This window comes from Sellimonas caecigallum, from assembly GCF_019754295.1.
Classification (GTDB): domain Bacteria; phylum Bacillota; class Clostridia; order Lachnospirales; family Lachnospiraceae; genus Sellimonas; species Sellimonas caecigallum.
Genome location: NZ_VIRV01000008.1, coordinates 1 through 57671 on the forward strand (window position 1 = coordinate 1; position 57671 = coordinate 57671).

General features: G+C 46.3%; 61 protein-coding genes, 1 tRNA gene and 2 pseudogenes (1 of these 64 running past the window's edge). 55 read left to right on the forward strand and 9 right to left on the reverse strand.

Features of this window, described 5'->3' with window-relative positions:
* Positions 1-25 precede the first annotated feature (25 nt).
* The 13 genes and pseudogenes from FLB61_RS06805 to FLB61_RS06865 all read left to right on the forward strand — a co-directional run bounded on the left by FLB61_RS06805 (position 26) and on the right by FLB61_RS06865 (position 13869).
* Complete coding sequence (locus FLB61_RS06805; RefSeq protein WP_221919741.1) at positions 26-1402, forward strand: ABC transporter substrate-binding protein; 1377 nt, start codon at positions 26-28, stop codon at positions 1400-1402.
* Between the two features lie 17 nt (positions 1403-1419).
* Positions 1420-2285, forward strand: a pseudogene (locus FLB61_RS06810) (carbohydrate ABC transporter permease).
* A complete protein-coding gene (locus FLB61_RS06815; protein WP_087201480.1) occupies positions 2285-3145 on the forward strand; it encodes a carbohydrate ABC transporter permease in 861 nt (286 codons plus the stop codon). Before FLB61_RS06810 ends, FLB61_RS06815 begins: the two are co-directional and overlap by 1 nt.
* 81 nt (positions 3146-3226) lie before the next feature.
* Entirely contained in the window at positions 3227-4555 is a 1329-nt protein-coding gene (locus tag FLB61_RS06820; RefSeq protein WP_221919742.1) for a glycoside hydrolase family 32 protein, read from the forward strand.
* A gap of 15 nt (positions 4556-4570) precedes the next feature.
* On the forward strand, positions 4571-6406 hold the full coding sequence (locus tag FLB61_RS06825) for an amylosucrase (protein WP_221919743.1): 1836 nt from the start codon (positions 4571-4573) through the stop codon (positions 6404-6406).
* A gap of 111 nt (positions 6407-6517) precedes the next feature.
* Positions 6518-7558, forward strand: a complete 1041-nt coding sequence (locus tag FLB61_RS06830) for an ABC transporter substrate-binding protein (RefSeq protein ID WP_087201484.1) — start codon at positions 6518-6520, stop codon at positions 7556-7558.
* Positions 7536-8309, forward strand: coding sequence for an ABC transporter permease (locus FLB61_RS06835; protein WP_221919744.1), 774 nt, complete (start codon positions 7536-7538; stop codon positions 8307-8309). Before FLB61_RS06830 ends, FLB61_RS06835 begins: the two co-directional genes overlap by 23 nt.
* A 1-nt stretch (position 8310) precedes the next feature.
* Entirely contained in the window at positions 8311-8916 is a 606-nt protein-coding gene (locus FLB61_RS06840) for an ATP-binding cassette domain-containing protein (protein ID WP_221919745.1), read from the forward strand.
* A 12-nt stretch (positions 8917-8928) separates the two neighbouring features.
* Entirely contained in the window at positions 8929-9798 is an 870-nt protein-coding gene (locus FLB61_RS06845) for an AAA family ATPase (RefSeq protein ID WP_221919746.1), read from the forward strand.
* 86 nt (positions 9799-9884) lie between these two features.
* A complete protein-coding gene (locus FLB61_RS06850) occupies positions 9885-10910 on the forward strand; it encodes a M42 family metallopeptidase (RefSeq protein ID WP_087201493.1) in 1026 nt (341 codons plus the stop codon).
* Between the two features lie 189 nt (positions 10911-11099).
* Positions 11100-11588, forward strand: coding sequence for an RNA polymerase sigma factor (locus FLB61_RS06855; protein WP_158095398.1), 489 nt, complete (start codon positions 11100-11102; stop codon positions 11586-11588).
* A gap of 13 nt (positions 11589-11601) precedes the next feature.
* Positions 11602-12780 (forward strand): anti sigma factor C-terminal domain-containing protein, encoded by a 1179-nt coding sequence (locus FLB61_RS06860; protein ID WP_221919747.1) that lies wholly within the window; start codon positions 11602-11604, stop codon positions 12778-12780.
* Between the two features lie 168 nt (positions 12781-12948).
* Positions 12949-13869: a hypothetical protein gene (locus FLB61_RS06865; protein ID WP_221919748.1), complete on the forward strand. Its 921-nt coding sequence runs from the start codon at positions 12949-12951 to the stop codon at positions 13867-13869.
* Positions 13870-13965: 96 nt separating this feature from the next.
* On the opposite strand, the gene FLB61_RS06870 is transcribed toward FLB61_RS06865, so the two are convergent.
* Positions 13966-14613, reverse strand: coding sequence for an ATP-binding protein (locus tag FLB61_RS06870; protein WP_221919749.1), 648 nt, complete (start codon positions 14611-14613; stop codon positions 13966-13968).
* A gap of 109 nt (positions 14614-14722) precedes the next feature.
* On the opposite strand from FLB61_RS06870, the gene FLB61_RS06875 reads away from it, so the two are divergent.
* From FLB61_RS06875 to FLB61_RS06920, 10 genes are all read left to right on the forward strand, one after another.
* Positions 14723-15397, forward strand: a complete 675-nt coding sequence (locus FLB61_RS06875) for a Crp/Fnr family transcriptional regulator (RefSeq protein ID WP_221919750.1) — start codon at positions 14723-14725, stop codon at positions 15395-15397.
* A gap of 85 nt (positions 15398-15482) precedes the next feature.
* Entirely contained in the window at positions 15483-17669 is a 2187-nt protein-coding gene (gene dcm / locus FLB61_RS06880) for a DNA cytosine methyltransferase (protein ID WP_221919751.1), read from the forward strand.
* Entirely contained in the window at positions 17662-18660 is a 999-nt protein-coding gene (locus FLB61_RS06885; protein WP_087201505.1) for a DNA adenine methylase, read from the forward strand. The genes dcm and FLB61_RS06885 overlap by 8 nt, the downstream gene beginning before the upstream one ends.
* 91 nt (positions 18661-18751) lie before the next feature.
* Positions 18752-20116: a dipeptidase PepV gene (pepV, locus tag FLB61_RS06890; RefSeq protein WP_087209847.1), complete on the forward strand. Its 1365-nt coding sequence runs from the start codon at positions 18752-18754 to the stop codon at positions 20114-20116.
* A 94-nt stretch (positions 20117-20210) separates the two neighbouring features.
* Positions 20211-21941: an ABC transporter ATP-binding protein gene (locus FLB61_RS06895; RefSeq protein WP_087201509.1), complete on the forward strand. Its 1731-nt coding sequence runs from the start codon at positions 20211-20213 to the stop codon at positions 21939-21941.
* Positions 21934-23730 carry an ABC transporter ATP-binding protein gene (locus FLB61_RS06900; RefSeq protein WP_221919752.1) on the forward strand — a complete coding sequence of 599 codons (1797 nt, stop codon included), beginning with the start codon at positions 21934-21936 and terminating at the stop codon, positions 23728-23730. Before FLB61_RS06895 ends, FLB61_RS06900 begins: the two co-directional genes overlap by 8 nt.
* A 24-nt stretch (positions 23731-23754) precedes the next feature.
* Complete coding sequence (locus FLB61_RS06905) at positions 23755-24402, forward strand: GntR family transcriptional regulator (protein ID WP_221919753.1); 648 nt, start codon at positions 23755-23757, stop codon at positions 24400-24402.
* 24 nt (positions 24403-24426) lie between these two features.
* A complete protein-coding gene (epsC, locus tag FLB61_RS06910; protein ID WP_221919754.1) occupies positions 24427-25344 on the forward strand; it encodes a serine O-acetyltransferase EpsC in 918 nt (305 codons plus the stop codon).
* 69 nt (positions 25345-25413) lie between these two features.
* Positions 25414-25572 (forward strand): hypothetical protein, encoded by a 159-nt coding sequence (locus FLB61_RS06915; RefSeq protein WP_204244050.1) that lies wholly within the window; start codon positions 25414-25416, stop codon positions 25570-25572.
* A 1-nt stretch (position 25573) separates the two neighbouring features.
* Positions 25574-26242, forward strand: coding sequence for an HAD family hydrolase (locus FLB61_RS06920; RefSeq protein ID WP_221919755.1), 669 nt, complete (start codon positions 25574-25576; stop codon positions 26240-26242).
* A gap of 91 nt (positions 26243-26333) precedes the next feature.
* Here the strand turns inward: FLB61_RS06920 and FLB61_RS06925 are convergent, their stop codons facing one another.
* The 5 genes from FLB61_RS06925 to FLB61_RS06945 all read right to left on the reverse strand — a co-directional run bounded on the left by FLB61_RS06925 (position 26334) and on the right by FLB61_RS06945 (position 30211).
* On the reverse strand, positions 26334-26687 hold the full coding sequence (locus tag FLB61_RS06925; RefSeq protein WP_087201517.1) for a hypothetical protein: 354 nt from the start codon (positions 26685-26687) through the stop codon (positions 26334-26336).
* A gap of 25 nt (positions 26688-26712) precedes the next feature.
* A complete protein-coding gene (nagA, locus tag FLB61_RS06930) occupies positions 26713-27828 on the reverse strand; it encodes an N-acetylglucosamine-6-phosphate deacetylase (RefSeq protein ID WP_087201519.1) in 1116 nt (371 codons plus the stop codon).
* Positions 27829-27963: 135 nt separating this feature from the next.
* The gene (gene nagB / locus FLB61_RS06935) at positions 27964-28695 is read right to left on the reverse strand and encodes a glucosamine-6-phosphate deaminase (RefSeq protein WP_087201521.1); all 732 of its coding nucleotides are present in this window, start codon (positions 28693-28695) and stop codon (positions 27964-27966) included.
* A gap of 61 nt (positions 28696-28756) precedes the next feature.
* Positions 28757-29350, reverse strand: a complete 594-nt coding sequence (locus FLB61_RS06940; RefSeq protein ID WP_221919756.1) for a carbohydrate-binding family 9-like protein — start codon at positions 29348-29350, stop codon at positions 28757-28759.
* On the reverse strand, positions 29351-30211 hold the full coding sequence (locus FLB61_RS06945; protein ID WP_087201524.1) for a class I SAM-dependent methyltransferase: 861 nt from the start codon (positions 30209-30211) through the stop codon (positions 29351-29353). It lies immediately after the preceding gene.
* Positions 30212-30405: 194 nt separating this feature from the next.
* Here FLB61_RS06945 and yedF point away from each other — a divergent pair, with 194 nt between their 5' ends.
* The 10 genes from yedF (at position 30406) to FLB61_RS06995 (ending at position 41482) form a co-directional block, all read left to right on the forward strand.
* Entirely contained in the window at positions 30406-31011 is a 606-nt protein-coding gene (gene yedF, locus FLB61_RS06950) for a sulfurtransferase-like selenium metabolism protein YedF (protein ID WP_221919757.1), read from the forward strand.
* A gap of 161 nt (positions 31012-31172) precedes the next feature.
* Entirely contained in the window at positions 31173-32219 is a 1047-nt protein-coding gene (selD, locus tag FLB61_RS06955) for a selenide, water dikinase SelD (RefSeq protein ID WP_246599152.1), read from the forward strand.
* Between the two features lie 37 nt (positions 32220-32256).
* Positions 32257-33678, forward strand: a complete 1422-nt coding sequence (gene selA / locus FLB61_RS06960) for an L-seryl-tRNA(Sec) selenium transferase (RefSeq protein WP_221919759.1) — start codon at positions 32257-32259, stop codon at positions 33676-33678.
* An 11-nt stretch (positions 33679-33689) separates the two neighbouring features.
* Positions 33690-35606, forward strand: coding sequence for a selenocysteine-specific translation elongation factor (gene selB / locus FLB61_RS06965; protein WP_221919760.1), 1917 nt, complete (start codon positions 33690-33692; stop codon positions 35604-35606).
* On the forward strand, positions 35603-36511 hold the full coding sequence (locus FLB61_RS06970; RefSeq protein ID WP_221919761.1) for a selenium metabolism-associated LysR family transcriptional regulator: 909 nt from the start codon (positions 35603-35605) through the stop codon (positions 36509-36511). The genes selB and FLB61_RS06970 overlap by 4 nt, the downstream gene beginning before the upstream one ends.
* A 133-nt stretch (positions 36512-36644) precedes the next feature.
* Positions 36645-37781 carry an aminotransferase class V-fold PLP-dependent enzyme gene (locus FLB61_RS06975; RefSeq protein ID WP_221919762.1) on the forward strand — a complete coding sequence of 379 codons (1137 nt, stop codon included), beginning with the start codon at positions 36645-36647 and terminating at the stop codon, positions 37779-37781.
* 11 nt (positions 37782-37792) lie between these two features.
* Positions 37793-38893 (forward strand): YedE family putative selenium transporter, encoded by a 1101-nt coding sequence (gene yedE / locus FLB61_RS06980; RefSeq protein WP_087209825.1) that lies wholly within the window; start codon positions 37793-37795, stop codon positions 38891-38893.
* 53 nt (positions 38894-38946) lie between these two features.
* Entirely contained in the window at positions 38947-39150 is a 204-nt protein-coding gene (locus FLB61_RS06985; RefSeq protein WP_087201538.1) for a sulfurtransferase TusA family protein, read from the forward strand.
* A 1-nt stretch (position 39151) separates the two neighbouring features.
* A complete protein-coding gene (locus tag FLB61_RS06990; protein WP_087201540.1) occupies positions 39152-39388 on the forward strand; it encodes a putative Se/S carrier protein in 237 nt (78 codons plus the stop codon).
* Between the two features lie 111 nt (positions 39389-39499).
* On the forward strand, positions 39500-41482 hold the full coding sequence (locus FLB61_RS06995; RefSeq protein WP_221919763.1) for a sodium-translocating pyrophosphatase: 1983 nt from the start codon (positions 39500-39502) through the stop codon (positions 41480-41482).
* Between the two features lie 101 nt (positions 41483-41583).
* On the opposite strand, the gene FLB61_RS07000 is transcribed toward FLB61_RS06995, so the two are convergent.
* Together FLB61_RS07000 and FLB61_RS07005 are read right to left on the reverse strand one after the other, a co-directional pair.
* Positions 41584-42171, reverse strand: a complete 588-nt coding sequence (locus FLB61_RS07000) for a TetR/AcrR family transcriptional regulator (RefSeq protein WP_087209819.1) — start codon at positions 42169-42171, stop codon at positions 41584-41586.
* Positions 42172-42205: 34 nt separating this feature from the next.
* Positions 42206-43240, reverse strand: a complete 1035-nt coding sequence (locus FLB61_RS07005) for a proline racemase family protein (protein ID WP_087201547.1) — start codon at positions 43238-43240, stop codon at positions 42206-42208.
* Positions 43241-43538: 298 nt separating this feature from the next.
* On the opposite strand from FLB61_RS07005, the gene FLB61_RS07010 reads away from it, so the two are divergent.
* From FLB61_RS07010 to FLB61_RS07045, 9 genes and pseudogenes are all read left to right on the forward strand, one after another.
* Positions 43539-43636 (forward strand) — tRNA-Sec (locus FLB61_RS07010).
* Between the two features lie 235 nt (positions 43637-43871).
* Positions 43872-45200, forward strand: a complete 1329-nt coding sequence (gene prdC / locus FLB61_RS07015; protein WP_221919764.1) for a proline reductase-associated electron transfer protein PrdC — start codon at positions 43872-43874, stop codon at positions 45198-45200.
* Positions 45201-45240: 40 nt separating this feature from the next.
* Positions 45241-45636, forward strand: a pseudogene (locus tag FLB61_RS07020) (D-proline reductase (dithiol) proprotein PrdA); the annotation flags it as partial.
* 72 nt (positions 45637-45708) lie between these two features.
* A complete protein-coding gene (gene prdA, locus FLB61_RS07025; protein WP_221919765.1) occupies positions 45709-47556 on the forward strand; it encodes a D-proline reductase (dithiol) proprotein PrdA in 1848 nt (615 codons plus the stop codon).
* A gap of 21 nt (positions 47557-47577) precedes the next feature.
* Positions 47578-47865, forward strand: coding sequence for a CBO2463/CBO2479 domain-containing protein (locus FLB61_RS07030; protein WP_087201649.1), 288 nt, complete (start codon positions 47578-47580; stop codon positions 47863-47865).
* Positions 47865-48317 carry a glycine/sarcosine/betaine reductase selenoprotein B family protein gene (locus tag FLB61_RS13460; protein WP_465231400.1) on the forward strand — a complete coding sequence of 151 codons (453 nt, stop codon included), beginning with the start codon at positions 47865-47867 and terminating at the stop codon, positions 48315-48317. The genes FLB61_RS07030 and FLB61_RS13460 overlap by 1 nt, the downstream gene beginning before the upstream one ends.
* Before the next feature lie 27 nt (positions 48318-48344).
* Complete coding sequence (locus FLB61_RS13465) at positions 48345-48590, forward strand: hypothetical protein (RefSeq protein WP_465231401.1); 246 nt, start codon at positions 48345-48347, stop codon at positions 48588-48590.
* Between the two features lie 106 nt (positions 48591-48696).
* Positions 48697-49467, forward strand: a complete 771-nt coding sequence (gene prdD / locus FLB61_RS07040) for a proline reductase cluster protein PrdD (RefSeq protein ID WP_221919766.1) — start codon at positions 48697-48699, stop codon at positions 49465-49467.
* 42 nt (positions 49468-49509) lie between these two features.
* Positions 49510-49974, forward strand: a complete 465-nt coding sequence (locus tag FLB61_RS07045) for a glycine/sarcosine/betaine reductase component B subunit (RefSeq protein WP_087201556.1) — start codon at positions 49510-49512, stop codon at positions 49972-49974.
* Positions 49975-49992: 18 nt separating this feature from the next.
* Here the strand turns inward: FLB61_RS07045 and FLB61_RS07050 are convergent, their stop codons facing one another.
* Positions 49993-51093 carry a sulfite exporter TauE/SafE family protein gene (locus FLB61_RS07050; protein WP_221919767.1) on the reverse strand — a complete coding sequence of 367 codons (1101 nt, stop codon included), beginning with the start codon at positions 51091-51093 and terminating at the stop codon, positions 49993-49995.
* A 668-nt stretch (positions 51094-51761) separates the two neighbouring features.
* On the opposite strand from FLB61_RS07050, the gene rpsJ reads away from it, so the two are divergent.
* The 13 genes from rpsJ to rplX all read left to right on the forward strand — a co-directional run.
* Positions 51762-52079 (forward strand): 30S ribosomal protein S10, encoded by a 318-nt coding sequence (rpsJ, locus tag FLB61_RS07055; RefSeq protein WP_087201560.1) that lies wholly within the window; start codon positions 51762-51764, stop codon positions 52077-52079.
* Positions 52080-52153: 74 nt separating this feature from the next.
* Positions 52154-52834, forward strand: coding sequence for a 50S ribosomal protein L3 (gene rplC / locus FLB61_RS07060; RefSeq protein ID WP_087201562.1), 681 nt, complete (start codon positions 52154-52156; stop codon positions 52832-52834).
* Between the two features lie 28 nt (positions 52835-52862).
* On the forward strand, positions 52863-53483 hold the full coding sequence (rplD, locus tag FLB61_RS07065; protein WP_087201564.1) for a 50S ribosomal protein L4: 621 nt from the start codon (positions 52863-52865) through the stop codon (positions 53481-53483).
* A complete protein-coding gene (rplW, locus tag FLB61_RS07070) occupies positions 53483-53782 on the forward strand; it encodes a 50S ribosomal protein L23 (RefSeq protein ID WP_087201566.1) in 300 nt (99 codons plus the stop codon). Before rplD ends, rplW begins: the two co-directional genes overlap by 1 nt.
* A 67-nt stretch (positions 53783-53849) precedes the next feature.
* Positions 53850-54692: a 50S ribosomal protein L2 gene (gene rplB / locus FLB61_RS07075; RefSeq protein WP_087201568.1), complete on the forward strand. Its 843-nt coding sequence runs from the start codon at positions 53850-53852 to the stop codon at positions 54690-54692.
* A gap of 25 nt (positions 54693-54717) precedes the next feature.
* The gene (gene rpsS / locus FLB61_RS07080; protein ID WP_087201570.1) at positions 54718-54999 is read left to right on the forward strand and encodes a 30S ribosomal protein S19; all 282 of its coding nucleotides are present in this window, start codon (positions 54718-54720) and stop codon (positions 54997-54999) included.
* 30 nt (positions 55000-55029) lie between these two features.
* The gene (gene rplV / locus FLB61_RS07085; RefSeq protein WP_087201572.1) at positions 55030-55416 is read left to right on the forward strand and encodes a 50S ribosomal protein L22; all 387 of its coding nucleotides are present in this window, start codon (positions 55030-55032) and stop codon (positions 55414-55416) included.
* Positions 55417-55427: 11 nt separating this feature from the next.
* The gene (gene rpsC / locus FLB61_RS07090; RefSeq protein WP_087201574.1) at positions 55428-56084 is read left to right on the forward strand and encodes a 30S ribosomal protein S3; all 657 of its coding nucleotides are present in this window, start codon (positions 55428-55430) and stop codon (positions 56082-56084) included.
* Positions 56084-56521 carry a 50S ribosomal protein L16 gene (gene rplP, locus FLB61_RS07095; protein WP_087201576.1) on the forward strand — a complete coding sequence of 146 codons (438 nt, stop codon included), beginning with the start codon at positions 56084-56086 and terminating at the stop codon, positions 56519-56521. Before rpsC ends, rplP begins: the two co-directional genes overlap by 1 nt.
* A complete protein-coding gene (gene rpmC / locus FLB61_RS07100) occupies positions 56511-56717 on the forward strand; it encodes a 50S ribosomal protein L29 (protein WP_087201578.1) in 207 nt (68 codons plus the stop codon). Before rplP ends, rpmC begins: the two co-directional genes overlap by 11 nt.
* A 14-nt stretch (positions 56718-56731) precedes the next feature.
* Entirely contained in the window at positions 56732-56986 is a 255-nt protein-coding gene (gene rpsQ, locus FLB61_RS07105; protein ID WP_442984398.1) for a 30S ribosomal protein S17, read from the forward strand.
* Between the two features lie 36 nt (positions 56987-57022).
* On the forward strand, positions 57023-57391 hold the full coding sequence (gene rplN, locus FLB61_RS07110; protein WP_087201582.1) for a 50S ribosomal protein L14: 369 nt from the start codon (positions 57023-57025) through the stop codon (positions 57389-57391).
* Between the two features lie 14 nt (positions 57392-57405).
* Positions 57406-57671: the 5' portion of a 50S ribosomal protein L24 gene (gene rplX, locus FLB61_RS07115; protein WP_087201583.1), read on the forward strand. The gene runs 46 nt beyond the window's last position; the window shows 266 of its 312 coding nt (coding positions 1-266); its start codon is at positions 57406-57408; the stop codon falls past the right edge of the window.

The window sequence follows — 57671 nt, forward strand, 5'->3', positions numbered from 1 at the left end:
TGTGAGAGAAACGGAGGGAAAGCCAATGAAGAAAAAACTTGTGGCAAGGGTGCTGGCCTCAGCGCTTACAGCTGTATTGGCAGTGACAACGCTGTCAGGCTGTACGTTTGGTTTCGCCAGTGACCCGGATGATCCAAATGAGGTGGAAGAGGAGATTCCGATTGATACTTCTATTGATACATTTGAGTATGATTCCAGTTTGGAAGGAACAAATATTTCTGTTTTGAATTCCAAAGCAGAGATCCAGACGGCCCTGGAGGAGATGGCCAAGATATTTGAGGAAAAGGCAGGGGTACATGTGGAAATCATGCCGGTGTCAGACGGGGATTCTCCTTATACGAAGGTAGTCAGCCTGTACAATTCCGGAACACCGCCGACATTATCGATTTTGGATACAACAGATGTCATCGCTCTGGCCGAAGAAAAAGCGGCAGATTTGTCGAACGAAGCGTGGACAGCGGAAGCGGAAGGTTACCTAACCGAGGTAAATGGACACGTGTACAGTTTCCCGCTCTGTATTGAAGGAAGAGGAATCATCTATAATAAGTCAGCTATCGAGAAGACACTGGGAGAAGAATTTGACCCTTCAGAAATCAAAACACAGGATGATTTTGTGGAGGTGCTTGAGAAGCTGAAGAAGGCCGGAATGGAGAGACCGATTTCTCTTGCAAAGGAAGACTGGTCACTTGGAGCGCACCAGTTACAGTATGTGTACGAAACGTATGACGGAACATCTGCCGGTGCTCAGGAAGTGATCGAGATGATCAAAGACGGCGATCTGGATCTTAAGAGCTACAGCAGAATGAGCGATTTCCTGAACATGTTTGATATTCTCAAAAAATACAATGTGGCACAAAAAGACCCTCTCGGGGCGGATTACGATGAGATGGCCATCGATCTGGCAGATGGAAAAACTGCGTTTTGGCTAAACGGAAACTGGGCATGGCCGAACCTTGAGGAAGCCGGAGCAGAGACAGACGATGAATATGGCTTCCTTCCGTATTTTATGAATAACGATCCAAGTGATTTTGCAAACCAGCAGATCCAGGGATCTCCGTCCAAGCAGGTTATGCTGGATGGCCAGGTGGCTTCCGAGAAAGAGCAGGCAGCGGCAAAAGAGTTTCTGAACTGGATCGTATACAGTGAAATCGGACAGCAGATGCTTGTGTATACATGTAATCTGATCCCGCCGTTCCAGAATAACCCATACGAACCGACGGACCCGCTCAGCAGAAATATTTATGAGAAGGTACAAAGCGGAGAGGCATTCAACGCATCAGCGATCGTTCCGAATGACCACTGGTCAGTGCTCGGCGCTGCAATGCAGAAATATCTGGCGGGCCGCAGTGACAGAGATGAACTGATCGAGTCTATCGAAGACTACTGGGCAGAACAGGAATAGGAAAGAAGGGGTAAAATATGAAATCAAGAAACAAAGGGAAAGATTTCTGTATGTTCGGACTGCCGGGAATGTTCTGTTTTTTCGCGGTCGTGATCGTACCGTTTATTTACGGAGTATACCTGACATTTACCGACTGGGATGGGGTTTCCAAAGTAAAAAATTTTATCTGGTTTGAGAACTTTAAAGGCGTGATAAAGAATTCTGGACATCACTGCTCCTTACTTTCAAATATGTGATCGTGGTAGTGATTCTTGTAAACGTGATCGCATTTGTGATCGCATATTTACTCACAAGAGGAATAAAAGGACAGAATTTCTTCCGGGCAGGATTTTTCACACCAAACCTGATCGGAGGTATCGTACTGGGGTATATCTGGCAGTTCGTGTTCTCCAGAGTATTTGTAAGCATCGGGGAGAGTACCGGGTGGGAAATGTTTGAGGCGTCCTGGCTTTCCGATCCGAACCTGGCGTTTGCAGCCCTGGTCCTTGTGAGCGTATGGCAGCTTTCCGGTTATATGATCCTGATTTATGTGGCAGGATTCATGGGGCTGAGTGAGGATGTAATGGAAGCGGCCAGCATCGACGGAGCGTCGGGATGGGTAAAGATGAAGAGCATTGTCCTTCCGCTTATGATGTCGTCCATCACAATCTGCCTGTTCCTCACATTGTCAAAAGCATTCATGGTTTACGATGTCAACCTTTCATTGACATCAGGAGGACCTTACGGGACAACAGAGATGGCCGCTATGCACGTGTATGAAAAGGCATTTACATCGAGACAGTTTGGCGTAGGACAGGCGGAAGCGTTGATTCTGTTTATTGTAGTAGCATGTATCAGCGGAATTCAGGTATACCTGACAAAGAAACAGGAGGTGGAAGCATAATGAAACAGACGACAATCGGAGGAACAAAGAGAAAAGCGGCAAATGCCCTGGCAATGATCGGCCTGATCATTATATTCATCGCATACATGTTTCCTTTCATCATGGTCGTGATAAACTCTCTCAAACAGAAGAGGGATATTATCAAAAGCCCGTTCTCCTGGCTGTTTACGATCAAAGGGTTGTCCTTTGACAATTTTGTAAAAGCATTTACACAGATGGATTTCCTGAATGCTTTCAAAAACTCTCTGATCGTAACGGTTACTGCGACCGTACTTGTGACGCTTCTGGCGTCAATGCTGGCATATTACATCGTGCGGAACAACAATATCGTTTCCAAGATCACATTTGCGCTGATGGTTGCATCCATGATCATTCCGTTCCAGGCAATCATGATTCCTCTGGTAAGCATCTACGGCGGTACTTTGAACATACTGAACCACAGACTGACGTTGATATTCATGCACACCGGATTTTCCATGGCCATGTCGGTATTCATGTTCCACGGATTCATCAAGGGGAATGTGCCGATTGCGTTGGAGGAAGCAGCTTACATTGATGGATGCACCCATTCACAGACATTTTTCAAGATCGTGCTTCCGCTTTTGAAGCCGATCATTTCAACGATGGTAATCCTCAATTCACTGGCGTTTTGGAATGATTACCTCCTTCCGTCACTTGTGCTGACAGATAAAAAGCTTCTGACTTTGCCGCTTTCTACATATAGTTTCTATGGTACATATTCTGCAGATTACGGAACGATCATGGCAGGACTGCTGTTATGTGTTCTCCCGATTCTCATTTTGTATATCGTCCTTCAGAAACAGATCATCGGCGGTGTTGTTGCAGGTGCAGTGAAATAGAGAAAGAAATGGTAAGAGGGTATAGCTGTGCGTACCCTCTTTTGCCTCATCACAGACAAATATAATGGAGAAATGACAGATATGAAAAAAGACAGAATACATTTAAAAGCACCGGGAAACTGGATCAATGATCCCAACGGTTTTATCTATTATAAAGGATTGTACCACCTTTTCTACCAGTATTTTCCGTATGCCCCGAAGTGGGGAACGATGCATTGGGGGCATGCAGTGAGCCCTGATCTGGTAAACTGGGAACACTGCGGGGTTGCACTGTTCCCTACTCGATACGAAGATCAAAATGGCTGTTTTTCAGGAAGTGCGGTTGAGCATGACGGCAAGATGTATCTTTATTACACCGGAGTACACTATGACGTTGTAAACCCAGAGAATATACACAAAAATCCGAATGACAGATATGAATCCACTCAGCTGATGATTTGTTCGGAAGACGGATTTTCCTTCGACAATTTCAACGGGAAGAGGGTTATTATTCCGCCTTTTTCAGACCGTGAACAGGCGGATCGCACGCACACGCGAGATCCCAAAGTGTGGAGAGGGAAGGATGCCTGGTATATGGTACTGGGAAGCAGGACGAAGGATGACAGAGGGCAGCTTCTCTTTTACAGAAGTATGGATCTGATAGAGTGGAAGCCGGTAAGCCGCGTGACAAAGGAGACGACACTTGGATGGATGTGGGAATGCCCGGATCTGTTCCGGACTGAAGGCGGAGATGTGTTAATGCTTTCTCCTATGGGAGTAGTGAATGATGGGAAAAGGGAGGCAAATCATGCGGTCTGTCTTCCGATAGAATTTGATGAGCACAGCTGTTCTGTACAGTTTTCAGAGAATTTTCAGTTTGTGGATTATGGACTTGATCTGTATGCACCGCAGAGTACTGTTGATAAAGACGGGCGCCGTGTGATGGTAGGATGGATGCGGATGCCGGAAGCTGTGGAGGGCAGATGGCGAGGAATGTTTTGTATCCCACGCGTTGTGGAGAGAAAAGGAGAACACATTTATTTTCGGGTTCATCCAAATGTGGAGAAGGCTTATCAAAAGCAGATCGCTTCTCCGACGGAAGCCGGAAAAGCAGGGTACAGGTTGAGCCTGGATCTTGAAGAAGGGGAAATGATCGATATTGGAGGATATAAGATCTGGAGAAAAGGAAAACGTATCATCACAGACCGGACAGCGGTGTTTGCCGCACATGATAGCTGGCGGATGCAGGCCGAGACTCCTGAGATCAGAGAAGGAGACCATTTAGACATCTATGTAGATCAGAATCTGATCGAGATTTATGTAAATAACGGAGAATACGTATTGAGCAGCGTCGTATATGGATTGAGCACAGAAATAAAAGGGAAACCATCGGGCGAATGGTGTCTGTATGCGGCAGAAAGCAACAAGTGATTCTTGGAGGAAATTATGAGAAAAGATGAGATATTTCAGAGACGGCTGGGACGGCACCATGATGAATTGAGATGGCTTTACATGGAGCTGTATGAAAACGGGGATATGTTTGCAGAACTGTGCGATAATCTGTATCAGTTTTACTGCAAACGGAATGCACGGCTAAGAAAAAGAGATATGCAAAGAGAAAAAAATCCCGACTGGTTCAAGAAAAATGACATGCTGGGAATGATGCTTTACATCGATAACTTTGCCGGAGATTTGAATGGGGTAAAAGACAAACTTTCTTACCTGGAATCATGCAATGTGAACTGTATCCACCTGATGCCTTTCCTGGATTCTCCAAAAGGTCGTTCCGACGGAGGATATGCGGTGGCGGATTTTCGGAAAGTGAAACCGGATCTTGGGACGATGCAGGATCTTGCATCCCTGGCGGATGCGTGCCATGAGAAAGGTATGAATGTATGTATGGATTTTGTCATGAACCATACGTCGGAAGAACATGAATGGGCTGTGCGCGCGAGAAGAGGGGAAAGCGAGTACATGAGCCGATATTTCTTTTATGACAGTGATGAGATACCAAGGAGATACGAGGAGACAGTGCCGCAGGTATTCCCGGCTACAGCGCCCGGGAATTTTACATGGCTTCCCGATGCGGGACATTATGTAATGACTACTTTCTACCCGTATCAGTGGGACTTGAACTACAGAAATCCACGGGTATTCAATGAGATGATGTACAACTTCCTTTTCCTGGCAAATCAGGGGATAGATATCATCCGTATCGACGCAGTTCCCTACATATGGAAAGAGCTGGGAACCCAGTGCAGGAATCTTCCGAAGGTCCACACGATCGTGCGGATGATGCGCATGATCAGCGAGATCGTATGTCCGAGCGTACTGCTTCTGGGAGAAGTCGTGATGGAACCGGAGAAAGTAGCTCCGTATTTCGGGACAGTGGAGAAACCGGAGTGCCATATGCTTTACAATGTGACGACAATGGCGACGATATGGAATACCGTCGCAACCAAGGACGTGCGCCTTCTCAGGAAACAGATGGATATGGTATATACACTGCCGCGGGAATATACATTCCTGAATTATCTCAGATGTCATGACGACATAGGATGGGGATTGGATTTTTCTTCACTCAAAGAGTGGAAAATGGAAGAAATCCCGCACAAGCGATTTCTGAATGACTATTTTACCGGAAAGATTGAGGGAAGTGTGAGCAGGGGCGAACTGTACAATGATGATCCGGTAACATGTGATGCCAGATTTTGCGGGACAACCGCATCTATGTGCGGAATTGAGAGTGCCGGATTTGAGAAGGATAAAGAAAAACTTGACGATGCTATCGCCCTGGATCTCATGCTCCACGCATATATTTTTTGCCAGTCCGGGATCCCTATGCTGTACAGCGGAGATGAGATCGGACAGATAAATGACTATAGCTACAAAGAAGACCCGGACAAGGCGGGAGATTCCCGCTACATTCACCGCGGAAAATTTCTGTGGGAATTTGCAAAAAAGCGCAGAGATGAAACGGTTATGCAGGGGAAAGTCTTCCAGGGGCTGAACCGCCTGGAAAAAATCCGAAAGGCGGAGAATGTGTTTGGATCCTCGGCGGAGGTCTACACATACGATGTCCACAATGACGCCGTACTTTGTATCATGCGCAGAACAGAAAAAGATGTGTTTTTCGGAATATTTAACTTTGGCAGCAGGGACGAGACTGCGTGGATGAAAGAAGAGGGAACGTTTGTAGATCTTCTGACAGGAAGGAAGATGACTGTGGAAAATATCACAGTTCCAAAGCACGGATTCTACTGGTTAAGATCAGACAGGTAATCAGGAACGAGCACAGCAAAACTAGATTCAGAAAAAACTCCTTGTATGAAAGTACAAATTGATTTATCATATTTATATCTGAGAATATAGAAAACCAGAAAGGAGAGTATTATGAAAAAGTTGTGTTCAATCCTGCTCGTCATGGCTATGACAGCATCCATGCTGATGGGATGCGGCGGAAAAGGCCAGGACAGCGACAAAGAAGGAAAAAAAGAGACGACAAAACAGGAACAGAAGGCAGACCCGGTGGAGGTAAATGTCATGGCACTGAAAGGGCCGACAGCCATGGGAATGGTCAAATTCATGAATGATTCCGACGAAGGAACATTGGAGGATGACAATACGTATCAATTCCAGATCGCGGCATCGGCAGACGAAGTCACACCGAAGCTTGTGCAGGGAGAGGCAGATATCGCGGCTGTCCCGGCGAACCTGGCATCTGTTCTCTACAATAACACAAAGGGAAAAGTACAGGTGCTTGCAATCAACACCCTCGGTGTACTCTACATAGTGGAAAGTGGCGATACCGTTCAGTCTGCGGCAGATCTGAAAGGAAAGACCATCTATGCAAGCGGCAAAGGCTCCACACCGGAATATGCTCTTTCCTACATTTTAAGCTCTAATGGGATCGATCCGGCATCAGATGTGAAGATCGAATGGAAGAGTGAACATTCTGAGTGCGTGGCTGCTTTGGCAAATGATCCAAATGGCATCGCCATGCTTCCGGAACCTTTCGTTACGACAGCGCAGACAAAGAACCCAAACATTCGCGTGGCTCTGGATCTCACGGAAGAGTGGGATAAGATTCAGGAGGGAAAAGAGGAAAAAAGCGCGCTGCTCACGGGTGTTGTCGTTGCCAGGACAGATTTCGTAAAGGAGAATCCGGAGGCGGTAGAGAGCTTTTTGGATAACTATGAAGAATCTGTGGAATATGTAAATGAAAATACGCAAGAGGCGGCAAAGCTCGTTGGAAAATACGGGATCGTGACAGAAGAAGTCGCAAAGACAGCGCTTCCGAAATGCAATATCACATTTGTTGATGGAGATGATATGAAAGAGCAGCTTTCAGGATACCTTGCTGTTCTTTCCGAACAAAATCCAAAATCCATAGGAGGAGCACTGCCGAAAGATGACTTCTATTACAGCAGATAGAGAGAAAAAACGAAAAATCAGAATATGGGCTGTAGTGGTCTGGCTGCTGATATGGCAGGCAGTCAGTATGTGGATTGGACAGGAGATACTGCTTGTATCTCCTGTTGCTGTATTGCTGAGACTTTTGGAACTGATCCGGACGAAACTGTTCTGGCAGTCTATCGGATTTTCCGTTATGAGGATCGTCGGAGGATTCCTTCTGGCAATGCTTCTATCTGTCATAGGTGCCGGACTTTCCTCCAGATTTCGGAAGGTTCAGGAATTTCTCGCACCGGCAGTTCTGGCAGTCAAGGCAGTCCCGGTGGCATCATTTGTCATTCTTGTGCTCATCTGGGTTTCATCGGAAAATCTGTCTGTTGTCATTTCATTTTTGATGGTGTTTCCGATCCTGTACACGAATGTATTGGACGGCATCAAGAGTATGGACGCGAAACTTCTGGAGATGGCGGAAGTATTTGACATCCCGGAAAGTGTCAGGATACGGTATATCTATGTGCAGCAGGTACTGCCTTTTTTCCGTACCGGGTGTTCGGTAGGGCTTGGGCTTTGTTGGAAAGCGGGAATCGCAGCAGAAGTCATCGGCATACCGGACGGATCCATCGGGGAACAGCTTTACGAAGCAAAAGTTTACTTGAATACACCCGACCTTTTTGCGTGGACAGTTGTGATCATCGTCATTAGTCTCGTGTTTGAAAGGCTGTTTCTATGGATAGTAGACAGGCTGGTATATCGGATGGAAAGGATGGAATAGCATGAAGAATGCCATTGAGATCGTAAATCTGACAAAATCCTACGGAGACAACACAGTTTTTTCCGGTCTTACACTGTCTATCCCGAAAGGGAAGACGACGTGCATTATGGCGCCGTCCGGAACAGGGAAGACAACACTTCTTAGAATACTGATGGGTTTGGAGGAGTGTGACAGCGGCAGTGTGACAGGGCTTCAGGATATGAAAAAAAGCGCTGTGTTCCAGGAAGACAGACTCTGTGAGAATCTCAGTGCGTCTGCAAATATACGGCTTGTAAGACGCAAAAGCGTCCACAGGCAGGAGAAAAAGGAACGGGAGGAAGTACGCAAAGCTATGGAGGCTGCGGGACTTTCCGGATGTGAAAATCAGCCGGTGCGGGAGCTTTCCGGAGGCATGAGAAGAAGGGTTGCCCTCCTTCGGGCGCTGTATGCAGAGTGGGATGTGCTTTTTTTGGACGAGCCCTTTAAGGGGCTTGATAAAGAAATGAAAGAGAAGATCATGGAATACACGAAAAAATCCTGTGAAGGAAAGACTGTGCTGTTTGTGACGCATGAGGAGGAGGAAGCACTCAGGATGGGAGAAATCTATCGGTTGGGAGAAAGCCAGTAAAGGAGGAAAAGGATGGTCTATCTGGAAGAATTTACTTTTCCTGATATTGAGCAGGAATACACGTTTTTGATGCAGCTGAAACGAACTTGTTACAATACCGTCTATCCCTTTCAGATCCTGTCAAGCCATCAGCTCAGGTATCTGGAATTTGAACCGGTCACGATCCTTTACGGGGGAAACGGATCCGGGAAATCCACAGCACTCAACGTCATGGCTGAGAAGATTGGGCTGAAGAGGGACACACTCTATAACCGTTCCAGTTTTTTTGAAGACTATACTGCCATGTGTGACTGCGAGATCCGCTCCGACATACCCGCAGACAGCCGCATCATCACAAGCGACGATGTGTTTGATTACATGCTGCATTTACGAGAGATGAACATGGGGATCGATCGAAAAAGGGAAGCGCTTTTTGACGAATACCTGAATGCAAAGTACTCCCATTTTCAGATGCGCTCACTGGAAGATTATGAGCAGCTCAAAAAAGTAAATATGGCAAGGAGCAAGACCCAGTCTCGCTATGTACGGGAAAATCTGATGGAGAACATAAGAGAACAGTCAAACGGGGAGAGCGCTTTTTTCTACTTTACGGAAAAAATAAAGGATGATGGGCTTTATCTTCTCGACGAGCCGGAAAACAGTCTTGCGCCAAAGCGACAGCAGGAGCTGGCAGAATTTCTACAGAATTCGGCGAGGTTTTTCGGCTGCCAGTTTGTCATCGCGACTCACTCGCCGTTTCTCCTGGCTATCCGAGGAGCTCGGATCTATGATCTGGATGAAAATTCAGTGGATGTCAAAAGATGGACGGAGCTTCCCAATGTGCGATCCTACTTCGAGTTTTTTGAAAAGTATAAAGATGAATTTACAAGCAGCAGGCAGTGACTTGTCTGCTTTTGTCTGGTATAATAAATAAGGTTATGCCGGGATGACATGACAGAAAACAGCAGAAAAAGAAGGGGGAATACAAAATGGATATGGAGTATGTAAAAGAACAGCTCAAAAATCTTCTCGCCATCGACAGCCCATCCGGGTATACGAAGGAGGCTACGGATTATCTTCTGAAAGAGTTTGAAAAACTTGGATTTCATGCTTACCGTACAGTGAAGGGCGGAGTCATCGCCGAGATTGGCGGAGAAGATGAAAACAATGCAGTTTTCCTGGAAGCGCATGTGGATACGCTTGGAGCTATGGTCACTCAGATCAAAGGAAACGGATGTCTTCAGATCTGCCCGGTAGGTGGGATCGACGCCAACAGCGCAGAAGGAGAGACGGTAAGAATACGGACACGGTCCGGCAAAATGTTTGACGGAACATGTCAGCTTTGCAACGCCTCTGTGCATGTAAACGGAAAATATGCGGACACACCGCGGAAGTATGATGTGATGGAAGTGGTAGTGGATGAGAAAGTATTTACGAAAGAGGAGACGGAGGCGCTTGGTATCGCAGTAGGAGATTTCGTTTGTTTCGAACCGAGAACAGTCATTACCGAGAGCGGATATATCAAGAGTCGGTTTTTGGATGACAAGTTAAGTGCTGCGATACTCCTTGGATATGCAAAGCATATCAGGGAAGACAACGTCGTGCCGGAGAGAAAAATTTACATGCATATGACCGTCTATGAAGAAGTAGGACATGGCGGTTCCGCATCCATTCCGGAAGGCGTGACAGAAGTACTTTCCGTGGATATGGGGTGTGTCGGGGAAGGACTTGCCTGCAGAGAACATCAGGTATCCATCTGTGCAAAAGACAGCAAAGGGCCGTACAACTATGAAGTGGTGTCCAACCTGATCGAAGCGGCAAAACGAGCCGGTGCGGATTATGCGGTAGACGTATATCCACACTACGGGTCTGATGCTGAGGCGGCGCTCACGGCAGGATATGATGTCCGCCATGGGCTGATAGGAGCAGGAGTCTATGCTTCCCACGGATATGAAAGAAGCCATGTGGACGGGGCAAAGAACACACTTCTTCTTTTAAAAGAATATTTGGGATAGGATAAAGCAGTACCGGCATATAAAGGACAGACAGAATCGGCTCCTTTGTATACCGGTACTTTTGTAATTCATGGGAGATTCGTGTAACCTTTTTGGAAGAAAAACGTTTTCTGTATAGATACAGACACTCAGAGGAAAATGCCGAAGATGTCCGATGAGATATCAACGGAGAAGGGAAGGGGAGGCGTTATGAAAAAAGATGAGCTTGAAGAAATCTACAGGCTTTACTACAAAGACATATATCTGTACGCGCTTTCGCTTGCCCGGAACAGGCAGGACGCGGAAGAACTGGCAAGCGATGCGTTTTACAAAGCGCTCCTTTCGTTGGAAACGAAAAGCGGAAGCGTGAAATATTGGCTATTTTCTGTTTGCCGCAATCTTTTTCTTGACCAGATGAGAAGGAGGAAGAGACATCCTTGCGAGGAACTATCGGATAAACAGACAGATGATCTTGAAGATACATTGGCACATCTGATCCGAGAGGAAGAGGCGAGAAAAATATATTCCTGCATCCAGAAACTGCCGGATGCATACCGGGAGATGATCTTCATGTTTTACTTTGAAGAAATGAGCATCGCACAGATTGCCCGGCTTACCGGAAAAGGGACAGCATCTGTAAAGACAGGACTTTTTCGGGCGAGAAAGAAACTGAAAGAGTGGATGGAGGCAGAAGAGTGAAAGGAGGTATACCATGAATTACGAAGAATTGTTGAAAAAATACAGACAGGGACAGACGACGGAAGAAGCGACGAGAAGGATCGAAGAGGATATCGAGAAATTTGAGGCCATCAGTGTCTATCTGGAGGAAACACTTGAGGAGGAGCGGACAGGACTGGAAATTGAGGAAGCCGATGCGAAAGATATCCGTCGGATCAAAGGGAAAGTGAACCGAAAAGTCTTTTGCTATTCTTTTTCGGGGGCGGCAGTCCTGATCGCAATCATACTTTTGATCAACTTGATATGCAGCCAGATTTTCTACAATCCAAACAAAGGAATCCGGGAGATTTATGGCGGGGACGGACAACTGATGCTTGACCTCTCTGTCTACACCGAGATGCACAATCCGGGATATATTGTAAATCAAGCGTACGCAGAGCCGGACTGGTTCGGAAAATATGGACTTTCTGTTACATGGGGGCGACTCTTTACAGGGGAGGAAGAAAAGGCCTATATCAATCTGGTGCGGGGCAAGGTCAAAGAAAGCGGAAACGTGGAAAGGTCTTTCAAAGGAACATCGATATATCATGCCATTGGGACGAAGCTTGGGATGGTAATATATGAAGGTAAAGACGACACGTCCATGGATCTGGCAAAAGCCGAGCTTCAAAATCAGCAAGAGCATATTGCAGCGCTTCCGGAATCTGCTTACCTGGCGGTCAATATTACATTTCCAGAGGCAAAGACGGTGGAAGAAATGCTGAAATTTGCGGATCAATATCAGGATGTATCGATCATCTATAACTATGTTGAATCAAAAACAGGAGCACTTCAGATGAATGGATTCGGATTTGAACGTGCCGGGATCATACCGGATCAGACAGAAGAGATAAATCAGAAATACCCGTATCTTTGGACGTTGGGGGAGGATATGGATTCCGGCGATCGGGCAGAGAAATGGACGCTTCACTATGAGTCCATGCTGAAGTACCTGAGTGAGCGGGGCGAATTTATCGATATGATGACAGATGCAGTTTCCGGATGGTCATCTGTCGACTACAAAGAGGAGCTGGAGACAGTAAAAAAAGAAGGGATACATATCGTAGGTATGCAGATCCACGGAAAGAGGCAGGATATACTGGATATTATCGCTTCTGGGGAGATTGACGGTATGGACATACTGGACGTCAAAGTGTCGGAGTATTCCAGATAGCAGCGCGGCAGACCTCTTTCAAAAGAAAATTCTTAAAAAAATGTGAAGGTGCGTTTTTGAAGAAAAATTCATGCTAAAATATACTTGTGAAAAAAGTGCGGCGAAGTGGGATCTCGTCTGCACATGGAAAGAAAAAAAGTATAAGATACATAAGGGGAGGCTGATAGCATGGGACGCATTAAAGATCACAAGAAAAATAATCCCAATCAGATGACAGACTGGCTCGATATAGAGTGGCTCGATGAAGAAGAGCTGGACGAGCAAGATCCAGAATACCATCTCGATACCGAAGATTTTGAGGAGGATGACTGGGATACCGGAGACGGCTGGGAGGATCCGGAAGAAGAAAAGGCAGTGAAAACAAGAGAGCCCAAACAGACATCGCAAAGAAAGACAGAGCGAAGACCAGAAGACAAAAGAAAATCACAGGGGAGAAAGCAGACCGGATCTTCCAGGAGCAGAGCAGCAGGGAAACGGGCAGATTCCGGAAAAAAGAAAAGACCTCCGCAAAAGAATACAGGAGATGAAAAAAAGACAAAAGAAAAGAACCGTTCTTCTGCAGTAAAACCTGTAAAGACAGCGACAAAAGTCGCTGGTACAGCGGGGAGAACAGCGGGAAAAGCGGCAGGAAAAATCGTTTCCATCATTTTGAAATGCGGAAGTTTTGCCGCTATGGTTGTCATTGTTCTCAAAATGTTCCAGGATTTCTGGGCCCAGAGAAATGTGTTGGGAGAACTATGGAGAGTGGCAGCAGATCGAAACTATGCGGAAGCGCTTTATCTTGGTATTGCAGGCGTGCTTTTGCTCTACGGAATCATCTCCGCGCTCTGGATCTTGACAGGGAGAAAAGCAGCAGACGGTGGAAGGATACAAAGCTATGACACGGGAAGAGGACTTACATCATTCATCGTGATCGCAATACTTGCAGCTGTATCTGGGATGGTGCAGCCGATCGTGCCGGAAAGCCCTCAGATGCTGGCCGGAGCGAGCCTAGCCCTTCAAGTAATAGACGGGATGAAAACGATTCTGCTGGGATGCTGTGCAGCAGGGATCGTATTATGTGTCATTCGCAAATTTATCAGGCGATAGATAATAGAAAAAGGGATACCGCCCTGTGTCCGTGCGAAGAACGGCAGGGCGGTATATTACTATTTTGAGGCCGTACAGTGTATAACACAATCCAGTCTATTGCAGTATAGTACCGTTCGGGGAAATGATTTTTACCTGGCATGGGATATCTTTTCCGGATGCTGCGACTGCATTTCGGACAGCGCGCTCGATTCCGCCGCAGCATGGGACCTGCATTCTTGCCACGAGGATGCTTCGGATGTCGTTCTGACTCAGGATAGCAGTCAGCTTTTCTGTATAGTCGATGGAGTCCAGTTTTGGACAGCCGATGAGAGTAACATGGCCTCGTATGAAATCATGATGGAAATTTCCGTAGGCATAGGCTGTGCAGTCCGCTGCGATCAAAAGATCGGCATTTTGAAAATAAGGTGCTGAAAGCGGTGCAAGTTTGATCTGTACCGGCCATTGGGTAAGCTGGCTGTCCAGTGAAAAATTTTGCGCCGAAGGATTTGAAGTTCCGGTGGTTTTTGCGGCCTGAGCGGCTTTTACGGCTGCTTCATCATAAGCCGGCGCTTCCCTTTCTTCAAAGGAGATGGCCCCCGTCGGGCAGGCAGGGAGACAGTCTCCAAGACCATCGCAGTAGTGTTCGCGCACAAGTTTTGCTTTTCCGTTTACCATATCAATAGCGCCTTCATGGCAAGCCTGGGCACAGAGCCCGCAGCCATTGCAGAGCGCTTCGTTAATTTTGATGATTTTTCGTATCATAGTCTTATTCCTTCCCTTCCAAAATGTTTTCAGAAATACGCTTGACTTACATGTATAAGAATAGTACACTCAGGAAAAAGAATCGGTTGTAATTACAACGGAGGTAGGAATGGAGAGAAAAAAATGGGTTCGGAATTGCCCGCTTTTTCGGGGAATCCCGGAGGAAGAAATGGAGATATTGCTGAAACGAATAAAGGCCTGCACCCGGATTTATCAAAAAGACGAGATCCTTCTGAATGTGGGGGATACAGTTCGCTCTTTCGGAATCGTGGCATCCGGGGAACTTTTTGTCATGAAGGAAGAGTATAGCGGGAGCACAGCCATGGTGGCACAGATTCTGTCTGGAGAATTGTTTGCGGAGGCATTTGCGGCGGGCGAAGCCTGCGCGACGGTCACGGTAATGGCGGCAGACAAGACAGAAGTTCTGTGGATTGATTACAGAGCGATGACGGAGACCTGTCCAGACAGCCCGGCACATAAGATCCTCATGAAAAATATGATGCAGATACTCGCGCGGAAAAATCTTTTTCTGACTGGGCGCATCTCCCACCTGTCCAGACGGACACTTCGGGAGAAAGTCCTTTCTTACTTGTCGGAACAGGCTTTAAAAGAAGGAAAAAAGAGTTTTGAGATTCCATTTGACAGACAGGGACTTGCTGATTATCTGGCGGCAGACAGGAGTGCGCTGTCAGCGGTGCTTGGAAAGCTGAAAAAAGAAGGTGTCTTGTCTTTCCGGAAAAATCAATTTGAGCTGCTGAAAGAAGAAGAACAGATAAAAATCTGATAAGATTTTCATAGAGAAATTTGAAAAGTCATGGTATGATATAAATTCAGGGCTAAAAGAAAGATATGATACAAGAAGGGATGTGATGGATATGACTGGAGGTTCCAAAAAAAGAAGAGAGACGGAAGTATATGAGAACTACTGGAAGTTTACAGCGGCATATACGAATCTGCTCGGAACGAAATTTCATAATTGCCTTTCTGTGACGGTCATGTTCATCGACAGCCACAAAAAGGAAATCCAAGAAAGTGCCGGAAAGAAAGATGGTAAGACGGAGGAGCTTTACCGCAGACTTCAGGAAAGAATCGTGAAAATGTGTGATTTTAAGGGAAAGGACGGCTCCTTGTCGGCCAGGAAAGCCATCAACCAGTTTGTGAAGATCGGTTTTATCAATCCATATATGGACGGGTATCATCCGCTTGTAAAAGAGTTCTTGCGGACGGAGGACAAAGAACGAAAGAGAGTTCTTTTTTCAAAGATTTTTTATGAGGCGTCCTCCCTTGCCTCCGATGTGACTGTGGATAAAAGAGAGCTGAAACACATGGCGTTTCTGCTGAAGACGCTGGATCTTTCCGGACCGCTGGATAAAGAAGACATCAAGGGACTGATGGTAACAGATATCCGGAATTTTGCGAAAGGATACCTTACGAGAAGCGAACTTAACAGTCAGATCCGCTATGCCGATTCCTGCGGTTTCCCGGATAGAAAATATAATCAGATCTCCCATCTGATCTCCCACCTGAAGCTTTTTGTGGATCTCTCCTACGACAGAGAAAATGAGACATTCCGTTTCGTAGATGATCCAGGGATCGCAGATGGCAGGGAGAGAGAAAACAAAAAGAGAGATGGAGTGCGCCATCGTATTTTTAAGGAGGAATTGAAGCAGGAATCGGAGCGCATCTATGGGAAACCGGTTTGCTACCTGGAAAAGATCCAGTATAAGACGCTGATCGCCTCCCACATCAAACCACTCCAGACCTGTCTGGATGAAGGGCGGGAAGATGAAGCCTATGATGTGGACAATGGAATTTTGATCAATCAGATTGCAGATTCGTACTTTGATAAGCAGGAAATCTCTTTTACCGACGACGGGGAGATTTTATTTGGAGATCGGGTGGAAGAAGCAGTAAGAGAACGGCTTGGAAGATACCGGCTGGACAGCGCAGTGATGAACGATAAAAGAAAACAGTATATGCGTTATCACAGAGCTTTGTTTTACAAAAAACAGGGCATCGATCCGGTCTCATCGGAATGTAAAGAGGAAAAGCCTCTAAAGCGTCCGACATATGTGGATCTGTTCTGCGGGGCAGGAGGACTGTCCTGCGGATTTGACAAGGCGGGATTTGAGAATCTTCTGGCCGTTGAGATGCATCCTAAGTATGCAAGGACATACCGGGAGAATTTCCCGGAGCATCCGCTCATCGTGGACGACATCAAAAACATCCCCAATGAGAAACTTAGCGCGGTCATAAAAGAGCGGGAAGTAGACGTTGTTATCGGAGGACCGCCTTGTCAGGGATTTTCCAAGGCCGGAAATATCGGCCGGACTTTTCTGGAGGATGAGAGAAATTATCTTTTTCTGGAGTTTGTGCGGGTCGTAAAACACTTAAAGCCAAAGATGTTTGTGATGGAAAACGTGGCTGCGATGGAAGTGCACAGGAAGGGCAAGACGATGGAGGATATACTGGAAGCATTCCGTGACGCAGGGTATATCGTACCGTGGCATGAAGTGCTGAACAGCGCCTGCTACGGCGTCCCGCAGGTGCGTCGCCGGATGGTCATGGTAGGATACCGAAAAGATCTGGTTGTAAATTTCTCCTATCCGGAGAAAGACAGCCGTATCCGAACGATTAAAGAAGCTATCGGCGATCTGCCGCCTTTGAAAAGCGGAGAGAAAAGCACGATCCCGAATCATGAGGCTATGAACCATTCCGTACAGATGCTGGAAAAGATGAGTTACGTAAAAGACGGAGGAGACCGGACGGATATCCCGGAACAATTGCGGCCAAAATCCGGGGATATCCGAAAATATATCCGCTATGACAGCCAAAAACCGTCGGTGTGCGTGACAGGGGATATGCGAAAAATCTTTCACTATTGCCAGAACAGGGCGCTCACTCCACGGGAGCTGGCAAGAATACAGACATTCCCGGACGATTTTATTTTTTATGGGACATCGATACAGATACAGCAGCAGATCGGAAATGCAGTTCCGCCGGAGCTGGCATACCGGATTGCCGTGCAGATAAGGGAGGCACTTCGAAATGTCTAAATATCCGAAAGTAAATTATATCGGGAATAAAGAAAAGCTTGTGGACTGGATTCTCCAGGAAATGCCGGTAAAGACAGGGAGTGTTATGGATCTGTTTGCGGGCGGGTGTTCGGTGTCTTATGCGCTGAAAAAAGAAGGATATGATGTGATTTCCAACGACATTTTGTACGCGGATTTCGTTCTTTGCAAAGCGCTGATCGAGAATATGGAAGGACAGATTTCAGCATCTGTGTTTGATATAGAGATTTCTCGGGGAATCATTGAAAAAGAGAAAGACAGGCTTTCTTTTCTTGCAGGGAGACTGTATTTTCCCGAGGAGATCGAAGAGCTGGCACGCCTCAAAGCTATCTCGGAAGAACTGGGAGGATATGAGCGGTATCTCTATCTGGCTCTTCTGCGCAGAGCTATGATCCGGAAGCTTCCATATTCACGGATGAATGTTCCATGGGATCAGATCCGGATCCTCAGAGATGAGGAATACAGCTACCGAAAATACGGGAGAAGGCGGGCATACCATAACCAGACTTTCGAAAGTCACATGAGAGAGAATTTGTCATCTTACAGCCAGGCAGTCTTCCGGGGGCGTGGAAATTGTATTGCCAGAAGGGAAGATGCTGCGGATCTTGTAAAAGAGCCGGGACGCTTGGATGTTGTGTATATTGACCCGCCATATCCTTCCACCATGAATAATTATGATGCGTTCTATGGTTTGTTCGACGAAATGTTTGGAAAGAAAAAGGAACATGCTGACTTTACCAAAAAACAGACGTTTCTTTTTCGACTGGAGGAGCTTGTAAAAGAACTGCGGGGAAAGACCGGATATATCCTTTTAAGCCAGAACAGTCGGGTTCGCCCGGTTCCGGATGAGATGGAAAAGATGCTTTCAAAATACGGGCGTGTGACACGGAAAGAACGGCCGCACAACTATCAGGTAACAGGGAAAATTAACAAAAAAGGAAGCAATGAACTTCTTTTTTTAGTAGAACTGTAAATTGCTTGCAATTTTCACACAAATACGATAGACTAATGCTATAGAGTGTTAAAGAGCTGAAGTGCAAACTTTAGCGGAAGGAGTTAGAGCAATGAGATATGAAAATTTGAATGAAAAAATGCTTGATATGAAGGACGAAATTTTCGCATCCATCAAAGAAAGCATAGCGATCGAAAGTGTGAAAGGAGAGCCAGAGGCGGACGCACCTTATGGAAGAGGTCCGAAAGAGGCGCTGGATCATGCGCTTGCGCTGGGAGAAAAGCTGGGCTTTCGGACAGGAAATCTGGACAACAAAGTAGGCTGGATCGAGTACGGCGAAGGCGAAGAGATGGCAGCAGTGCTGGGCCATCTGGATGTTGTCCCGATCGGAGAAGGATGGAACTATCCTCCTCTCGCCTGTGAAGTACATGATGGAGTGATGTACGGACGGGGAATTCTTGATGACAAAGGACCTGTGATCGGTGCCATCTATGCGCTGAAAGCAATCCGGGATCTTGGACTTCCGATTGACCGCAGACTTCGCGTTATTTTCGGCACAGACGAGGAAAATGGATCTTCCTGTGTGCAGCATTACATTGAAGCGGGCGGAGAAAAACCGACGATCGGGTTTACGCCAGATGCAGAGTATCCGGTCATTTTTTGTGAAAAAGGCCAGTCATTCTGGGAAGTGACAAAGAAGATAGAGAATCCGTCCAAAGTGAAAATACTGTCCATCGATGGAGGTACAGCGAAGAATGTAGTAACGCCGAAGTGCACTCTTGTAGCGGAAGGAGAGATTGACGTCAAGGAAGCGGAAGGCATTACTGTGACAAAGGCGGACGGAAAGACAGTGGTCGTAGCGGAAGGAAAAGGGGCTCACGGAAGTACACCGCATCTTGGAATCAACGCTGCAAAGAAACTGTTTGAGGCAGTCAAAGATTCCGGTATTGACGGAGATGTAGGGCAGATGATGGCATTCATCCTGGAAAAAATCGGAGCAGAGACAAATGGAAAGTCTCTGGGAATCTGTTACAATGACGAGGAGACAGGGGAAACGACAGTCAACCTGGGAGTTGTGAAAGTGACGGAAGAAGAGATCTTCTTTACACTTGATATCCGGTATCCGAAGAGTGGAAACAGAGAAGAACTGATCGCGAATGTAAAAAAACACGCGGAAGAATACGGTCTGAACGCGAATGTCGAGGCGGAAGGAAAACTCCTCTATGTTCCTAAAGATTCTGAACTTGTACAAAAACTGACGGGAGTCTACAGAGCACAGACCGGAGCGGATGATGAGCCGATCGCTATCGGAGGCGGTACATATGCAAAAGCGTTTGACAATATGGTAGCTTTCGGACCGATCTTCCCGGGAGATCCGGATGTGATCCATCAGCCGAACGAATGTGCAGACGTGGATAAATTAATGAAATCATTCCAGATCGTTGCCGCTGCAATGTATGAGATCGCTCAGAAATAGAAAACTTTAATAAAAAGTCTGACAAATTTGGTATATCAGAAAAGGCCTTCGCATGAAATGTGCAAAGGTCTTTTTATAACAAGGAGGTTTTAGTTTGAGACTGATTTTCAAGTATCTGAAAAGATATAAACTTCTTTTTTGCCTGAATGTGCTGTCTGTATTTGGTTTTGCGCTGGTGGAACTGGGAATTCCAACCATTGTATCAGATATGATCGACAAAGGGGTAGTAAATCAGGACAAAACGTATTTGATAAGAATGGGGGGACTGATCGTGCTGATCTCCGTGATCGGTGTGGCCGGCACGATCCTTTTAGGTTACTGCTGTGCCAGGATATCTACCAATGTCGCACACGATATCAGACAGGATGTATTCCGGAAAGTGCAGACACTGTCTCACAGCGAGATGAATGAGATTGGTGTGGCATCCCTGATCACAAGAACAAACAACGATGCCTTCCAGATCATGATGTTTATGAACGTGATCCTGAGGACTGCGGTCCTCACCCCGGTCATGATTTCAGTAAGTTTCATACTGATAATGATGACATCGCTGAAACTGTCAATGATTATTCTTGCTACCGTCCCGCTGATCATCATCGGGGTGGTTATCGTAGGGAAAATTTCCTCACCTATCAGTGAGAGACAGCAGGGATCACTGGATTCCATCAACCGGATTTTCAGGGAGAACCTCACAGGAATCCGGGTTATCCGATCCTTTAACAATGACAGCTATGAGTCGGAGCGGTTTGACAACGAGAACGTAAATTTTATGGTGCAGTCTAAGCGGCTGTTTAAACTGATGTCCTCCACAGAGCCGATCTTCTTTCTGCTTATGAATGTGGCGGTCATTGGAATCTACCTTGTCGCAAGTTTTATGATCGATGACGGTGCACTGCCGGTGGGGAAACTGGTAGCCTTTATGGATTATATGTTCCACGCAATGTTTTCCGTTCTCCTGTTCTGCCTTGTATTTATGATGTATCCGAGAGCAAATGTATCTGCAAAGCGGATCATGCGAGTTCTAAATACTGAACCGGGAATACAGAACCATCCGAAAGAGGGAGCAGAGGAAAAGGAGAAAAGCGTTGTGTTTGACAATGTGACTTTCGTCTATCCGGACGGAGAGGAGGCTGTGCTCCAGAATGTATCTTTTGAGGCACACGCCGGACAGACTGTGGCTTTTATCGGAAGTACAGGATCAGGAAAAAGCACGCTGATCAAGCTGATCCCGCGATTTTACGATGTGACATCGGGGAAGGTGCTTGTAAACGGTGTCGATGTACGGGAGATGGACATGTATGCACTGAGGGATAAAATTGGGTATGTATCCCAGAAGGCAAACCTGTTCAGCGGGACCATCGCGGACAATATCAGATTTGGGAAAAAAGAAGCGACAGACGATGAAGTCATCCATGCGGCAAAGGTGGCACAGGCGTACGACTTTATCATGGAAAAGCCGAACGGCTTTGAAGAGAAGATCGCGGAAGGAGCAGGTAACGTGTCAGGCGGACAAAAGCAGCGGCTTTCCATCGCTAGAGCGCTGGTGCGCAAACCGGAGATCTATATCTATGACGATTCCTTTTCGGCGCTTGATTTCCGGACAGACGCCCGTCTCAGGGGAGAACTGAAAAAAGAGATGACAGATGAGATCGTCCTGATCGTGGCGCAGAGAGTTTCCACTATCATGGATGCAGATCAGATCATTGTTCTCAATGAAGGCAAAATTGCAGGGAAGGGAACGCACAGGGAGCTCCTTGAAAACTGCAAGATATATTATGAGATCGCCGCCTCTCAGTTAAGTGAGGAGGAACTGGCCTATGAATAGAAAAGTAAGCTGGAAAGTATGTATAAAAGGAGTACTGGCTTTCGCAAAGCCATACAGGACAAAATTTTTTGTGGCGTTTTTTATGGTCATTTTGTCCACGGCTATCTATACAATGAATCCAACGGTCGAAGGGATGGTCACAACACAGCTTGCAGATGACGCAGCAAAGATCATGGAGGGGATACCGGGCGCTCATGTGGATTTCCAGAGAGTGTTCCTGATACTGACGCTTTTGATCACTTGTTTCATTGTAAGGGCACTGGCTCTTCTTATTTCGGCGTTTTTCCTGACAAATGCCATCCAGCATATGATGCATGATATCCGGGGAGCACTTCAGAAAAAGATCCAGAAGCTTCCAGTGCGATTTTTTGACGATCATGCATTTGGGGATGTCCTGAGCTGTGTGACAAATGACGTGGATACGCTGAGCAATGCATTGCAGCAGACACTTACCAAAGTGATTACCGGAGTACTGACATTCATCCTTGTCATTATCATGATGTTCCGGATCAACTGGATCATGACACTCCTTGCACTTGTCATCATCCCTCTGACAGCGCTTATCACAAAACTGTTTGTCGGACGCTCGCAGAAACTTTTTGACAGACAGCAGACGACTGTCGGGGAACTGAACGGAACCATCACGGAGCTGTACGGGGGCTTCAATGAGATCATCGTGTACAATAAACAGGAGGATACGATACAGAAATTCGAGGATGTCAACAGGAGGATGAGAGATTCTGCGTTTCAGGCACAGTTCGTGTCTTCTTTGATCTCGCCTTGTGTGTCATTTATCACTTATGTGACGATCGGAGCTTCAGCTGTTGTAGGCTGCATTCTCGTCATTCAGGGAACGATCAAAATTGGGGATCTCCAGGCGTTCATCCGTTATATCTGGCAGATCAATGACCCGCTGTCACAGGTATCTCAGTTATCCGCCCAGGTACAGTCGGCTTTTGCGGCACTTGGTCGTATCTTTACGATGCTGAATGAAGAAGAGGAAGACCAAGGCGGCGAAAAACATGTGGCGAAAGACCGGATGAAAGGGACAGTGACCTTCGACCATGTGCAATTTGGCTATGGAAAAGACCTTCTGATGAAAGATGTCAATATGGATGTCAAGAGCGGACAGATGGTGGCTATTGTAGGTCCGACAGGGGCAGGAAAATCGACGCTTATGAATCTGCTGCTTCGCTTCTATGACGTAAAAGGGGGATCCATCAAGGTTGACGGTGTAGATATCCGTGATATGCCAAGGGAAGAACTACGCTCCATGTTCTCACTTGTGCTCCAGGATACGTGGCTTTTTAAAGGATCGATTTACGAAAATATCCGGTACGGAAGACTGGATGCTCGCAAAGACGAAGTGATAGGGGCCGCAAAGATGGCCAACGTCCATCATTTTATACGGACGCTCTCACATGGGTATGATTCCTTGATAAACGAGGAAGCAAACAATATTTCCCAGGGCGAAAAGCAGCTCCTTACGATAGCGAGAGCGATCCTGAAAGACCCGCAGATTCTTATTCTCGATGAGGCCACTTCTTCTGTGGATACTCGTCTTGAGAAAATGCTCCAGGAGGCGATGCAGCGAGTTATGGAAGGCAGAACGTCCTTTGTCATCGCACACCGCCTGTCCACGATCCGGGATGCGGATCTTATCCTTGTTCTAAAAGACGGTGATATCGTGGAACAGGGAACACATGAAGAGCTGCTGGAAAAGAAGGGAATGTACGAGAAGCTGTACCATTCTCAGTTCGCCGGTCAGAATTTTGATGAAATGGACTAGATAAGCAAAGGAGGAACGAAAGGCATGGGCGGCAGGAAGACAGAAAGCGGAATACCAAAATATCAGCAGATCGCGGCAGACATCGCGTACAAGATTGTTGACGGGACATACCAGGAAGGCAGGAAGATCTATGCACGGTCCTCGATCGGAAGCCAGTACAGCGTATCTTCGGAGACAGCCCGAAGAGCCATGTGCATTCTTGCAGACTGGGATGTTGTGGAAGTCGAAAAGAACAGCGGAGTGGTAATCAAATCGCTGGACAACGCGAGGAATTTTCTGCAGCAGCAGGAACAGACAAAGTCTATCCAGAATCTGAAACGGAACATTCTGGACAACGTAGAGCGTCAGCAGCAGGAAACGAAGGAACTCTATGGATATCTGACAGAGCTAATCAAACAGATTGAGTGCTACAGGGCGACCAATCCGTTTATTCCATATGAACTTGTCATCAAGGAGGACACGCCGTATCTGGACAGGACGGTAGGCGAGGTCAATCTCTGGCAGGAAACATTTGCCACGGTCATAGCGATCCGCAGAAACGGGACATTGATGATGTCGCCGGGACCGAAGGCGGTGTTCCGTCTGAATGATATTTTTTACTATACAGGAGATGACGAATGTCCAGAAAGAGTAAGAAAATTTATGTATCCGAAACAAGCTGACGACAAATAGAACAAGACAGAGAGGGGAGCAGATATGAAGAAAGAGACGATCAAAAAAGTGGCCGGAAGGCTTACGGAAAACTACCGGACGGAGGAGCTGTTCATGCCGAAAAACGGCAGACAGCTCCCGGACAGGAGCAAAGTGATCGATATTTTAAGAGAACTGAAAAATGTGGTATTCCCAGGGTATTTCGGAAAGGACAGCACAATGGAGCTGGATGCGTCCTACTATGCGGGGTATCGGCTGAACCATCTGTATGACGCCCTGCGAGACCAGATTGAGATCGCGCTTAAGTACCAGAGAAATGAGGAGACAGATGAAGAAGTCAAAGACCGTGCAGAACAGGTGACAGATACATTTTTTGACAGGCTTCCGGATATTCAGGAAAGTCTTTTAAAAGATGTGCAGGCAGGATTTGACGGCGATCCGGCGGCTCAGAGCAAAGAAGAAATCATCTTTTCTTATCCGGGGCTTTTTGCCATTTATGTATACCGGCTCGCGCATGTATTATACCAGGAAAAAATACCGTTTATCCCGCGGATCATGTCTGAGTATGCCCACGGAAGAACAGGCATTGACATCAATCCGGGAGCAACGATCGGGGAATATTTCTTTATCGATCACGGTACCGGTATCGTGATCGGGGAGACGACGGTCATCGGCAATAATGTCAAGCTTTATCAGGGGGTAACCCTTGGAGCGCTTTCAACGAGAAACGGACAGCAGCTGGCGGGGATAAAACGGCATCCTACCATTGAAGACAATGTGACAATTTATTCCAATTCCAGTGTCCTTGGAGGGGAGACCGTCATCGGCGAACACTGTATCATCGGAGGAAATACGTTCATTACCCGGTCCGTTCCGCCTTATACAAAAGTAAGTGCAAAAAGTCCAGAGCTTGTCTTTAAGACGCCAAAGGAGAAAAAAGCTATCTGGGAATGGGAAAATTAGAAACAGACTTTACCGCGCTTATGGAAAGTAGTACAATAAAAGCAGAAAAAGGAAAGGGAGGATGAAGTTATGGGACAGGAATTGATCACAAAGTTGAAAGAAGTAAAACAGGCACTTGTGAATCTGGATCTCCAGGGGGAAGAATGGGAAGAAAAACAGGAAGTCCTCCAAAAGCTGGAAGAAGTTACTTCCTATGTGAAAGATGCAATGGGAAAAGGAATTTTGTAACATGAGACAAAAGATAAAGGCGCTTGTGTTTGACATGGACGGCTTGCTTTTTGATTCTGAGCGGGTCGTCCAGAAATCGTGGGAAAAGGCTGGAGAAAAACTTGGCTATCTTGGTATCGGGCAGCATATTTACAATACTCTGGGATTTAATGTGGTACGCAGGACAGAATATTTCAGGCAAGTATTTGGAGAGACATTTCCGATGGAAGAGTTTAACGAGATGACGCGGAAGATCTTTCAGGAAATCAAAGAAAAGGAAGGAGTGCCGCTGAAACCGGGGGTAAAAGAGATTCTGGACTTTGGAAAAGGAAGAGGCTGGCGTATGGCGGTAGCCACATCCTCCAGAAGAGAATACTCCCTGGAGCTTTTGAAAACAGGAGGGATACTCCACTATTTTGATACTGTATTATGCGGAGATATGGTAACGAAAGCAAAGCCGGACCCGGAGATCTACGAGAAAGCGTGCAGTCTTCTCCATGTCCTTCCGGAAGAAGCGGTAGCCCTAGAGGATTCTCCAAACGGAATCCGGGCCGCTTTTGCGGCAGGAATGTGCCCGGTCATGGTTCCGGATCTTGTGGAGCCAAACGAAGAAATAAAAAAGCTGTACCAAATAAAAGTAAAGACGCTTTTGGAAGCGAAGGAAGAACTGAAAAAACTGGCTGACACTTAACATAGATGAAAGTGTCGGCCAGTTTTTGTGGAGAATACTGTGAAAGCTGTTCTGCAGACCGGTTGTCCCGTCCGGATGAGGGGAAATCGACTTACGCAGGGAGCCCGGCAAACCGCACGGCGCAGGACTGAAAAGATTCAATCTGACGCTTCAGATCTTCCTGCTGGATATCCGACAAGGATTCCAGCAAACGATCCTGTGAATCGCGGACAGCGGCCGCGTTGAACGGAGGTATGAGTGCGAAATCACTGTACGCCCGAAGTCTCTGAAAATAGAGGTTCAGCTCCGGGGAGTCTTTTTCTTTCAGTGAAAGCTCGTACATGAAGTGTGTATCCGAGGCGTCCGTATTTTCACATTTCAGACAGATCCACTTCCCGAGATAGTAGTATTCACTTCCGATCCTGTATAGAAATCCCGGGCGGGATATAAAATCTGTATGGTTCATGGCAGTTCCTCCCTTCCAGATTGTATCAGCCGTTTAAAATCACTTGTTTTAAAGAAAGATCCTCGTTCAAAAGTACAAGATTTGCAATCTTGCCAGGGGCGATGCTTCCATATCGGTCGTCAAGATGAAGTGCGCGGGCAGGATTGATCGTGGCACATCCGACGGCATCTTCCAGTGGGATGCCCATTTCTTTTACAGCTGTACGCATACAGTCGGCAAGATTTGTGACAGATCCGGCCAGGGCGCCGTTGGAAGTCAGGGTTGCATGTTTTCCTTTTACTGTCACATCCAGGCCGCCAAGTGTATAGGAACCGTCCGGCATGCCGGTGGCGCGCATACTGTCGCTGATCAGACAGATCCTGTCTGCGCCCATCATTGCAAACGCAGCACGCACCATGGATGGATGGATGTGCACGCCGTCACAGATCAGTTCGGCAAAGACATGTTTGCTGTCAAATACGGCACCGACCACTCCAGGTTCTCTGTGGGTAAATGCAGGCATGGCGTTAAAAAGGTGGACAGCATGGCAAGCTCCGGCATCATAAGCCGCTTTTGCGGCATCATAAGATGCATTGGTATGTGCAAGAGAGACAGAAACTTCATCTTTGACATCGCGGATGAAGTCGAGAGTCTTTTCTGTGTTGCGTTCCGGGGCTACTCCGATGAATTTTATAAGCCCGCCGGCTGCTTCTTGGAATTCGCGGAAGATGTTCTCATCACAAGTAATGATATTGCGTGCATCCTGGGCGCCTTTTTTCTCCACGCTGATGAACGGACCTTCCATGTTCAGCCCGGCCAGATGGGCGCCGCTTTCATTTTTGTATGCCGCAGCGGTAGAAAGCACTTCCTTCAGTTCCTCTACCGGAAGGGTCATGGTAGCAGGGCAGATCGTGGTCACACCGATGGAGGCTTCGTACTCTGCGATCGTACGGATCGCTTCCGGATCATTGTCGCACACATCAGCGCCTTTGCATCCGTGAAAATGGATATCGATCAGCCCCGGGATGGCGTAGGCGCCTTCGCCGTCGATCACTTCGGATGTATCAGAAACAGCTTCCTGAAACAGGCCGTTTTCAATATAGATTTCCCCGTCACGGAAAATCTTGTCTTCGCCATATACTTTTACATTTTTTATGATCATTTTCAAAATCTCCTTTTATTTAAACTTTTTAAAATGCGCTCCCAGACAGATGTCCGGGATAGAAAACTCATTGCGCAGAAAGGAAAGGATGCGGCAAAACAGGATTTCCATGTTGCCGCATCCTTTTGCTATGGTCTAATGAGGAATTTTTGAAAAAGCTGCCTTGTCGCCGACGATTGTCACGTCCGGATGGAACTGCAGAATGGATGCAGGTACCTCTGGTGTAACAGGGCCAAAGAAAGCTTTTGCCACGATATCTGCTTTGTCTTCGCCGCTTACGACAAGCAGGATCTTTTTCGCGCGCATAATCGTGCCGATTCCCATTGTGTAAGCCTGTCTAGGTACATCATCAGCGGAAGCAAAAAAACGTTTATTTGCCTCGATAGTGCTTTCCTGGAGATCTACACAATGCGTAGCCTGCGGGAAATCACAAGCAGGTTCATTGAAGCCGATATGTCCGTTGTGGCCAAGGCCGAGAAGCTGAAGATCGACTCCGCCGAGGGAAGCGATCACTTCTTCATAATGTGCACATTCTGTCTCACTGTCTTCTTTTGTTCCATCTGGAATGTTTGTGTTTTCCGGGCAGATATTGACATGGTCGAAGAGATTCTCATGCATGAAATAGTAGTAGCTCTGGTCATTATCGCGTGTAAGACCTTTGTACTCATCAAGGTTGGCAGTTTTTACCTGTGAGAAATCAAGATCTCCATTTTCATACTTTTCAATCAGGCGTTTGTATGTGCCCACCGGAGAAGAACCGGTAGCAAGGCCGAGGACACAGTCCGGCTTTGTCACGATCTGGGCAGCGATGATATTTGCTGCTCTCTGGCTTAATGCATCATAATCTTTTTCTTCATAAAATTTCATTTTTTCAGATCCCCCTTTAGAATGATACTTACAGTATAGCATATATATTTTGAATGTACTTTCAGAAAGAAAATTTTTCAAAATATTCCGGCAGATGAAAATCCGGAGACTCGGAAATGATCGGTGCAAAAGAAGCGTAATGTTCCAACGGCGGAGTCTCTGAAATCTTGTAAAAATTCGCGGAAAATGTCCGTTCCTGGAGGAAGCGGTCTGTCCCATAAACGTCTTTCAGAAGCGTGATGGGAAGGCGGAAAGAAGCTTCCCAGAAACCAGGGGATATGTTTGCGCGAAGATCTACCATCTGGCATTGGTGCGGAGTAAACAGAACCCGCCCGAAGCGGCTTCTTCCGTGCATAGCCAGTAAGGCACCGTTTGCATTGAATTCGATATTGATATAAGGCTCGTCATCTGCTCCGAAGAGAAAAAATGCCTCCATCGCGCTGTCTTTGTACACTGGAGAGCCGTTTTCCGTATAGGTGCACAGAGGATCCGCTTCTTCACAGCGCATGGAAATGTAAAATCCATCATTCTCTATGAACCCGATCTTGCCGGCTGTCCTTGGAATCGATTTGGTTCCCCACAGAAGATGGGTAAGTTCGAAAGCTGTCCCATTTTCCGGGAGATGCTCCGGGGATGAGATTGTATGTACTTTCATCTATCTGGACTCCCACCTTCCGCTGGCGCCGCACGGCAGGACAAGTCCGTTTGCGGATACCGGGAGGCCAATTTCCTGCGCATCCACATGTCCGTCTCTTCCTTTGAGTTCCGTACTGAGCATATAGGTAAGGACGGAAGGGGCAAGTCCGGTTGTGTAAGAGTTGATCAAAAAGAAGAGAGCGTCGTCCGAGAGGATTTCAGTACATCTCTTGATCAGCGGATGAATGGCATCCTCGATTTTCCAGATTTCGCCTTTTGGTCCCCGACCGTAGGAAGGAGGATCCATGATGATGGCATCATAATGATTGCCGCGGCGAATCTCACGCTCAACGAATTTCATACAATCATCTACAAGCCAGCGGATAGGGGCGTCCGAAAGTCCGGAAGAAGCGGCATTTTCTTTGGCCCATGTGACCATTCCTTTTGACGCATCCACATGGGTAACATGTGCGCCTGCCGCTGCGGCAGCCAAAGTTGCACCTCCAGTATAGGCAAAAAGATTCAGTACTTTGACCGGGCGTCCGGCTGTGCGGATTTTCTCAGAAAACCAGTCCCAGTTTACTGCCTGTTCCGGGAAGAGCCCAGTATGCTTGAAGCTGAATGGCTTCAGATTAAAAGTAAGGTTTTTATAATGTATCTGCCACTGTTTCGGCAGATCGATAAATTCCCATTCACCGCCCCCTTTTTTGCTGCGATGATAACGGGCGTTCGGACGCCTCCAACCTTTGTGAGTCTTTTCCGTATTCCAGATGACCTGAGGGTCCGGACGGACAAGGAGAAAGTCCCCCCATCGCTCCAGCTTTTCTCCGCCGGAGCAGTCAATCACTTCATATTCTTTCCAACCGTCTGCAATCCACATAAAACGAATCCTTTCTTTTCTTTAGTAGGTTTCATTATAGCAGTTATAAAAAGAAAGCTCAATATTGATTTTATCTATGAATACTATAGAAAAAAGTGATTGGAAAATCCGTTTACCCTTCTTTTGCGAAGTGTTAAAATAAAACCAGTGTATAAATCCAAATATGAACGAAAAATCGAAAGGCGGAACAAATTATGATAAAAGTAAATGCGATCGGAGATAACTGCCCGATTCCGGTAATCAAGACCAAAAATGCGATGAAAGAACTGAAAGGCCCGGACACGATCGAAGTGTTGGTGGACAATGAGATCGCAGTGCAGAATGTGACAAAGATGGCGCAGGCATCCGGCGGAAAAGTTACATCCGAGAAGACTGCGGAAAAAGAGTACCGGATTCTGATTGAGATGGAGGGAACTCCGGAGAAAGAAGAAGGGGAAGAAGTGTCCTGCATGCCTGATAAGAGGGGAGATATGATCGTGGTTGTATCTTCCGACAAGATGGGAAACGGAAATGATGAACTTGGGAAGGTCCTGATGAAGGGATTTCTTTTTGCTGTAACACAACTTGAAGAACTTCCGAAGACAATGCTTTTCTATAATGGGGGAGCGACGCTTACAACGGAGGAATCAGATTCTCTGGAAGATCTGAAAAACCTTGAAGCTCAAGGGGTTGAGATCATGACCTGTGGGACATGCCTTGACTACTATGGATTGAAAGAAAAGCTTGCTGTTGGCGGCGTCACAAATATGTACAGTATCGTTGAAACAATGGCAAATGCGGGGAAAATCATAAGGCCATAAGAGCGTCCGCTGCGGACAGCTGCGTGAGACAAAAAGAAGGTGCAGGGGAAAGTTACTTCTGCACCTTTTTATTGCACTTTGTCAGGTTTATGGTATAATAAAAAAGTTATAAATATTTTCTATAAGTCAGTACACGATGTTTGGAAAGGAGTGGGGAAATGATGAAAGATGTTAAGCTGACTCAGATGACTAAGACTGCGGGGTGAGCGGCCAAAATAGGTCCGGAGACCCTTGCCCAGGTACTGGGCAAGCTGCCGAAATTTCAGGATGATAATCTTCTGGTAGGAATCGAGACATCAGATGATGCAGCTATTTACAAGATCACGGATGATATCGCAATGATCCAGACTGTCGATTTTTTCACTCCGATCGTGGACGATCCGTATATGTTCGGACAGATTGCAGCGGCCAATTCACTGAGTGATGTGTGGGCCATGGGTGGAGAGCCGAAAGTTGCTTTGAATATCGTAGGATTCCCGAACTGCCTGGATCCGTCGATCCTGGGAGAAATCCTCAGAGGAGGGGCGGATAAGGTAAAGGAGGCGGGAGCGGTGCTCGTGGGCGGGCATACGATCCAGGATGATGAGCCGAAATACGGGCTTTGCGTGTCAGGTTTTGTGCATCCGCAAAAGATATTCAAAAATTACGGGTGCAGGCCTGGAGACAAGCTGATCCTCACAAAACAGATCGGAAATGGTATTGTAAACACGGCCATCAAGGCTGATATGGCGTCCGCACGTGCGATCCGGGAAGCGGAGATCGTCATGTCTTCCCTGAATAAAAAGGCGAAAGAAGTGGTAGACAGATATGACGTCTCGGCATGTACCGATGTGACCGGATTTGGACTTCTTGGACATGGAGCAGAGATGGCGACGGCAAGCAATGTCTGCTTTGATCTTATGCTCTCGAATATCCCGTATTTTGAAGATGCGGTTTCCTATGCCAAGATGGGGCTTATACCGGCGGGAGCATACAAAAACCGGCAGCATTCCGGGAAATATGTAGACGTGGGAAAGGCGGAAGAATACGAGGTGGATCTCCTCTACGATCCGCAGACGTCAGGGGGACTCCTGATCAGTGTCGCACCTGATCAGGCAGACGCAGTAATGGAAGATTTTGAAAAAAAAGGAATGGATACCAAAGTTGCGGTAATCGGGGAAGTAAGAGAAAAAGATCCGGACGATATGACTTTTATCCGGCTCTTATAAAACATACTCCGTGTGCGCGCTCTGGATGGGAAAGAAGATGGAAAAAAAATTATTTTACCGCAGTATTCCGAAAGTGGATATACTGCTTGAAGAGGAACAGATAAAAGAGGCGATCGAAGTCTATGACAGAGATACGGTCATGGAGGCGATCCGAACAGAGATGGAGGCTCTCAGAGGCCTCATTAGAGAAAGCGATGATGAAGAGGAGATTAGACTCGGAATCGACAGCCTGATTTCGAACATTGTCAACACTGTAAAAAAAATGCACACTCCGGATATGAGGCCGGTCATCAATGCCACAGGCACGATCCTGCACACCAATCTCGGGAGAGCGCCTATCAGCAGAGAACATTTAAATCGAATCGCTGATGTGGCCTGCGGTTACTCAAACCTGGAGTACGATCTGGAAGCCGGAAAACGTGGAGAGAGATATTCGCATTTTGAGAAACTTTTGTGCAGGATCACGGGTGCGGAGGCTGCTATGGCGGTCAATAACAATGCTTCCGCAGTAATGCTGATTTTAAGTTCTATGGCAAAAGGCGGAGAAGTTGTTGTATCCAGAGGAGAACTTGTAGAGATCGGAGGGAAATTCCGGATCCCAGACGTGATGGAACAAAGCGGAGCTTCCCTTGTGGAAGTGGGGACGACAAACAAGACACATTATTCCGATTACGAAAATGCCATCACGGAAGAGACGAAAGCGCTTCTGAAAGTACACACGAGCAATTACCGGATCGTGGGATTTACGGAGAGTGTTCCGATTGACGGTCTGATTCCGCTTGGGGAAGCGCATGATATCCCGATCATTGAAGATCTTGGAAGCGGAGTGCTCATCGATCTTTCAAAATACGGGCTTACATACGAACCGACAGTCCAGGATTCCATACGTAAGGGAGCGGACGTCGTATGTTTCAGCGGGGACAAGCTTCTTGGAGGTCCGCAGGCTGGAATCATCGTGGGAAAGAAGAAATATATTGATCAGATGAAGAAAAATCAGCTGACCCGGGCGCTTCGAATCGACAAGTTTACAGCCACAGCGCTGGAGCTGGTTCTCCAGGAATACTTAAGCGAAGAGAATGCCATCAAAAAAATCCCGGTGCTTCGGATGATCACAAAGACAAAAGAAGAAGTGGAAAAAGATGCAAAACGTTTTGTAAGACTTTTGAAGTCGCGAAAATTGCAGGCCGCAGTCTGCGTGGAGGAGTGTGAATCCCAGATCGGCGGAGGATCTCTTCCGCTGGAACGGATCAGCAGCATGGGTGTCGTCATCAAGCCATATGATATGACAGTGCCGGAGCTTGAGACGGCTATGAGAAAATTGGATATCCCGATCATCCCAAGAGTAGTAAATGACACAGTTTTGATGGATGTAAGGACAATGGACAAGGAGCAGATGTCGCTTGCTGCGGATGAGCTTGCGGGTATTCTCGGAGAAGAGAAGAAAGTAAAAAGAAAATAAGGATGAGACATATGAAACATATTATTATAGGTACGGCAGGTCATATCGATCACGGTAAGACAACCTTGATCAAAGCTCTGACAGGAAGAAACACAGATCGCTGGGAAGAGGAGCAGAGAAGAGGTATTACCATCGACCTTGGATTTACGTATTTTGATCTGCCAAACGGGGATCGGGCAGGAATTATCGATGTACCGGGGCATGAGCGTTTTATCAACAATATGGTGGCCGGTGTCGTAGGTATGGATCTTGTCATGCTGGTCATCGCGGCAGATGAAGGGATCATGCCGCAGACAAGGGAGCATATGGACATTCTGGGCGAACTTGGGATCGAAAAGAGTATTATCGTTCTGAACAAGTGCGATCTTGTGGATGAAGAATGGCTGGAACTCGTAGAAGAGGAAGTAAAAGAGGAACTGAGCGGCACTTTCCTTGAAAACGCGCCGGTTGTGAAGGTGTCGGCGGCCACGGGAGAGGGGCTCTCGCAGCTGATCGAGACAATACAGGAGATGACGGAGAATGAAGTGACGGAGAAAGATATCCACACGATACCGCGTCTTCCGATCGATCGTGTCTTTACACTCTCCGGATTTGGTACGATTATAACCGGTACACTTCTTGCCGGAACAATTCGCAAGGAAGATACCTTGTGCATGTACCCGATTGGAAAAGAATGTAAGATACGCAGTATCCAGGTGCACGGGGAAAGTGTGGACACCTGTTATGCAGGGCAGCGAGTGGCGATCAATCTGTCTAATGTGAAAAAGTCGGAGATCCGGAGAGGATGCGTACTGGCACCGCCAAACAATATGAAAAATACAGAATTGCTGGATGTAAAGCTGAATGTGCTGCCATCTTCCATGCGCATTTTGACCAACCATGCGAGACTGCATTTTTTCAGCGGTACAAGCGAGATTCTCTGCAGAGCAGTGCTGCTTGACAAAGAAGAAATCGGACCGGGCGAAAGCGGATATGTACAGCTCCGACTGGAAGAGGAGATTGCGGTGCGAAGAGGCGACCGGTTTGTTGTGAGATTCTATTCTCCGATGGAGACGATTGGCGGGGGAGTCGTACTTGAACCAAACCCGAAAAGGAAGAGAAGGTTTCAGCCGGACGTGATCGAGGAACTGCAGCGCAAAGAATCAGGTTCCTCTGCGGATGTGATCGAACTTCACGTAAAACAGCATGAGGAAACGATGGTAACGGCAGCAGAACTCGCAAAGATCACGGCTCTTTCTCCGGAAGAAGTCAAAGAAGATATAAGCCAGCTTGAGGAGCAAGGCACTGTCCTGACATTCCCGATGAAGAAAGATCTTTATGTATGGCATAAAAGTTCCGCTGAAAAGAAAAAGGAAATGATCACAAAAGAGCTGGCAGCTTTCCACAAGGCACATCCATACCGGCCTGGTATGGCGAAGGCAGAAATCCACGGAAAATTTATGAAACAGGTCAAACCGAACGTGTTCGATATGTACATTGAAAATCTGATCAAGGAAGAATCGATAGGAAGACGGGGAGAATTTCTGCATTGCTTCGGATATGAGATCCCGCGGGATGCCATATTTGAGAAAGCTGCCGGGACAATTCTCGGCGCAATGGAAAAAGCAGGATATGACTTTGTCCGTTTTTCGGAGATTGAGTTTCCAAAACTGCCGGAAGGGACAAAAGAAGATGTGCTTCAGGTGCTGACTGCTGAGGGAACCGTTGTCAAAGTCAACGATGAAATGTATACACTGGCATCTTTGATGGAGGAAGCGAAAAAGAAGATACAGGAAAAACTGAAAAAAGACGGTCTTATTACCATCGCGGAAGTGCGTGATATGTTTGCAACAAGCAGAAAAAGTGCGAAACCGATCCTGGAATATATGGATACATTGAAGATCACAAAGAAAGCAGGAGCAGAAAGCGAAAGGATTGCATACGTATGAATTTAAAACAACTGGAAGCATTTGTGTGTGTGGCAGACAGAAAAAGCTTTTCCAGAGCGGCAAAAGAATTGTTTTTAACTCAGCCTACGATCAGCGCACATATTGCTTCGCTTGAAAAAGAACTGGATGTACGTCTGTTCATTAGAAATACAAAAGAAGTCAATCTGTCTGAGGATGGAAAAACACTTTACAAATATGCAAGACAGATGATCGATCTGGAAGAACAGATCGAGGCGTGCTTCGTCGGGGAAAAACAGCAGGAGGGAAGAAAGATTTCTATCGCTGCGTCCACGATCCCGGCACAGTATATTTTGCCTCGCATTCTTTCAAAATTTAATGAAAAATATCCGCGGGAGCAGTTTAAAGTAGTGGAAAGCGACAGTGCAAAAGTCGTGGAACTGGTTGCAGGGGGAGCTGCAGATATCGGGTTTACCGGTACTGTGCTTGAGAAAAAATTCTGTAAATATGTTCCGTTCTATAAAGACGAGCTTATCATTATCATGCCGAACACGGAAAAATACGAGAAGCGTGTAAACGAGCAGAATCTGAATTGGATCACAGAAGAAGCCTTTATCATGAGGGAAGAAGGATCCGGTACACGAAAAGAGGCGGAAAAGCAGCTGAAAAAGGCTGGAATTGACACAGAGCAGCTCAATATTGTTGCAAGTATGGGTAACCAGGAAGCTATCAAACGTTCTGTGATCAGTGGTATGGGTATTACGATTATCTCAAAGCTTGCTGCGGAAGAAGAGATCCGAACAGGGAAGGTGCTTTGGTGTCCGATGCCGGATAAATCGGATGGAAGAGATCTGAATATTGTATACAATAAAAATTTCCATCTGTCCAAGTCGGCGGAACGCTTTATCAGGGTAACAAAAGAGATGTACGGAATAGACAAAAAGTAAAAATGTTTTGATAAGAGACAGGCCTGCTTATAGATATTGCCTATAAGTGGGCCTCTTTTTGCCTTTTTTCGATTAGACGGTAATGGGAGAAAAAGCTATACTTAAAGTTAGGTGATTAAGGGGGAAAACAAAAATGATTTATCTTGACAATGCAGCGACAACGATGCACAAACCTCAGGCGGTTATTGATGCAGTCGTAAATGCCATGAACTCTATCGGAAATGCCGGAAGAGGAGCTAATACAGCTTCACTTGGGGCTGCAAGACTTATATATGAGACGAGAGAAAGACTTGCCGGAATGTTTGGCGCGGAAAGCCCGAAGCAGATCGTATTCACATCTAATTCCACGGAAAGTTTAAATATTGCCATAAAAGGACTGATAGATCCAGGAGATCATGTGATCACGACGGTGCTGGAACACAATTCTGTGCTGCGCCCGCTCTATGAACTACAGGAAAAGGGCGTGGAAATCACTTTCCTGGAAAGCGATGAAAAAGGCTGCGTACGTTACGGCGATTTTGAAAAAGCAGTGAAAGACAATACAAAAGCCATCATCTGTACGAACGGATCCAACTTGACCGGAAATCTTGTGGATATACAGAAGGTTGGAGAGATTGCGGAAAAATACGGACTTTTGTTTATTGTGGATGCTTCCCAGACAGCGGGGGTATTTCCGATTGATGTAAAATCCATGCACATCGATGTGCTCTGTTTTACAGGACATAAAGGCCTCTTGGGACCGCAGGGAACCGGTGGCATGTATGTTCGGGAAGGGCTTTCGGTCCGTCCGCTCAAAAGCGGAGGAAGCGGAGTGCAGACGTACAGCAGAAAGCATCCGAAAGAAATGCCGACCGCTCTTGAGGCCGGGACGCTCAATGGGCATGGTATCGCCGGACTTCATGCAGCGCTTGGATACATAGAAGAGACCGGAATGGACCATATCCGAGAAAAAGAACAGTTTCTTATGAGGATGTTCTACGAAGGAGTAAAAGATATTCCTGGAGTAAAAATATACGGGGATTTTTCTTCCTATAACAGGTGTCCGATCGTGACACTGAATATCAGAGACTACGATTCTTCCGAGGTGAGCGATGAGCTTCTTATGACATATGATATTTCCACGAGACCGGGAGGACACTGTGCGCCGCTGATGCACGAAGCGCTTGGAACAGTGGAACAAGGTTCCGTAAGGTTCAGCTTTTCGCATTTCAACACGGAAGAGGAAATCGCAGCTGCCGTTAAGGCAGTGCGGGAATTAGCAGAGGAATAGGAGGAAGAGTTATGAATTTATCAGACTCAAAGAAGAAACTAGCCATTGCCGGGATAATCTGCGGATTAATTGCAGCCGTCCTGGCAAAAATGGGGAACCCGGCCAATATGGCCATGTGTATCGCATGTTTTGTGCGTGATACGGCGGGGGCTCTGAAGCTCCATTCAGCAGCGGCCGTTCAGTATGCGCGTCCGGAAGTGATCGGAATCGTAATCGGAGCGTTTGCAATCTCCCTTGCAACGAAAGAATACCGTTCTACTGCCGGATCTTCCCCGATGATTCGTTTCATACTTGGAATGATCATCATGATTGGTTCACTGGCATTTCTCGGATGCCCGCTCCGTATGGTACTTAGAATGTCTGCAGGTGATCTGAATGCATGGGTGGCTCTCATCGGCTTTGCAGCAGGTGTTGCCACAGGCGCCTTTTTCCTGAAAAAAGGATTCAGCCTGGGGAGAGCACACGAAACAAACTTTGCGAGTGGGACGATCCTCCCGATCCTGATGGCAGGGATTTTCGTGCTGAGTGTCTGCACGACACTTCTTGCAGCCAGTGAAAAAGGGGCAGGTCCGGGAGCATTGCATGCTCCGATCGCGGTTTCACTGATCGCAGGTCTTTTATTCGGGGCTGTTGCACAGAAATCCAGAATGTGTTTTGCGGGGAGCATCCGTGATATCATTCTTGTAAGAAGTTTTGATCTTATATCCGTCATTGCCGGATTGTTTGTCGTTATGCTTGTCTTCAATATCGCTACGGGAGGATTTCATCTGAGTTTCACAGGACAGCCGGTGGCACATTCCGCACATCTGTGGAATATCCTTGGTATGTATGCTGTGGGATTTGCGGCAGTTCTGGCAGGAGGATGTCCACTGCGTCAGCTTGTATTGGCAGGGCAGGGATCATCAGACGGGGCAGTAACAGTACTGGGTCTGTTTGTCGGAGCAGCAGTTTCACACAACTTCGGTCTTGCAGGCGCAGCTGCAGCAGCAGCTACAGCAGACAAGCCGGCAACAGCAGGAGGAGTAAGCACAGCAGGACAGGTTGCGGTCATCATCTGTATCGCGGCATGTTTCCTTATCGCTCTTACAAATAAGAGAAAAGGGACAAAATAGCTGGCTTTTTCGTAACTGATATGATATGCTGAATGAAAGGAAGTAATTTTAAGATGAAGGAAGTAGATGCAAGAGGACTTTCCTGTCCGGAACCGATCATGATGACAGCGGAGGCGCTGAAGCAGACAAAAGGGCCTGTAAAAGTACTTGTAAGCGAGCCGCATCAGAGGACAAACGTAGAGAAATATGCGAAAGATCATGGGAAGAAGGTTACGGTCAGAGAAAAAGGCTCTGAATTTGAAATTGTGATTGAGTAGCATGAGAAAGAAAGAATTAAGACTTGTCGTCACATTCCACACGACGGCGGACGCTATGGCGATGGAAAAAGAATGTAAAGAAAACCAGGTAAATGGAAGGCTGATTCCAGTGCCGAGATCGATATCGGCAGGATGCGGTCTGGCCTGGTGTGCAGGTCTGGAAGACAAAGATACTATCCTGAGTATGATGGATCAGGTAGGAATCGAACATGAAGATCTGCACGAATGCATGGTGTAAATAGGGAAAGACTGGGCTTTTTTTGAAACCCGGTCTTTCTTTTTGTTCCGTCAATGAAAGATCGCGCACGCAGGAACATAAAGTGTACCAAAAGAAAAGGAGGGAGTTTTTATGGAAACATTACTAAACATGGTTCCGGCATTTGCTGTCATTACATTGCTGTTTGCAGCCTACCTGGCATGGAAAGTGGCACGCCAGGAGAGCGGGAACGAGCGGATGCGGGAGATCGCAGGAGCCATCAGCGAAGGGGCGCAGGCATTTCTCACTGCCGAGTACAAAATTCTGATCGTGTTTGTTGCGATTCTGTTTGTGCTGATCGGGCTTGGTGTGGGAAACTGGATCACAGCAGTATGTTTTGCATTTGGAGCTGTATTCTCCACGCTGTCTGGTTTCTTTGGGATGAAGGTAGCTACAAGGGCAAATGTGCGGACGGCCAATGCAGCTATGAAATCTGGAATGAATAAGGCGCTTTCCATCGCATTTTCCGGCGGAGCTGTGATGGGAATGTGCGTGGCTGGATTTGGTGTGCTTGGAGTCAGTATCATTTATATTATTACAGAAAATGTGGATGTACTCTCCGGATTCAGTTTGGGAGCATCTTCCATCGCACTTTTTGCACGTGTAGGAGGAGGTATTTACACGAAAGCTGCCGATGTAGGAGCAGATCTTGTAGGAAAGGTAGAAGCAGGAATTCCGGAGGATGATCCGAGAAATCCGGCTGTGATTGCAGACAATGTAGGGGATAACGTAGGAGATGTGGCAGGAATGGGAGCAGATCTCTTTGAATCTTATGTGGGAGCGCTCGTTTCAGCAATTACGCTTGGCATTGTCTATTTCAAAGCGGAGGGAGCTTTGTATCCGCTGCTGATTGCAGGCCTTGGCCTGATCGCATCGATCATCGGGACATTTTTCGTACGAGGAGATGAGAAATCAAATCCGCACAAAGCATTGAAGATGGGAACATATGTATCGAGCGTCCTGATACTGATCGTATCGTTTGTTCTGAGCAATCAGTTTTTTGGAAACTTTCAAGCCGCTATTGCCATCGTATCCGGACTTATAGTAGGACTTCTGATCGGGGTCATCACGGAAGTGTACACGTCCGCCGATTATAAATCCGTAAAGGAGATCGGAGAACAGTCGGAGACAGGGGCTGCGACTACGATCATAAGCGGACTTGCGGTAGGAATGAAATCTACGGCTGCCCCCGTGCTTCTTATCTGTGTCGGGATTTTCGCTGCATATCAGTTTTGCGGCCTCTACGGAATTGCCCTGGCGGCGGTCGGTATGCTGTCCACTACGGCTATTACAGTAGCGGTAGATGCTTATGGACCGATTGCGGACAATGCCGGAGGCATCGCGGAAATGTCCGGGCTTGACGAATCTGTACGAAAGATTACAGACCGGCTGGATGCGGTGGGCAATACAACGGCGGCTATCGGGAAAGGATTTGCCATCGGTTCTGCAGCGCTGACTGCACTGGCTCTTTTTGTCTCCTACGCGGAAGCGGTTAAGCTAGAGAGCATAGATATTCTGGACAATCGTGTCATCATCGGTATGTTTATCGGAGGTATGCTTCCGTTCCTTTTCTCTGCTATGACGATGCAGAGTGTTTCAAAGGCAGCTTACCAGATGATCGAGGAAGTGAGAAGACAGTTTAAAACGATACCGGGGATCATGGAAGGCACGGAGAAGCCGGATTATAAATCCTGTGTGGCGATCTCCACGACGGCAGCCTTGAAAGAAATGCTTGTCCCGGGAATCATGGCAGTGGCGGCGCCGCTGATCGTCGGGATCGTTCTCGGCGCAAATGCGCTGGGAGGCCTTCTTGCAGGCGCTCTGATAACCGGTGTGCTGATGGCGATCTTTATGTCCAATGCCGGAGGAGCTTGGGACAACGCGAAAAAATACATAGAAGACGGACACCATGGCGGAAAAGGAAGCGAGGCGCATAAGGCAGCGGTAGTCGGAGATACCGTCGGAGATCCGTTTAAAGATACATCAGGACCTTCTATCAACATCCTGATCAAGCTTATGACGATCGTATCCCTTGTGTTTGCACCTCTTTTCTTGTCTGTAGGAGGACTGCTGTAAAATTAATCCTAAGAGAAAGTGGATGGATCATATACAAAGTTTGAAAAAGAAAGGCAGCTCGGAAGAATTTCCGGGCTGCCTTTCTGGCATGGTGCTTTTCCTTAAATTCCTTTTTGGAATGTTTCCAGAACATGCGGAAGAAGACGGGCGCTGAATTCAGAGAGGGAGTAATTCCCTTTACAGAGAGCCCAGTCATAGATCATGGCGCGCTCATACATGGCGTAGATCTTGACGAGTTCTGATGCCGTGGAAGACGGATGAAATTCCCCGGAATCCAGCCCTTTCTGCGCAATCTCGGTCAGCCATGTAAAGTACAGGCGCTCTTCATCGAGAAGAGACTGACTGTCTTTTGTGATAAGCTGTGATGAGTACAAGTAGGCGATCAGTTTTACGTCAATACTTGTCTCGATCATGCGGAAAAGTTCACGGTTTAAATATAAAAGGGTGTCGTACGAGGAAGTCTGCGGAGAAATCTCTGCCTGCAGATCCTCGTATTTCGAATCGAACAGATAAGAGATGGAATTCAGGAGAGCTTCTTTCCCTTTAAAATAGTGATAGAAGGTTCCTTTTGATGTCTTTGACAAATTGATGATATCCTCTACTGTAGTGTTGTCATACCCTTTTTTGTAAAAAAGATTCCAGGCCGCCTTAACGATGCGGCTCTTTGTCGATAAAGGTTTTCGTGGCATGGTTCCGGCCGCCTTTCTGATTCAGTATTTGCTATTATCCTACCTGAAAACCGTATTTCAGCGGATCATCCCCATCGATCACGTATGTGGCAAGTCCTGTCACATACGCGCTTCCTGTAATCTGCGGGATGACAGCATCATAATCGCCGATCTTGGTTTCTTTCAGGATCACGCCTTTAAATTTGGAGCCGATGAAGCTTTCGTATACGAAAGGTGTGCCAACTTCGATTTCCCCTTTTGCGTGAAGGGTGGCAAGTTTTGCGCTTGTTCCGGTTCCGCAAGGAGAACGGTCTGCCATGTGATCTCCAAAAATCACGACATTTCTGCGGTCGCATCCTTCGGAGTCTGTGTGGCAGTAAAATTCGGCCAGATCCACGGAAGTGATATCGAGTGTCGGATGCTGTACTTTCACTTCACGATTCACTGCCTCAAGCACCTTCATTCCAAGATCCTGGAAGAACGGGATCGTCTTCGGCTCCACATGTGTAGCGATGGACGGCTGTTCAGCATCGATAATGGCAAAGAAACTTCCGCCAAAGGAAATGTCGTACGTGATGACCTTTCCATCCACAACTGTTTTAAGTCCCTGTTTATAAAGGAAAGCAGGTACGTTTGTGAGCGTAACGCTTACCACTTTTCCGTTTTTGACTTCTGCCTTTGTGCGGATCAGCCCGGCAGGAGCTTCCAGAACGACTTCTGTAAAAGGTTCTTTTGCCTGAATCAGGCCGCTTTCAATGACTGCGGTTACAGTTCCGATCGTTCCGTGTCCGCACATATTCAGATATTCTCCTGTATCCATGAAGATGACACCGAAGTCTGCTTCTGGATTGACCGGGTCTGTTACGAGAGCTCCGAACATATCATGGTGTCCTCTTGGTTCAAACATGAGAGATTTCCGGAGATGGTCGTAATGTTTTGCAAGGAAATTTTTCTTTTCGATCATTGTATTTCCTTCCAGTTTCGGAAAACCGGACATGATAATACGTGTAAATTCTCCAAGTGTATGTGTGTCGACAGCTACAAAAGAAGATTCATACTGATCAAGGTTTAATTTTGGATGCAGTTCCATTGATAAAAGTCCTCCTTAGAATGAAATACCGATTGCTTATAGAAAAAAGCAATAATCATACGATACTGAACGTTCGATAATGACAATACGGCATGCCATTTGAACGGGTAAAAAAGTTAAAGTAATAACGATTAGACCGTGTTCTAGTACGAAGTTCAGTCTTTAGTTATGATTATGAATGAAAAACCTTGAAAAGTCAACGATTATTTGCTAAAATGGATATGGTCAAAAAATAAAAAATTTTTTGTTGAAATTTGTTGCAAACTGTGTTAAATTGGGTTTGCGGTAAAGAAAATATGGGGGTAGTTGAGTGACTGGTGTGCTCCCTGGTCTTCAAAACCAGTGTGGGGCGTTAAGAGCGTCCCGGGTGGGTTCGATTCCCACATGCCCTCGCCAAAAAAGTAGTTATAGACCCCTGGATTGTGAAAAAACAGACAGATGTGTGGAAGAAACAATTGAAACTGTGGACAATTCGGGGTTATCTCTTATTTATAGACTTTATAGACAATATAGATAAATAGAGAGTTCGTTGAGAGGAAATACTAAAACAGAAACAACAGCAGGTAAAGACCGGATGTCCTTTGAATATGACTTGCCGGTCTAAAAAAATAAAGAAAAGGAGCATGTTGTTATGGGAAACATTCAGCTTTTGCTGCGTCAGCATGTCGGTGCACCGTGTGAAGCGGTCGTAAAGGCAGGAGATGCAGTGAAAAAAGGTACACTGGTCGCAGTGCCGACAGGACTTGGGGCAAATATCTTCTCAAGCGTTTACGGTGTAGTTGAGGAAGTAAAAGATGACCGCATCATCATCAAACCGGATGAAGTACAGCCGGATGAGTATGAGAAGATCGCAGAAGGCACTCCGCTTGAAATGGTCAAAGCAGCCGGCGTTGTCGGTATGGGTGGAGCAGGGTTCCCGACAGGCATCAAATTGGATGCACATCTTGACAAGGGCTACATCCTGATCAATGCGGCGGAATGCGAGCCGGGACTTTGCCACAACATCCGTCAGATCGAGGAGAGTGCAGACAAGATCGTGCGGGGTGTGAAGTACTGCATGGAGATTGCAGGGGCCGACAAAGCCATCTTTGCGATCAAAAAGAAAAATGAAAAAGCAGTTGATACATTGAGAGCGACACTCAAGGATGAAGCAGCTATGACGATCCACCTTCTTCCGGATATTTACCCGATGGGAGAAGAAAGAGCAGTCGTAAGAGAGTGTCTCGGAATCGAGCTTGAGACGACGCAGCTTCCGTCTGCTGCAAACGCAGTCGTTGTAAATGTTGAAACGATCGCAAGAGTTGCAGAAGCCATTGAAGACAGAAAACCGTGCTTTTCCAAAAATCTGACTGTAATCGGAAAGATCAATGGAGGAAATGAGCCGCACGTATTCATGGATGTTCCGGTTGGGACAAACGTAGGAGAACTGATCGAAAGAGCGGGAGGAATCGACGGGCTCTACGGCGAGATCATCATGGGAGGACCTTTTACAGGACTTCCGACGACAGAAGATGCCCCGATCACGAAGACGACGGGCGGAATTATTGTGACGATTGATTTCCCGAACCTTCACGGCGCAAAAGTAGGACTTCTCGTATGTGCATGCGGAGGAAGCGAAGCCCGCATGAGAGATATCTGTGAGAAGATGAACGGTGTTGTTGCATCTGTGGCAAGATGTAAGCAAGCTGTGGAAAACAAGCCGGGAGCTCCTCTGAAATGCGAGAGACCGGGGAATTGCCCAGGACAGGCAAAAAATAATATTCAGTTCAAGAAGGACGGATGTGAATACATCATTATCGGCAACTGTTCAGACTGTTCCAACACAGTCATGGGTTCTGCGCCGAAGATGAAATTGAAAGTTTTCCATCAGACAGATCATGTGATGAGGACGATCGGACATCCGCTTTACAGATATCTGAGAGTATCCAAACACGTAGAACAGCTCCCGGAAGGGAAATAATACGTATTCGCCAAAGGAGAAAATTAAGGAGGGAACAATCATGTCAATTACAGCTGAAACAGCGAAAGCTCATGCAAAGGATCCGGCAGTGTTATGCTGCAGAGCAGAAGAAGGAATTACGATCGAAGCTGCAAATCTGGAAGATCCGGCAATTTTTGATGAATTAGTAGATTCAGGACTTCTGAATCTCGACGGCGTTCTCACAATCGAACAGGTATTAGGTGCAAAACTGAAAAAAACATGCGACTCACTTACAGCACTTACACCAGAGGTGGTAGAAGGTTACAAGGAAGCTGAGGAAGAAGCACCGGCAGAACAACCGATGGAAGAAGCTCCGAAGGCGGAAACACCGGAACCGCAGGCAGTATTGCCGGGTGGAACCGGACAAGTTATGAAAATCCATATTGGAGAAGGAAAAGATATTAACTTGGAAATTGTGTTTTAACCCAATTTATTGTTACAGATAAACCGGCGAAAAGCCGAACGAAAAATTAAGGAGGAGACATACATGTCAATTACAGCTGAAACAGCGAAAGCTCATGCGAAAGACCCGGCAGTGTTATGCTGCAGAGCAGAAGAGGGCATTACGATCGAAGCTGCAAATCTGGAAGATCCGGCAATTTTTGACGATCTGGTAGATTCAGGGCTTTTGAATCTCGATGGTGTGCTTACGATCGAACAGGTTCTTGGCGCAAAACTGAAGAAAACGTGTGACTCACTTACAGCGCTCACAGCGGACGTAGTGGAAGGATTCAAGGAAGTAGCAGTGGAAGAACCTGCCGAAGAAGCAGAAAAAGAAGAAGCTGCTGTAGTATCCGCGCCGGCTGCACCGGCACCGGCAGTGGCAGCCGCAGCAGGCGGAGTGATGAAAATCCATATCGGCGAAGGAAAAGATATCGATCTGGAAATTCCGGTAGGGATTCTTGGCGGCGCAGGAGCACCGGCTGCACCGGCAGCAGTGGTGGCGGCACCTGTAAAGGAAGAAGAACCGGAAGCGAAAGTGATGGGGACTCTTACAAGAAAGCATTTTAACATCACGGAAGTAAAGAGAGGACCGGAGACAAAGATCGAAGGAACTGTTCTCTATATCCGCGAAGGAATTGAAGAAGAAGCAGCAAACAGTCAGGAACTGGTAAACAGCCTGAAGATTGAAATCATCACGCCGGAGATGTATCACACATACTCCAACACGATCATGGACGTACAGCCGATTGCCACAAAAGAAGGCGAAGCTGAGATTGGAAGCGGTGTGACACGCGTTCTGGACGGAGTTGTCATGATGGTAACAGGTACAGACGCAAACGGAGTTCAGATCGGAGAATTCGGTTCATCCGAAGGATACCTGGATGAGAACATCATGTGGGGACGTCCGGGAGCACCGGATAAAGGCGAGATCTTTATCAAGACAGAAGTGATCATCAAAGAAGGAACAAACATGGAACGTCCAGGTCCGTTGGCTGCACATACAGCTACAGACATGATCACAGAAGAAATTCGTCAGGCATTAAAGAAAGCAGACGATTCTCTCGTTGTAGATACAGAAGAATTCAAACACCTGAGACATCCGGGCAAGAAGAAAGTCGTTATCGTAAAAGAGATCATGGGACAGGGAGCTATGCATGACAACCTGATTCTGCCGGTTGAGCCGGTAGGCGTTCTCGGGGCAAGACCGAACGTAGACCTTGGAAACGTTCCGGTTATGACATCCCCTCTGGAAGTACTTGATGGATGTATCCACGCACTCACATGTATCGGACCTGCATCAAAAGAGATGTCCAGACATTACTGGAGAGAACCACTTGTTCTGGAAGCGCTTCATGATGAAGAGCTGGATCTCTGTGGAGTTCTTTTTGTTGGAAGTCCTCAGATCAATGCGGAGAAATTCTACGTATCCAAACGTGTTGGTCAGACCGTGGAAGCGCTGGATGTAGACGGAGCATTCATTACTACAGAAGGTTTCGGAAACAACCATATCGATTTTGCAAGCCACCACGAACAGATCGGAAAGAGAGGCGTTCCGGTAGTTGGATTATCTTTCTGTGCTGTACAGGGAGCGCTTGTTGTAGGTAATCCGTACATGACAAACATGGTTGACAACAACAAATCCGAGTCTGGTATTGAAAACGAAGTTCTTGCATGCAATACGCTGTGTAAAGAAGAAGCTGTACGTGCGATCGCCATGTTGAAAGCTGCGATGGCTGGAGAAGAAGTAAAGCCTGCAGAAAAGAAATGGAATCCGAACGTAAAAGCAAACAACATCGAAATGATTGAAAAAGCGACAGGAAAGAAAGTGGAACTGGTAGCAAACGAACAGTCACTTCCGATGAGCCAGAAGAGAAAAGAAAAATACGACTAACAGAAGGTAAGACGTATGGAATTGAAGTATGGAGATAAAATAATCAGAATGGAAGGCATCATCGTGGAAGTACATGACGGATGTGTAGGGGTAGACCTGAAGGGACGCCTCGGGTATCTGAAGATCCCGATGAGGATGCTCATCACTGATTATCCGATTGAAGTGGGCCAGGAAGTGGCATGGAACATGAGTTTTGTGGAACAGCTTGGACCGGAAATCAATGAAAAATACGTTAGCAACCTTGATATTTACACGCGGCGCCAAAAAGAGATGCGCGCGTTGAACGAAGAAAAACAGGAGGAAGAATAATGAGTTTAACAGTAGTTAAAGGATTACAGTCTGAAATCTTTGTTCCGATCACTCCTCCGGCTGTCTGGACCCCAGTTAAAAAAGAACTGAAGGATATGACGATCGCACTTGCGACAGCTGCCGGTGTTCATCACAAAGATCAGGAAAGATTTAATCTCGCAGGAGATTTCACTTGGAGAAAGATTACAGATACAATGCCGTCAAATGAACTTATGGTTTCCCATGGTGGATACGATAACGGAGATGTCAATAAAGACATCAACTGTATGTTCCCGATTGACAGAATCCATGAGTTGGCAAAAGAAGGATTTATCAAAGCATGTGCACCGGTACATGCCGGATTCATGGGCGGTGGCGGAAACCAGGAAAAATTTAAGCACGAAACTGGACCGGCCATTGCACAGATGTTCAAAGAGGAAGGCGTAGACGCTGTTATCCTCACAGCAGGATGAGGTACTTGCCACCGCTCTGCAGTATTGGTGCAGAGAGCGATTGAAGAAGCTGGAATACCGACAATTATCATTGCAGCTCTTCCGCCTGTTGTTCGTCAGACAGGAACACCTCGTGCAGTAGCTCCGCTCGTTCCGATGGGAGCTAACGCAGGAGAACCGAACAATCCGGAAATGCAGAGAGATATCGTAAAGGCAACACTGGAGCAGCTGGTAGCCATCGATACTCCGGGCAAAGTTGTACCGCTGCCGTTCGAATACGTAGCGAAGGTATAATGGATATAGGATATTAGACATGAAGCGCTGACATGAATGTGTCGGCGCTTTATTGATGTGTGAAAACTGTAAAACGCGAAATAGAATCAGGAAATGGAGGCGGAACATGTCTGGAGAAAGCAAAGAACTGCGCAGACTCGTCATCAAGGCGTATCATGTGAAAGAAGCCGTGTGGGGATCGGAAAACCGTGTGTCAGAAGACGGAATTATGACAGTTGACAGAGGATCTGTACAAAAATATAGGGAAAAAGAATCGGACTATATCGCGGACATCAGCGTGCGGATCATCCGACCAGAGGAGAGAGAACAATATACGAATACGATCATGGATGTTATACCGATATCAGCGAAGGTTCTGGGAAATATTGGCGATGGCATTACCCATACGCTGACAGGAGTATACGTGATCCTGACAGGTGTGGACACGGAAGGAAAACAGACGCATGAATTTGGCTCATCCGAAGGAATGCTCTCGCAGCAGATGAAGTTTGGCCGGGCCGGCACGCCGGGAGAAAGGGATATGATCCTTGCGTTTGATGTGACCATGAAAAAAGGTATGGGACAGATCCGGGCGGGGGTTACGGCAGCGCATAGGGCATGTGACCAGTTTGTTCAGGAATACAGAGAACAGCTGAAGAAGTTCCACGGGAATCGCTGTACAGAGCGACACGAGTTTTACGATGTCGTGAGACCGGGGAAAAAGAAAGTGCTGATCATCAAACAGGTGGCAGGACAAGGTGCTATGTATGACATGCATCTGTTTGCCAAGGAACCGTCTGGTGTGGAAGGAGGGCGTTCCATCATTGACATGGGAAACATGCCGGTTCTTGTGACGCCAAATGAATATCGGGACGGCATCCTTAGGTCGATGCAGTGATCGGGTATGCCATATTATTATAGAAGAAACGGAGGAGTAAAAATGGGAATTGGACCTTCAACAAAAGAGACAACACTTCACAATTTCCGGGATCCTCTCCTGGATGTAGTGTCGTCGGACGAAGACTTAGACTTGATGGGGATTCTGATTGTCGGGACACCGCAGGATCAGGAAGACAAGATCCTTGTGGGAACAAGGGCGGCTGTCTGGGCAGAAGGGATGCGCGCGGACGGTGTCATCATCTCGGCGGATGGATGGGGCAACAGTGATGTGGACTTTACCAACACGATAGAACAGCTGGGGAAAAGGGAAATTCCGGTGGTAGGTATCCACTTTACAGGCACAGCGGCACAGTTTGTCGTTACCAATCCGTATATGGATACGATCGTGGATATGAACAAAAATCCAGAAGGTGTGGAAACGAACGTGGTAGGAGAAAATGCTGTGGACAGCATGGACGCCAGAAAAGCAGCGGCCATGCTGAAACTGAAGATGAGAAAGAAATAAGAGGAAAGAAGCTTTGCATCAGCTTTCCTCTCTGGCAGATCGGAAGAAGACAAAGGCGGTATAAATCATGACACAGATAATACCGGCAGTCAGAAGCTGCATTGGCAGCGAGGAGGCGACTTTATATGCGATGTAAACACCTGCAAGCCCAAAAATCGAAATCAATACTGCGGCTTTTCTGTCGTACTTTCCTTCTTTCAGGAATTTGAGACCTGCAGAGGGCATGAGAAACGCGCAGGAACCCATCATAATAGGGAAACATGCCGTGACATTCATACCAAGAGCGCTTACAAGAGCCATGCATGGGGCGTAAAGCCCTACTCCGATTGTCATGAGGGCCCCCAGTACCATATTTCCGAGTGTCCCGATGACAAGGCGTATTCCGTTCAATCCATAGACCAGGTTTTCGGAGATGGCGAAGGAAAGGTCCTCTGCAGGGATGCGGGTTTTTCCTGATTCCTTCAAAACGGAAGCGACATGTGTCAATTCTCTCTCTGTTACGGATGGATCCTGAAAGATGGCTTTTTTCTCCTGTGGGACAATATCTCTGTTCTCCACATAGTGAATCCATTGGTCAGGATTTACGATAGCAATGCCGGAATCGTCAAGATGCGAAACGATCTCACGGGGCGATAGTGTACTTTCGAAAGGACCGATATGAAAGAGCTTCAATGAAAGGATGACGGCCAGGATAAGGAGGGCGGTCCCGAGAGATATCCGTACAATGCGGACCGGCCATTTCGAGACGATGGAAGCACCGAATACAGCGCCGGCTACAGCACCTGCGATGAGGGCGATCAGAGTAACTCCTGAAATTTTGATAAGATTCAGAAAGAGGAGAAACTCCAGTATCGTGGGAAGAGTATGCGCGACATTTAGTGTGCCGGGCATGAGTTCATCCCTGCATGAGCGGGTAAACTTGAAGGCGGACTGGCAGATTGCGAAACTTCCGATCCCCCAAGTGTCGAAGAGATCGCTGACAAAGCCGATGACTGCCAAAGGAAGAGTGCGGCCGGGACGAAAATCTCCCCGGTGTCTCAGACAGTCGCGTACAAAGATAAATGTGAAGATGACTCCGTATAAAAGAATGGCGGACTTCACGAACAGAAGAAGATTCATAGGCTCCTTTCCGGTATAGAAAGCTATACCTGACATGCGATGGAAAACATCGGCAATGATTATCTATTATATATGAAAGAACTGTACGGGAAATGAAAAAGCGGATACATGTTGCATCCGCTTTTTCATTTTGGTATGTCATTGAGAGGTTTTTGACTGTACTGCAGTTTCGAAATATACAAAACTGGGGAATCTCTTAACAAAGAGGATGTATGATTTCAAATTGGAGACGCTGTCCATACTTTGGGGGAATACAGACAGCACTGCAATACAATCTTTAGTACTTTAGTGTACTAATTCGGTAACAATATACCATGCAAAAAACTGGTTGTCAATAGGGAAAATTGAAAAATACCAAAAACAACACAAAATATGGATTGTATGAAAAAAAATACAAAAAAAATACTTGAAAAAAATCATATCATCATATATACTGAAAAAGCTGTGACATGATAGCTGTGAAACGTGAGGTTGCTGCCCGAGAATGGCAGGTTTTCCGCGGAGCGAATGTCAAGTTAGGAAACTGGCGACAAGTCACTGTACGAATCATTAACATCCATTGAAACATGGTAACAACGTGTGGAAGTCTGCGGACACGCACGGGAGAGTGTACAGTCACCGCTTGTCGTACTGAGGTTTGAAAGTACGAAAAGGAGGCGACTTTTTTTATGGCAAGTCAAGTAATGAGAATCACACTGAAGGCATATGATCATCAGCTTGTTGATGCATCTGCCAAAAAAATCATCGAAACTGTAAAGAAAAATGGAGCACAGGTTAGCGGACCGGTACCGCTTCCGACAAAGAAGGAAGTGGTGACAATCTTAAGAGCGGTTCATAAATACAAAGATTCCAGAGAACAGTTCGAACAGAGAACTCATAAAAGACTGATCGATATCATCACACCTACACAGAAGACTGTAGATGCATTATCCAGACTGGAAATGCCGGCAGGTGTATACATCGATATCAAAATGAAACAAAAATAAGAAAGCAGTATTCCTAAAATTTAGGATGAACGGGCGGATGTCCGTTCCGCTGTAAATCACAGGAGGTAAACATAATGAAGAAAGCTATTTTAGCAACAAAAGTCGGAATGACTCAAATCTTCAACGAAGATGGAGTATTAACTCCGGTAACTGTTCTTCAGGCTGGTCCATGTGTTGTAACACAGGTTAAGACAGTTGAGAATGACGGTTACAGCGCTGTTCAGGTTGGTTTTGTTGACAAGAAAGAAAAAATCGTCAACGTTGACAAGAACGGTAAGAAAGAAATTGTTCACAGAAATGGTGTGACAAAAGCAGAAAAAGGACACTTCGACAAAGCAGGAGTATCCGGAAAGAGATTCGTAAAAGAATTTAAATTCGAAAATGCTGAAGAATACACACTTGCACAGGAAATCAAAGCTGATATCTTCGCAGTAGGAGATAAGATTGATGCAACAGCAATCTCCAAAGGTAAAGGATTCCAGGGTGCAATCAAGAGACATAACCAGCACAGAGGACCTATGGCTCACGGTTCCAAATTCCACCGCCATGCAGGTTCCAACGGTGCGGCTTCCGATCCGAGCAAGGTATTCAAAGGAAAGAAAATGCCAGGACACATGGGAAGCAAGAAGATCACAATTCAGAATCTTGAAGTAGTAAGAGTAGATGCAGAAAACAACCTGCTCTTAGTAAAAGGTTCCGTACCAGGACCTAAGAAATCTTTAGTAACAATCAAAGAAACAGTAAAGAGTATTTAGGTTTTGAGAGGAAAGGAGGACCATACAGATGGCAAACGTATCTGTTTACAATATCGAAGGTAAAGAAGTTGGTACAATCGAATTAAACGATGCAGTGTTTGGTGTGGAAGTGAATGAACATCTTCTTCACATGGCGGTTGTACAGCAGCTTGCAAATAAACGTCAGGGAACACAGAAAGCAAAGACACGTTCTGAAGTATCCGGCGGCGGAAGAAAACCGTGGAGACAGAAAGGAACAGGTCATGCAAGACAGGGTTCCACAAGAGCACCGCAGTGGACAGGCGGCGGAGTTGTATTTGCTCCGACACCGAGAGACTACTCTTTCAAATTAAACAAGAAAGAAAAGAGAGCTGCTCTCAAATCTGCTCTTTCATCCAGAGTAGAAGAAAACAAATTTATCGTTGTAGATGCAATGGATTTTGATGAAATCAAAACAAAGAAATTCCAGGGTGTATTGAACAACCTGAACGTATCCAAAGCATTGGTAGTGCTGGAAGACAATAATAAGAATGCAGAAATCTCTGCAAGAAATATCGCTAATGTGAAGACGGCACGTACAAATACGATCAATGCATATGATATCCTGAAATACAACACAGTAATCGCTACGAAAGCTGCTGTTGAGGCGATCGAGGAGGTGTACGCATAATGGCAAACATTCAGTATTATGACGTAATCCTGAAACCAGTGGTTACAGAAAAGAGCATGGGACTTATGGCAGACAAGAAATACACTTTCCTTGTTCATCCGGAAGCAACAAAGTCTCAGATTAAAGAAGCAGTTGAGAAAATGTTCGCTGGAACAAAAGTAAAAAGCGTAAACACAATGAACAACGACGGTAAAACAAGACGCCGCGGAATGACATTTGGAAAGACTGCAAAGACAAAGAAAGCAATCGTTGCACTTACAGAAGAAAGCGCAGAAATTGAAATTTTCCAGGGACTCTAAGATTTAGAGAAGATAAACGGTGCAAATCCGTGAAACGAATAATTAGAAGACGAAAGGAGAAACAGTAATGGGAATTAAAACATACAGCCCATATACACCTTCCAGAAGACAGATGACAGGTTCTGATTTTGCTGAAATCACAAAGACAGTACCGGAAAAGTCACTGTTAGTATCAAAGAAAAGTGTTGCTGGACGTAACAGCCAGGGTAAAATCACAGTAAGACACCGCGGTGGCGGAGTAAAAAGAAAATACAGAGTTATCGACTTTAAGAGAAATAAAGACGGAATTCCGGCAAAAGTTATCGGTATCGAGTACGATCCGAACAGAACAGCAAACATCGCTCTGATCTGCTACGCAGACGGCGAGAAAGCTTACATCCTTGCACCGGCAGGATTAAAAGACGGAATGACAGTAATGAACGGACCGGAAGCAGAAGTAAGAGTAGGAAACTGCCTGCCGCTTTCTGAAATCCCGGTTGGTACACAGATCCACAATATTGAACTGTATCCGGGAAAAGGCGGACAGCTTGTACGTTCAGCCGGAAACAGCGCTCAGTTAATGGCTAAAGAAGGAAAATATGCTACACTTCGTCTTCCTTCAGGCGAAATGAGAATGGTTCCGCTTGTATGCCGCGCATCAGTAGGTGTTGTCGGAAACGGAGAACACAACCTGATCAACATCGGTAAAGCAGGACGTAAACGTCATATGGGTATCAGACCTACAGTCCGCGGTTCCGTAATGAACCCGAACGACCATCCGCACGGTGGTGGTGAAGGTAAGACAGGTATCGGCCGTCCAGGTCCGTGTACACCATGGGGCAAACCGGCACTTGGTCTTAAGACAAGAAAGAAAAACAAAGCGTCTAATAAGCTGATCGTAAGAAGACGTGACGGAAAAGGTATCAAATAAACAGTTTTGAAGGAGGTTAGACCTAATGGCTCGTTCACTTAAAAAAGGACCATTCGCAGATGCGAGTTTACTGAAAAAGGTAGAAGCTATGAACGAAACAGGAGACAAGTCTGTAATTAAGACTTGGTCCCGCCGTTCTACAATTTTCCCGATGATGATCGGTCATACAATTGCAGTTCATGACGGAAGAAAACATGTTCCGGTATATGTTACAGAAGATATGGTTGGACATAAACTCGGAGAGTTTGTTGCAACAAGAACATACAGAGGACATGGAAAAGACGAAAAGAAATCCAGAGTAAGATAATAGACGAGTATTCGAAAGGAGGGTTCATCCATGGCAAAGGGACACAGATCTCAAATTAAGAGAGAAAGAAATGCGAACAAAGACACGAGACCATCTGCTAAATTATCCTATGCAAGAGTTTCTGTTCAGAAAGCATGCTACGTATTAGATGCCATCAGAGGTAAGGATGTAACAACAGCACTTGGAATCTTAACATACAATCCAAGATATGCTTCCAGCTTAATCAAGAAATTATTAGAGTCAGCAATTGCAAACGCTGAAAACAATAACGGTATGTCACCTGAAAACCTTTACATTGCAGAATGCTATGCAAACAAAGGACCTACAATGAAACGAATCAGACCAAGAGCACAGGGAAGAGCTTACAGAATCGAAAAGAGAATGAGCCATATCACAGTTGTGCTTGATGAAAGATAAGGAGGGTAATCATGGGACAGAAAGTAAATCCACATGGCTTGAGAGTCGGCGTGATTAAAGACTGGGATTCCAGATGGTATGCTGAAAAAGATTTCGGCGACAATCTGGTAGAAGACCACAAGATCAGAAAATTTCTTAAAAATAAATTATACAGTGCCGGAATCGCAAAAGTTGAGATCGAAAGAGCATCTGATCGTGTAAAGATCATCGTTTACACAGCAAAACCGGGTGTTGTTATCGGTAAAGGCGGATCTGAGATCGAGAAGGTTAAAGCAGAACTTCAGAAGATGACAGACAAGAAAGTGATCGTGGACATCAAAGAAGTAAAGAGACCAGACAAAGATGCTCAGCTCGTTGCAGAAAACATTGCACTTCAGCTTGAAAATCGTATTTCTTTCAGACGTGCTATGAAATCCTGCATGAGCAGAACAATGAAAGCCGGAGCTCTCGGTGTGAAAACATCTGTATCCGGACGTCTTGGCGGAGCTGATATGGCTCGTACAGAGTTCTACAGCGAAGGAACAATTCCGCTTCAGACACTGCGCGCAGACATTGACTATGGATTCGCTGAAGCAGACACAACTTACGGAAAAGTAGGTGTTAAGGTCTGGGTATACAAAGGCGAAGTTCTTCCAACAAAGGCTAATCAGGAAGGGAGCGATAAATAATGTTAATGCCAAAAAGAGTAAAACGTCGTAAACAGTTCCGTGGCTCCATGAGAGGAAAGGCTTTACGCGGAAATAAGATCACTAACGGTGAATTTGGTCTTGTAGCAACGGAACCGTGCTGGATCCGTTCCAACCAGATTGAAGCTGCCCGTATTGCGATGACACGTTACATCAAACGTGGTGGTAAAGTTTGGATCAAGATCTTCCCAGATAAACCAGTAACTACAAAACCAGCTGAAACGCGTATGGGTTCCGGTAAAGGTACTCTTGAATACTGGGTAGCAGTTGTAAAACCAGGACGTGTTATGTTCGAACTTGCGGGAGTTCCGGAAGAAGTTGCACGTGAAGCGCTGCGTCTTGCAATGCACAAATTACCTTGTAAATGTAAAATCGTTTCTCGCGCAGATTTAGAAGGCGGTGATAACAGTGAAAATTAATGCATTTGTAGAAGATTTAAGAACAAAATCAGTTGCAGAGTTAAATGAAGAATTAGTAGCTGCTAAAAAGGAGCTCTTTAACCTGAGATTCCAGAACGCAACGAATCAGCTTGACAATACAAGCAGAATCAAAGAAGTAAGAAAAAATATTGCCAGAATCCAGACAGTGATCACAGAAATGGCTAAGGCTCAGTAAGGAGGGAATAGATCGTGGAAAGAAACCTGAGAAAAACAAGAGTTGGTAAGGTTGTCAGCAACAAAATGGACAAAACAATCGTCGTTGCAGTTGAAGACCATGTGAAACACCCGCTTTACAACAAGATCGTGAAGAGAACTTACAAACTGAAAGCACATGACGAAAACAACGAATGCAACATTGGAGATAAAGTAAAAGTTATGGAAACAAGACCGCTGTCCAAGGACAAGAGATGGAGACTTGTGGAAGTAATGGAGAAAGTGAGATAATTTCACTAGGAAGCAGAATATAAGGAGGTTACCTGCATGATTCAGCAAGAAAGCAGATTAAAAGTGGCAGATAACACAGGTGCTAAAGAATTACTTTGTATCCGTGTTATGGGCGGTTCTACAAGAAGATATGCGAATATCGGCGACATCATCGTTGCGTCTGTCAAAGATGCAACACCAGGCGGCGTTGTTAAAAAAGGCGATGTTGTAAAGGCCGTAGTTGTTCGTACTGTAAGAGGCGCACGTCGTAAAGATGGTTCTTACATCAAATTCGATGAAAATGCTGCTGTTATTATAAAAGAAGACAAGAACCCAAGAGGAACTCGTATTTTTGGACCAGTAGCAAGAGAGCTTCGTGAGAAACAGTTCATGAAAATCGTATCTCTGGCTCCGGAAGTATTATAAGGAGGTACCTGAGAATGTCAACGATGAAAATTAAAAAGGGCGACACAGTCAAAGTCATCGCCGGAAAAGATAAAGACAAAGAAGGCAAAGTAATTGCTGTTAACAAAAAGGACGGAAAAGTTCTGGTTGAAGGTGTCAACATGCTGACAAAGCACACAAAACCAAGTGCTGCTAATCAGAATGGCGGTATCGTACACCAGGAAGGACCTATTGATGCATCTAACGTAATGTACGTTCATAAAGGAAAAGCTACAAGAGTAGGTTTCAAGATGGACGGAGA

Bases quoted from the DNA above. Each gene is read 5' to 3' on its own strand.
- FLB61_RS07045 (WP_087201556.1), top strand. From the start codon at position 49,510: ATGGGAATTGGACCTTCAACAAAAGAGACAACACTTCACAATTTCCGG.
- FLB61_RS06865 (WP_221919748.1), top strand. From the start codon at position 12,949: ATGGGACGCATTAAAGATCACAAGAAAAATAATCCCAATCAGATGACA.
- FLB61_RS06875 (WP_221919750.1), top strand. From the start codon at position 14,723: ATGGAGAGAAAAAAATGGGTTCGGAATTGCCCGCTTTTTCGGGGAATC.
- FLB61_RS07050 (WP_221919767.1), bottom strand. From the start codon at position 51,093: ATGAATCTTCTTCTGTTCGTGAAGTCCGCCATTCTTTTATACGGAGTC.
- FLB61_RS06845 (WP_221919746.1), top strand. From the start codon at position 8,929: ATGGTCTATCTGGAAGAATTTACTTTTCCTGATATTGAGCAGGAATAC.
- FLB61_RS06945 (WP_087201524.1), bottom strand. From the start codon at position 30,211: ATGTGGATTGCAGACGGTTGGAAAGAATATGAAGTGATTGACTGCTCC.
- yedF (WP_221919757.1), top strand. From the start codon at position 30,406: ATGATAAAAGTAAATGCGATCGGAGATAACTGCCCGATTCCGGTAATC.
- FLB61_RS06975 (WP_221919762.1), top strand. From the start codon at position 36,645: ATGATTTATCTTGACAATGCAGCGACAACGATGCACAAACCTCAGGCG.
- FLB61_RS06855 (WP_158095398.1), top strand. From the start codon at position 11,100: ATGAAAAAAGATGAGCTTGAAGAAATCTACAGGCTTTACTACAAAGAC.
- FLB61_RS06820 (WP_221919742.1), top strand. From the start codon at position 3,227: ATGAAAAAAGACAGAATACATTTAAAAGCACCGGGAAACTGGATCAAT.
- FLB61_RS07005 (WP_087201547.1), bottom strand. From the start codon at position 43,240: ATGGAACTGCATCCAAAATTAAACCTTGATCAGTATGAATCTTCTTTT.
- FLB61_RS06885 (WP_087201505.1), top strand. From the start codon at position 17,662: ATGTCTAAATATCCGAAAGTAAATTATATCGGGAATAAAGAAAAGCTT.
- FLB61_RS06985 (WP_087201538.1), top strand. From the start codon at position 38,947: ATGAAGGAAGTAGATGCAAGAGGACTTTCCTGTCCGGAACCGATCATG.
- rplP (WP_087201576.1), top strand. From the start codon at position 56,084: ATGTTAATGCCAAAAAGAGTAAAACGTCGTAAACAGTTCCGTGGCTCC.
- rpsS (WP_087201570.1), top strand. From the start codon at position 54,718: ATGGCTCGTTCACTTAAAAAAGGACCATTCGCAGATGCGAGTTTACTG.
- FLB61_RS06995 (WP_221919763.1), top strand. From the start codon at position 39,500: ATGGAAACATTACTAAACATGGTTCCGGCATTTGCTGTCATTACATTG.
- FLB61_RS06860 (WP_221919747.1), top strand. From the start codon at position 11,602: ATGAATTACGAAGAATTGTTGAAAAAATACAGACAGGGACAGACGACG.
- FLB61_RS06970 (WP_221919761.1), top strand. From the start codon at position 35,603: ATGAATTTAAAACAACTGGAAGCATTTGTGTGTGTGGCAGACAGAAAA.
- rpsJ (WP_087201560.1), top strand. From the start codon at position 51,762: ATGGCAAGTCAAGTAATGAGAATCACACTGAAGGCATATGATCATCAG.
- FLB61_RS06915 (WP_204244050.1), top strand. From the start codon at position 25,414: ATGGGACAGGAATTGATCACAAAGTTGAAAGAAGTAAAACAGGCACTT.
- rpsC (WP_087201574.1), top strand. From the start codon at position 55,428: ATGGGACAGAAAGTAAATCCACATGGCTTGAGAGTCGGCGTGATTAAA.
- FLB61_RS06870 (WP_221919749.1), bottom strand. From the start codon at position 14,613: ATGATACGAAAAATCATCAAAATTAACGAAGCGCTCTGCAATGGCTGC.
- rplN (WP_087201582.1), top strand. From the start codon at position 57,023: ATGATTCAGCAAGAAAGCAGATTAAAAGTGGCAGATAACACAGGTGCT.
- FLB61_RS07000 (WP_087209819.1), bottom strand. From the start codon at position 42,171: ATGCCACGAAAACCTTTATCGACAAAGAGCCGCATCGTTAAGGCGGCC.
- FLB61_RS06925 (WP_087201517.1), bottom strand. From the start codon at position 26,687: ATGAACCATACAGATTTTATATCCCGCCCGGGATTTCTATACAGGATC.
- prdC (WP_221919764.1), top strand. From the start codon at position 43,872: ATGGGAAACATTCAGCTTTTGCTGCGTCAGCATGTCGGTGCACCGTGT.
- selB (WP_221919760.1), top strand. From the start codon at position 33,690: ATGAAACATATTATTATAGGTACGGCAGGTCATATCGATCACGGTAAG.
- FLB61_RS06990 (WP_087201540.1), top strand. From the start codon at position 39,152: ATGAGAAAGAAAGAATTAAGACTTGTCGTCACATTCCACACGACGGCG.
- prdA (WP_221919765.1), top strand. From the start codon at position 45,709: ATGTCAATTACAGCTGAAACAGCGAAAGCTCATGCGAAAGACCCGGCA.
- pepV (WP_087209847.1), top strand. From the start codon at position 18,752: ATGAGATATGAAAATTTGAATGAAAAAATGCTTGATATGAAGGACGAA.
- prdD (WP_221919766.1), top strand. From the start codon at position 48,697: ATGTCTGGAGAAAGCAAAGAACTGCGCAGACTCGTCATCAAGGCGTAT.
- FLB61_RS06905 (WP_221919753.1), top strand. From the start codon at position 23,755: ATGGGCGGCAGGAAGACAGAAAGCGGAATACCAAAATATCAGCAGATC.
- FLB61_RS06835 (WP_221919744.1), top strand. From the start codon at position 7,536: ATGACTTCTATTACAGCAGATAGAGAGAAAAAACGAAAAATCAGAATA.
- rplC (WP_087201562.1), top strand. From the start codon at position 52,154: ATGAAGAAAGCTATTTTAGCAACAAAAGTCGGAATGACTCAAATCTTC.
- yedE (WP_087209825.1), top strand. From the start codon at position 37,793: ATGAATTTATCAGACTCAAAGAAGAAACTAGCCATTGCCGGGATAATC.
- rplB (WP_087201568.1), top strand. From the start codon at position 53,850: ATGGGAATTAAAACATACAGCCCATATACACCTTCCAGAAGACAGATG.
- dcm (WP_221919751.1), top strand. From the start codon at position 15,483: ATGGATATGACTGGAGGTTCCAAAAAAAGAAGAGAGACGGAAGTATAT.
- nagB (WP_087201521.1), bottom strand. From the start codon at position 28,695: ATGAAATTTTATGAAGAAAAAGATTATGATGCATTAAGCCAGAGAGCA.
- FLB61_RS06850 (WP_087201493.1), top strand. From the start codon at position 9,885: ATGGATATGGAGTATGTAAAAGAACAGCTCAAAAATCTTCTCGCCATC.
- FLB61_RS06825 (WP_221919743.1), top strand. From the start codon at position 4,571: ATGAGAAAAGATGAGATATTTCAGAGACGGCTGGGACGGCACCATGAT.
- FLB61_RS06900 (WP_221919752.1), top strand. From the start codon at position 21,934: ATGAATAGAAAAGTAAGCTGGAAAGTATGTATAAAAGGAGTACTGGCT.
- FLB61_RS06815 (WP_087201480.1), top strand. From the start codon at position 2,285: ATGAAACAGACGACAATCGGAGGAACAAAGAGAAAAGCGGCAAATGCC.
- FLB61_RS06840 (WP_221919745.1), top strand. From the start codon at position 8,311: ATGAAGAATGCCATTGAGATCGTAAATCTGACAAAATCCTACGGAGAC.
- FLB61_RS06830 (WP_087201484.1), top strand. From the start codon at position 6,518: ATGAAAAAGTTGTGTTCAATCCTGCTCGTCATGGCTATGACAGCATCC.
- nagA (WP_087201519.1), bottom strand. From the start codon at position 27,828: ATGATCATAAAAAATGTAAAAGTATATGGCGAAGACAAGATTTTCCGT.
- rplV (WP_087201572.1), top strand. From the start codon at position 55,030: ATGGCAAAGGGACACAGATCTCAAATTAAGAGAGAAAGAAATGCGAAC.
- FLB61_RS06940 (WP_221919756.1), bottom strand. From the start codon at position 29,350: ATGAAAGTACATACAATCTCATCCCCGGAGCATCTCCCGGAAAATGGG.
- selA (WP_221919759.1), top strand. From the start codon at position 32,257: ATGGAAAAAAAATTATTTTACCGCAGTATTCCGAAAGTGGATATACTG.
- FLB61_RS06920 (WP_221919755.1), top strand. From the start codon at position 25,574: ATGAGACAAAAGATAAAGGCGCTTGTGTTTGACATGGACGGCTTGCTT.
- rplD (WP_087201564.1), top strand. From the start codon at position 52,863: ATGGCAAACGTATCTGTTTACAATATCGAAGGTAAAGAAGTTGGTACA.
- FLB61_RS06805 (WP_221919741.1), top strand. From the start codon at position 26: ATGAAGAAAAAACTTGTGGCAAGGGTGCTGGCCTCAGCGCTTACAGCT.
- epsC (WP_221919754.1), top strand. From the start codon at position 24,427: ATGAAGAAAGAGACGATCAAAAAAGTGGCCGGAAGGCTTACGGAAAAC.
- FLB61_RS13460 (WP_465231400.1), top strand. From the start codon at position 47,865: ATGAGTTTAACAGTAGTTAAAGGATTACAGTCTGAAATCTTTGTTCCG.
- rplW (WP_087201566.1), top strand. From the start codon at position 53,483: ATGGCAAACATTCAGTATTATGACGTAATCCTGAAACCAGTGGTTACA.